Annotated in this window: 46 protein-coding genes and 1 pseudogene (1 of these 47 running past the window's edge); 14 read left to right on the forward strand and 33 right to left on the reverse strand. The window is 35.4% G+C overall.

Annotation, left to right across the window (positions count from 1 at the left end):
- Positions 1-239: 239 nt before the first annotated feature.
- The 12 genes from CJF42_RS08000 to glyA all read right to left on the reverse strand — a co-directional run bounded on the left by CJF42_RS08000 (position 240) and on the right by glyA (position 11,635).
- Positions 240-3,422 carry a ligand-binding sensor domain-containing diguanylate cyclase gene (locus CJF42_RS08000; RefSeq protein WP_502694780.1) on the reverse strand — a complete coding sequence of 1,061 codons (3,183 nt, stop codon included), beginning with the start codon at positions 3,420-3,422 and terminating at the stop codon, positions 240-242.
- 88 nt (positions 3,423-3,510) lie between these two features.
- Complete coding sequence (locus CJF42_RS08005) at positions 3,511-3,993, reverse strand: phosphatidylglycerophosphatase A family protein (RefSeq protein ID WP_095366178.1); 483 nt, start codon at positions 3,991-3,993, stop codon at positions 3,511-3,513.
- 9 nt (positions 3,994-4,002) lie between these two features.
- Entirely contained in the window at positions 4,003-4,965 is a 963-nt protein-coding gene (thiL, locus tag CJF42_RS08010) for a thiamine-phosphate kinase (protein WP_095366179.1), read from the reverse strand.
- 56 nt (positions 4,966-5,021) lie between these two features.
- Complete coding sequence (gene nusB / locus CJF42_RS08015; protein WP_095366180.1) at positions 5,022-5,432, reverse strand: transcription antitermination factor NusB; 411 nt, start codon at positions 5,430-5,432, stop codon at positions 5,022-5,024.
- Between the two features lie 9 nt (positions 5,433-5,441).
- Entirely contained in the window at positions 5,442-5,906 is a 465-nt protein-coding gene (gene ribH, locus CJF42_RS08020; RefSeq protein WP_095366181.1) for a 6,7-dimethyl-8-ribityllumazine synthase, read from the reverse strand.
- 121 nt (positions 5,907-6,027) lie between these two features.
- A complete protein-coding gene (gene ribBA, locus CJF42_RS08025; protein WP_095366182.1) occupies positions 6,028-7,146 on the reverse strand; it encodes a bifunctional 3,4-dihydroxy-2-butanone-4-phosphate synthase/GTP cyclohydrolase II in 1,119 nt (372 codons plus the stop codon).
- A gap of 17 nt (positions 7,147-7,163) precedes the next feature.
- Positions 7,164-7,847 carry a riboflavin synthase gene (locus tag CJF42_RS08030; RefSeq protein ID WP_095366183.1) on the reverse strand — a complete coding sequence of 228 codons (684 nt, stop codon included), beginning with the start codon at positions 7,845-7,847 and terminating at the stop codon, positions 7,164-7,166.
- Between the two features lie 14 nt (positions 7,848-7,861).
- Positions 7,862-8,998 (reverse strand): bifunctional diaminohydroxyphosphoribosylaminopyrimidine deaminase/5-amino-6-(5-phosphoribosylamino)uracil reductase RibD, encoded by a 1,137-nt coding sequence (ribD, locus tag CJF42_RS08035; RefSeq protein WP_095366184.1) that lies wholly within the window; start codon positions 8,996-8,998, stop codon positions 7,862-7,864.
- 62 nt (positions 8,999-9,060) lie between these two features.
- Positions 9,061-9,510: a transcriptional regulator NrdR gene (gene nrdR, locus CJF42_RS08040; protein WP_095366185.1), complete on the reverse strand. Its 450-nt coding sequence runs from the start codon at positions 9,508-9,510 to the stop codon at positions 9,061-9,063.
- Positions 9,511-9,598: 88 nt separating this feature from the next.
- The gene (locus CJF42_RS28530; RefSeq protein WP_252097559.1) at positions 9,599-9,856 is read right to left on the reverse strand and encodes a helix-hairpin-helix domain-containing protein; all 258 of its coding nucleotides are present in this window, start codon (positions 9,854-9,856) and stop codon (positions 9,599-9,601) included.
- On the reverse strand, positions 9,828-10,253 hold the full coding sequence (locus tag CJF42_RS08045) for an ERCC4 domain-containing protein (RefSeq protein ID WP_252097560.1): 426 nt from the start codon (positions 10,251-10,253) through the stop codon (positions 9,828-9,830). The genes CJF42_RS28530 and CJF42_RS08045 overlap by 29 nt, the downstream gene beginning before the upstream one ends.
- Before the next feature lie 125 nt (positions 10,254-10,378).
- Positions 10,379-11,635, reverse strand: a complete 1,257-nt coding sequence (gene glyA / locus CJF42_RS08050; protein ID WP_095366186.1) for a serine hydroxymethyltransferase — start codon at positions 11,633-11,635, stop codon at positions 10,379-10,381.
- Between the two features lie 382 nt (positions 11,636-12,017).
- Here glyA and CJF42_RS08055 point away from each other — a divergent pair, with 382 nt between their 5' ends.
- Complete coding sequence (locus CJF42_RS08055; protein ID WP_095366187.1) at positions 12,018-14,996, forward strand: leucine-rich repeat domain-containing protein; 2,979 nt, start codon at positions 12,018-12,020, stop codon at positions 14,994-14,996.
- A gap of 207 nt (positions 14,997-15,203) precedes the next feature.
- Complete coding sequence (gene ettA / locus CJF42_RS08060; protein WP_095366188.1) at positions 15,204-16,877, forward strand: energy-dependent translational throttle protein EttA; 1,674 nt, start codon at positions 15,204-15,206, stop codon at positions 16,875-16,877.
- Between the two features lie 286 nt (positions 16,878-17,163).
- On the opposite strand, the gene CJF42_RS08065 is transcribed toward ettA, so the two are convergent.
- On the reverse strand, positions 17,164-18,561 hold the full coding sequence (locus tag CJF42_RS08065) for a PhoH family protein (protein WP_095366189.1): 1,398 nt from the start codon (positions 18,559-18,561) through the stop codon (positions 17,164-17,166).
- Positions 18,562-18,727: 166 nt separating this feature from the next.
- On the opposite strand from CJF42_RS08065, the gene rapA reads away from it, so the two are divergent.
- From rapA to CJF42_RS08080, 3 genes are all read left to right on the forward strand, one after another.
- The gene (rapA, locus tag CJF42_RS08070; protein WP_095366190.1) at positions 18,728-21,637 is read left to right on the forward strand and encodes an RNA polymerase-associated protein RapA; all 2,910 of its coding nucleotides are present in this window, start codon (positions 18,728-18,730) and stop codon (positions 21,635-21,637) included.
- Positions 21,638-21,754: 117 nt separating this feature from the next.
- Positions 21,755-22,423, forward strand: a complete 669-nt coding sequence (locus CJF42_RS08075; protein WP_095366191.1) for a pseudouridine synthase — start codon at positions 21,755-21,757, stop codon at positions 22,421-22,423.
- A gap of 111 nt (positions 22,424-22,534) precedes the next feature.
- Complete coding sequence (locus CJF42_RS08080) at positions 22,535-23,395, forward strand: DUF3530 family protein (RefSeq protein ID WP_170940531.1); 861 nt, start codon at positions 22,535-22,537, stop codon at positions 23,393-23,395.
- Between the two features lie 165 nt (positions 23,396-23,560).
- Here CJF42_RS08080 and djlA read toward each other — a convergent pair whose 3' ends face one another.
- Positions 23,561-24,364, reverse strand: coding sequence for a co-chaperone DjlA (djlA, locus tag CJF42_RS08085; protein ID WP_095366193.1), 804 nt, complete (start codon positions 24,362-24,364; stop codon positions 23,561-23,563).
- Between the two features lie 148 nt (positions 24,365-24,512).
- Between djlA and lptD the strand changes: the two genes are divergently transcribed.
- The 7 genes from lptD (at position 24,513) to CJF42_RS08120 (ending at position 33,641) form a co-directional block, all read left to right on the forward strand.
- The gene (gene lptD, locus CJF42_RS08090; RefSeq protein WP_095366194.1) at positions 24,513-26,774 is read left to right on the forward strand and encodes an LPS assembly protein LptD; all 2,262 of its coding nucleotides are present in this window, start codon (positions 24,513-24,515) and stop codon (positions 26,772-26,774) included.
- Positions 26,775-26,788: 14 nt separating this feature from the next.
- Positions 26,789-28,096: a peptidylprolyl isomerase SurA gene (surA, locus tag CJF42_RS08095; protein WP_095366195.1), complete on the forward strand. Its 1,308-nt coding sequence runs from the start codon at positions 26,789-26,791 to the stop codon at positions 28,094-28,096.
- Complete coding sequence (gene pdxA / locus CJF42_RS08100) at positions 28,096-29,094, forward strand: 4-hydroxythreonine-4-phosphate dehydrogenase PdxA (protein WP_095366196.1); 999 nt, start codon at positions 28,096-28,098, stop codon at positions 29,092-29,094. Before surA ends, pdxA begins: the two co-directional genes overlap by 1 nt.
- The gene (gene rsmA, locus CJF42_RS08105; protein WP_095366197.1) at positions 29,087-29,929 is read left to right on the forward strand and encodes a 16S rRNA (adenine(1518)-N(6)/adenine(1519)-N(6))-dimethyltransferase RsmA; all 843 of its coding nucleotides are present in this window, start codon (positions 29,087-29,089) and stop codon (positions 29,927-29,929) included. Before pdxA ends, rsmA begins: the two co-directional genes overlap by 8 nt.
- Positions 29,919-30,308, forward strand: coding sequence for a Co2+/Mg2+ efflux facilitator ApaG/CorD (gene apaG, locus CJF42_RS08110; protein WP_095366198.1), 390 nt, complete (start codon positions 29,919-29,921; stop codon positions 30,306-30,308). Before rsmA ends, apaG begins: the two co-directional genes overlap by 11 nt.
- 358 nt (positions 30,309-30,666) lie before the next feature.
- Positions 30,667-31,482: a symmetrical bis(5'-nucleosyl)-tetraphosphatase gene (locus CJF42_RS08115; protein WP_095366199.1), complete on the forward strand. Its 816-nt coding sequence runs from the start codon at positions 30,667-30,669 to the stop codon at positions 31,480-31,482.
- Between the two features lie 143 nt (positions 31,483-31,625).
- The gene (locus CJF42_RS08120; protein ID WP_095366200.1) at positions 31,626-33,641 is read left to right on the forward strand and encodes a HAMP domain-containing methyl-accepting chemotaxis protein; all 2,016 of its coding nucleotides are present in this window, start codon (positions 31,626-31,628) and stop codon (positions 33,639-33,641) included.
- Positions 33,642-33,763: 122 nt separating this feature from the next.
- Here CJF42_RS08120 and CJF42_RS08125 read toward each other — a convergent pair.
- The 7 genes and pseudogenes from CJF42_RS08125 to rplU form a co-directional block, all read right to left on the reverse strand.
- Positions 33,764-35,381, reverse strand: a pseudogene (locus tag CJF42_RS08125) (IS1634 family transposase).
- Between the two features lie 424 nt (positions 35,382-35,805).
- Complete coding sequence (locus tag CJF42_RS08130; protein ID WP_353651676.1) at positions 35,806-36,174, reverse strand: DUF3718 domain-containing protein; 369 nt, start codon at positions 36,172-36,174, stop codon at positions 35,806-35,808.
- A 35-nt stretch (positions 36,175-36,209) separates the two neighbouring features.
- Positions 36,210-36,584 carry a DUF3718 domain-containing protein gene (locus CJF42_RS08135; protein ID WP_095366202.1) on the reverse strand — a complete coding sequence of 125 codons (375 nt, stop codon included), beginning with the start codon at positions 36,582-36,584 and terminating at the stop codon, positions 36,210-36,212.
- Between the two features lie 84 nt (positions 36,585-36,668).
- Positions 36,669-37,154, reverse strand: a complete 486-nt coding sequence (folA, locus tag CJF42_RS08140) for a type 3 dihydrofolate reductase (RefSeq protein ID WP_095366203.1) — start codon at positions 37,152-37,154, stop codon at positions 36,669-36,671.
- Between the two features lie 141 nt (positions 37,155-37,295).
- Positions 37,296-38,450 (reverse strand): Obg family GTPase CgtA, encoded by a 1,155-nt coding sequence (gene cgtA, locus CJF42_RS08145; RefSeq protein WP_095366204.1) that lies wholly within the window; start codon positions 38,448-38,450, stop codon positions 37,296-37,298.
- A gap of 215 nt (positions 38,451-38,665) precedes the next feature.
- On the reverse strand, positions 38,666-38,923 hold the full coding sequence (rpmA, locus tag CJF42_RS08150) for a 50S ribosomal protein L27 (protein WP_042147362.1): 258 nt from the start codon (positions 38,921-38,923) through the stop codon (positions 38,666-38,668).
- A gap of 16 nt (positions 38,924-38,939) precedes the next feature.
- A complete protein-coding gene (gene rplU, locus CJF42_RS08155) occupies positions 38,940-39,251 on the reverse strand; it encodes a 50S ribosomal protein L21 (RefSeq protein ID WP_095366205.1) in 312 nt (103 codons plus the stop codon).
- A gap of 221 nt (positions 39,252-39,472) precedes the next feature.
- Here rplU and ispB point away from each other — a divergent pair, with 221 nt between their 5' ends.
- Positions 39,473-40,444 carry an octaprenyl diphosphate synthase gene (gene ispB / locus CJF42_RS08160; protein ID WP_095366206.1) on the forward strand — a complete coding sequence of 324 codons (972 nt, stop codon included), beginning with the start codon at positions 39,473-39,475 and terminating at the stop codon, positions 40,442-40,444.
- A 394-nt stretch (positions 40,445-40,838) separates the two neighbouring features.
- On the opposite strand, the gene mdh is transcribed toward ispB, so the two are convergent.
- Positions 40,839-41,771, reverse strand: coding sequence for a malate dehydrogenase (gene mdh / locus CJF42_RS08165; protein ID WP_095366207.1), 933 nt, complete (start codon positions 41,769-41,771; stop codon positions 40,839-40,841).
- 233 nt (positions 41,772-42,004) lie between these two features.
- Between mdh and argR the strand changes: the two genes are divergently transcribed.
- Positions 42,005-42,472, forward strand: coding sequence for a transcriptional regulator ArgR (argR, locus tag CJF42_RS08170; RefSeq protein ID WP_095366208.1), 468 nt, complete (start codon positions 42,005-42,007; stop codon positions 42,470-42,472).
- Between the two features lie 136 nt (positions 42,473-42,608).
- Here argR and CJF42_RS08175 read toward each other — a convergent pair whose 3' ends face one another.
- The 11 genes from CJF42_RS08175 to ampD form a co-directional block, all read right to left on the reverse strand.
- Entirely contained in the window at positions 42,609-43,505 is an 897-nt protein-coding gene (locus tag CJF42_RS08175) for a Dyp-type peroxidase (RefSeq protein ID WP_095366209.1), read from the reverse strand.
- A gap of 30 nt (positions 43,506-43,535) precedes the next feature.
- Complete coding sequence (locus CJF42_RS08180) at positions 43,536-44,582, reverse strand: ABC transporter ATP-binding protein (protein ID WP_095366210.1); 1,047 nt, start codon at positions 44,580-44,582, stop codon at positions 43,536-43,538.
- Entirely contained in the window at positions 44,575-46,224 is a 1,650-nt protein-coding gene (locus tag CJF42_RS08185) for an ABC transporter permease (RefSeq protein ID WP_095366211.1), read from the reverse strand. Before CJF42_RS08185 ends, CJF42_RS08180 begins: the two co-directional genes overlap by 8 nt.
- 64 nt (positions 46,225-46,288) lie before the next feature.
- Positions 46,289-47,302 carry an extracellular solute-binding protein gene (locus CJF42_RS08190; protein WP_095366212.1) on the reverse strand — a complete coding sequence of 338 codons (1,014 nt, stop codon included), beginning with the start codon at positions 47,300-47,302 and terminating at the stop codon, positions 46,289-46,291.
- A gap of 718 nt (positions 47,303-48,020) precedes the next feature.
- Complete coding sequence (locus tag CJF42_RS08195) at positions 48,021-48,677, reverse strand: tRNA-uridine aminocarboxypropyltransferase (RefSeq protein WP_252097561.1); 657 nt, start codon at positions 48,675-48,677, stop codon at positions 48,021-48,023.
- A gap of 186 nt (positions 48,678-48,863) precedes the next feature.
- Entirely contained in the window at positions 48,864-50,291 is a 1,428-nt protein-coding gene (gene lpdA, locus CJF42_RS08200; protein ID WP_095366214.1) for a dihydrolipoyl dehydrogenase, read from the reverse strand.
- A gap of 237 nt (positions 50,292-50,528) precedes the next feature.
- A complete protein-coding gene (aceF, locus tag CJF42_RS08205; RefSeq protein ID WP_095366215.1) occupies positions 50,529-52,412 on the reverse strand; it encodes a pyruvate dehydrogenase complex dihydrolipoyllysine-residue acetyltransferase in 1,884 nt (627 codons plus the stop codon).
- Between the two features lie 11 nt (positions 52,413-52,423).
- Positions 52,424-55,090 carry a pyruvate dehydrogenase (acetyl-transferring), homodimeric type gene (gene aceE, locus CJF42_RS08210; RefSeq protein ID WP_095366216.1) on the reverse strand — a complete coding sequence of 889 codons (2,667 nt, stop codon included), beginning with the start codon at positions 55,088-55,090 and terminating at the stop codon, positions 52,424-52,426.
- A 70-nt stretch (positions 55,091-55,160) separates the two neighbouring features.
- Positions 55,161-55,907, reverse strand: coding sequence for a pyruvate dehydrogenase complex transcriptional repressor PdhR (pdhR, locus tag CJF42_RS08215; protein ID WP_095366217.1), 747 nt, complete (start codon positions 55,905-55,907; stop codon positions 55,161-55,163).
- A 318-nt stretch (positions 55,908-56,225) separates the two neighbouring features.
- A complete protein-coding gene (gene ampE / locus CJF42_RS08225; RefSeq protein WP_095366219.1) occupies positions 56,226-57,140 on the reverse strand; it encodes a beta-lactamase regulator AmpE in 915 nt (304 codons plus the stop codon).
- Positions 57,141-57,179: 39 nt separating this feature from the next.
- A protein-coding gene (gene ampD, locus CJF42_RS08230; RefSeq protein WP_095366220.1) for a 1,6-anhydro-N-acetylmuramyl-L-alanine amidase AmpD crosses the window boundary here: on the reverse strand, positions 57,180-57,671 show its 3' portion. 63 nt of this gene lie beyond the right edge of the window; only the last 492 of its 555 coding nucleotides appear in the window; the start codon falls outside the window, past its right edge; it ends in the stop codon at positions 57,180-57,182.

The raw sequence follows: 57,671 nt of genomic DNA on the forward strand, positions 1-57,671 counted from the left end.
CTCAATCAACGAGAGTTAAAAGCGCTTTAGTCAAGGCATTGGTTACAGACAATGGTTACTCCCTTATCAGAACCAATAACGCAGCATAAAGCGCTTTGAAACCCGCCTAAAAAGAGCTTTTGATAATTGACACTTCGTTATTATCTCAGTTCTAAAGGGAATACCATTAATTCACTGACATACCTAGAATTGTAAAAACTCATAAGCTCTGAGCGGTCACTTAATTAGCCAAATTGGTATTAAAACTGCCATATCTTTAATTCTGACAACCCAGTTTCTAATAAGTTATTTAGTTGTATTTCAATATTTTCACTATTTTCAAATTCAAAAGCATCTAGCTGTTCATCAAAAGAAAAAGTTGCATAACCGTTTCGCCCACTGTCTTTTACTCGATGTAATGCTAAATCAGCAATATTAATTGAAGTTTCCCAACCAATTATTTGCCCGCCTAATAGAGGTAATGGATAAAAAGCCCAACCCATAGAGCTGGTCAATTGAATTGTTTTTCCGTTTGGCAGTGTGAAACTTTGTTCTGCAATAGATTGCCCTAAGTCTTTAACATAATGTGTTATTGCGTCACGCTTCATATCTCTTAGCAATAATAAAAACTCATCACCACTCCAGCGCACAATATAATCTGAACATTGTGTTTTACTATTGAGTAAAGCTGCGACTTGTTGTAGGCAGCTGTCGCCTGTTATAGGGCCATATGTATCATTTACTCGACTGAAGTCATCTAAGTTGATAATAAGCAATGCCATAGCCTTACCTTGCTCTTCTATGCTTGCTCTATTACGTTGGAAATGTTCAATATCTTTTGGTAACTGATCAAACAAGAAACGACGACTTCTTAGACCTGTGAGTTCATCGTTATGGCTGACTTCTTTTAGTTGAGAGTTAGCATTATTTAATTTATCATTGGCTGCTTTGAGTTCTTGAGTTCTTGTTTTAACCTGTTTTTCCAATTCTATTTGCTTTCGACGCTCTTGCGCACGATACATCCGAAATATTAAATAAAATACAAAAATAAATATAGAAGTGATCATTAAACGAAAATAAACGGTTTCATCAAACGTTTTTGGTACTACGAATACAAATTGTGTATCAATAGCATCATTCCATGACTCACTTACACGTTTGACTGATAGTTCAAATACAAAAGTACCTGGTGATAAATTGGTATAAATTGCCTCTCTGCGTATTTTGGTATAACGCCAATCGCTATCTAAGCCTATTAATTTATATCTAAATTCAATACTTTGAGGTGCATAATAATCTATTGCAGTGTATTGAATCGTGACATTTCGCTCATCGGTATCTAATATCTTTTTAGCTGAATCGATTTGTCCAATAGATCTTTTATCCGTTATTATATGTTCAATATGTGGTGTTAACGCACCTGAACCAAAAAGTTCTATATTTTTGGGTATTTCAACTAGACCTTTTAAGCTTGAGTACCATAAAGAGCCATTTTTATCTGCGACTGCATTATGGCCAGATCCAATACAACATTGACTTGGTTTGCCATCTAACTGGCGTTCGAGTGACGTGATCACTTGCTCTGCCTTTAAGCTATCAAGTACTTTGGGGAATTGGATCACAGGTAAACGATATACTCCTTTATGTGTACTAACCCAAAGTTGCTGCAAGTTTTCATCAAAATGTAAACTAAAAATAGCCCCATAAGGCAAGCCGTTAGAAATATCAAACTGGCGCCACTGCTTTTTTAGGTCTCTATAAAATAGACCATCATTTAAAGTACCAATAAACGTACCGACATCTGATACCTCTACTATGCTAGTTACATGAGCACTTTCAAGTGCTGTAGAACCTCCTGTGCGCTCAATTCCTTTATCAGTAAAATAATAAGCTCCTTTTTTTGTGCCTAACCAGCCATAAGTACCTTTGTCCATAATATAAGTAATAGATTTGCTACCCCATAACTGATTGTTATATATAAAAGGTTTTAAACCACTATAAGCTTGACGAAACAAGCCTCGTACTGTGCCTATCCAGATCCCGCCTTTAGATGAAGGGGCTAAGGCTAGTACTGAGTTGTTGCGCAATGCTCTACCAGGTAACGTTTTAACTTTACCATCTTGATAATAAATAACACCACGTTCTGTGCCTAAATATAACCTTGAACCTTGAAATAACATATCATAAATAAACGAACGTCCTATCTTAGATTTTGGGATTTCATTTACATATTCATTATTTACATCAAAATAACCCACTCCACTTTGTGTTGCTGTCCAAAGAAGTCCATCAGGAGATAAAGTCACGGCGTTTATATCTTCAGTTTGCCCTGCGGTTGTTTTATGACGTTTAATATTACCGGAATGAACTTTCCATAACCCTTCACTAAAACTGGTTAACCAAATGTTTTTTTCACGATCTTGAAAAATATCTGAAAACCAAATTGTTTGACCTAACTGTGTAGGTTTAACCCATTGCCATTCACCTGAATCATCGCGATAAAATAAACGGCTATCAGAGGACACCCACAATGCCCCATCTGCATCACTCATAAACTTATAAACAGCTTTATTATTGATATGAGGTAGTGAAAATGGCCTTATTTCTTCGGCAACATCTAAAAAATTAGCACCTAGAAAATCAAGAAAATAAGCACCTAGTTCTGAGGCTAAATAAAGATTGCCGTCAATCCATGACAAATCATAAACAATGGTTTGCCCTAAGCGCTCAGGTAAAGATACTTTTGCAGTAATTTCAAGGCGTAAAGCAGCACCAGAATCATCTGACAAATTGGTTAAACGCAATAAAAAACGATTATTTATTAACCAAACCCCCTCTGGTGATAATGCCATTTTATTTACTGAGCCAATTAACTGACTAATTGCATTTTGCTTTTCTCTATCTGAACGGTCATGTCCTTGAGGGTCTACCCAATCACGATTAGGAGCAATGCCACTAATAATTTGATTTAAAGACTTAAACTTATTTTGATAAAATAGATATAAACCGTTTGCAGCAATCCAAATCCTTTTATCATTATCTTCTAAAATATCCCGAACTGGACCTTTGACATTATATTGGGTGAAACTGAATGATTGAGGATCAAGTCTTACTAATCCTTTTTTAGTGCCCACCCATAATAACCCCTCACTATCTAATAGTAGTTTATTGATTGAGTTATTCGGTAGAAATTTTGAATTAGAAGTCGTGTAATTTGTAAATTGCTGGCCATCAAAGCGACTCAGACCAAATTGTGTACCGATCCAAATATAACCTTGTTTATCTTGAACAACACTTTTTAAAGATTGGGATGCTAAGCCATCTAACGTACTCCATTGCTTTACAACATAATCATTAATTGAAGCAAAGGCATCTATGCTTGTGGTATTTAAAAATATAAAAATGAATACAACAAGTCTAGATCTCACATATTGTTTGATCACTTAACATCTTCTTTTATTGTTATCCTAAAAAATCATAATCACTCATTAGAATATGTTTTTTATGATTATTAATTTCAACTATGGTTATTTATACTAAATAACCACTTTGAATTAAAGCTTGCAGGCAAATTAATGAAAAAATTCCAGCCAGTACATCATCTATCATAATACCAAAACCACCAGAAACTTTTTTATCTAGCCACCTAATAGGTCCAGGTTTTACAATATCAAAAAATCGAAATAATACAAAACCAACAAGCAAAGTTTGCCAATTTATCACAGCGCCTATCATCGTAATATAATAGCCAGCAACTTCATCCCAAACAATTGCACCATGATCATGAACACCTACATCATCAGCCGTTTTACCACATAACCAAATACCAACTATACTGATCACTAAAGCTGTAATTAACTGAATTACTATACCATATTGTACCGTTAAAAATATAAATGGTAATGCTGCAAATGTACCAAATGTGCCTGGCGCTTTTGGTGCTAAGCCCAAACCAAATCCCAACGCTAAAAATTGATGCGGTTTTTTTAAATTAAACTGACATTTTGTACTCAAAACTCACCCTTATGAAAAATGTTGATAGCCTTTTACTTTCATCTCAAAGCGCTCTTCATTTTGGAGCAACTCTATTTCACCTTCATTGCCTTTAATTTGCCCGATGCAAACAGCATCAACACCATATTGGCGTAAGTTAATTTCTAGCATACCTTTATTGTCTTCAGGGACAGTAAACAATAACTCATAGTCATCTCCATAAGCTAACGCATATGGTAAATATTCATCTTGAGTTAAAGCTTCTTTCAATACCTCAGATACAGGTACTTTCTCTACATTAATGCTTGCGCCTACACCTGATAAATCAAGTATATGCTGTAAGTCAGCAATTAAGCCATCAGAAATATCAATAGCTGACGATGCTAAACCACGCAATACTTGTCCTGCTGCCACTCTAGGACTTGGATATTCAAAACGTTTTTTAACGCTTTCTAATTGCCTTGGAGAAAGGTTATGTTTGCCCTTTTGTGCCTCAATAGCAACACCTGAATCACCTAACTGCCCAGAAACATAAATCCAATCACCATTTTTAGCTCCTGAGCGTGTTAACGCTTTTCCTGTTGGTACAGTGCCTTTAGCACAAACACTGATTGTTAAAGGCCCTTTCGTGGTATCACCTCCAATAATCTGAACATTAAAATATTCAGCTATTTCATGCATACCAGCAGTGAATTCTTCTAACCATTGAATATCAGCTTCAGGTAATGTAAGTGCTAAAGAGATCCAAGCAGGTTCAGCCCCCATCGCGGCTAAATCACTTAAATTTACCGCAAGTGCTCTATGACCTAAAGCGCGAGGATCTATATCAGGAAAAAAATGTACACCCGATACAAGCGTGTCTGTTGTAACAACTAATTGACAGTTTTCAGGAACAGTTACAACTGCACCATCATCACCTATACCTAAATCCACATCTTTACGCGTAATACCGTTATTCTTGAAAAAACGGCTGATTAATTCAAATTCGTCCATACACAAAAAAGCCGGCGGTGGCCGGCTCCCTTAATTTAATAAATGACTATTAGGAACTAAGCTCGTAAATCTTTAACAGCTTTATCTAAAACACCGTTAACAAATTTATGACTGTCTTCTGCACCAAATAATTTAGCTAATTCAATTGATTCATTAATAGCTACTTTATATGGGACATCTTCGCGGAATTTAAGTTCATATCCAGATAAACGTAAAATCGCTTTTTCAACCATATCTAAGTCGTCAAAAGGACGCGCTAAATGCGGTGATAATATATCATCTAATTGTGCATGATGTACCGATACACCGCGTGCTAGATCTTGAAAATATTCTACATCCATTTTAGTGACATCATTTTCTAAAAGCATATATTGTTCGATCGTAGCAATTGCGTTACCGCTTAATTGCCAAGAATAAATTGCTTGCAACGCTAATATGCGTGCTTTACGTCTTGCAGCTGGTTTCACAAGGGCTCCTTAAATTTTATCTAATACATTAACCATTTCTAGTGCACTTAAAGCAGCTTCACCACCTTTATTGCCCATTTTAGTACCCGCGCGCTCAATAGCCTGTTCAATACTTTCAGTTGTTAGTACACCAAATGCAACAGGAATATCATAGTTAATAGATACTTGCGCCAAGCCTTTGTTTGACTCACCAGCTACTAAATCGAAATGTGGTGTACCACCTCTAATCACAACACCTAATGCAATTATTGCATCATATTCTTTTTTAGCTGCAATACGTTGTGCAGCTAATGGAAGCTCTACAGCACCTGGAACATAAACGACAGTGATATCGTCATCACTTACATTACCAGTGCGTTTTAATACATCTACAGCACCTTGCAATAAACTACTTCCGATAAAATCATTAAAACGAGAAATAACAATGGCAAATTTTTTGCCTGGGCACTGCATATTGCCTTCAATAATTTTCATTTATAACCTCTGAATTGGGTTTATAGCTTGCGCGATAGCGCTATAAATAATCTGGCGCGCATTATAACACAAAAAAACAGCCGAATTTAAATTAGCTATTTAATTTATTGTTTGATCTTTGTTAGTCTTTTGGTGGTTCAACATATTCAACTACCTCTAGGCCAAAGCCTGAAATAGCATGATATTTTTTAGGTAAACTCATCAATCGCATTTTATGAATATCTAAATCAGCTAAAATTTGTGAACCCACACCAACAGTACGGGATGTACCTTGGAATTTTTTTAATTGACCTGACTCACCTTTATCTTGCGCTTCAAACGCTTGAACGATACCCGTTAGTTCATCCATCGATTCTTGGCGGCCTAATATTACTAAAGCGCCACCTTCCTGCGCGATATACTTCATTGCAGAATTAAGTGTCCAGCTGCGATCGGCAACACGATCTGATTGTAAAATATCATTAAATGTACTTTGTAAATGAACACGCACTAAAGTTGATTCGTCTTCTTTTATTTCACCATTAAGCAATACATAATGTAATTGGTTATCGATAGTATCTTGGTAAGTAACCAAATCAAAATCACCGTATTCCGTTGGTAATTTACACTTAGCAACACGTTCAATTGTCGCTTCGTTTAAGTTACGGTATTCAATTAAATCAGCAATAGTACCAATTTTAATACTATGTTCTTTAGCAAAAATTTCTAAATCAGGGCGACGTGCCATCGTGCCATCAACATTTAATATCTCTACAATCACAGATGATGGTTCACAGCCTGCTAAACGTGCAATATCACAACCTGCTTCAGTATGTCCAGCTCGAGTTAAAACACCACCAGCTTGCGCCATAATAGGGAAAATGTGACCTGGTTGAACAATATCTTCTGGCACTGCGCCTTTTGCGATAGCTGCTTGCACTGTACGTGCACGATCTGCTGCAGAAATACCTGTTGTCACACCTTTGGATGCTTCAATAGACATCGTAAAGTTAGTAGAAAAAGCAGCACCATTTTGACTTACCATAAGTGGCAACTTAAGTTGCTCACAACGCTCTTGAGTTAATGTTAAACAAATTAAACCTCGACCATGCGTTGCCATAAAGTTAATAGCATCAGCACTAATATGCTCTGATGCCATTATTAAATCACCTTCATTTTCTCGGTCTTCGTCATCCATTAGGATAACCATTTTACCTAGACGAATATCTTCTATTATTTCTGCTGCACTGTTTAGATTCATTGGTAACTCGCTACTTCTTATTTGATAAAGCCAGCTTGAGCTAATAGATCAAGCGATACGTTGTCTGACGCATTTTGTTGCGTACTTTGTTCTGTTTTTGGTGCTAAAATCAACCTTTCTAAATATCTTGCAAGTTGATCGACTTCTAAATTAACCCTTGTACCCACTTTCAAATCAACAATCGTTGTTTGCTCAGCTGTATGCGGCACTATCGTTAATTTAAAACGGTTATGTGTTTCTTCATCAGGGGCTGCATTAACAGTTAAACTAATGCCATCAATACACACCGAACCTTTATAAGGAATATATTTTAAAAGCTGACTTGGCGCAGATAGCCAATAATCAACTGCTCTTGCATTTTGTTCTACGGCAACAATTTTAGCAATACCATCAACATGACCAGAGACTAAATGACCACCTAATCTAGAATTTGGTGTCAGTGCTTTTTCTAAATTAACTTTTTGCCCCATTTTATAATGTACAAAACCTGTTAATTCTAATGTTTCTTTTGAAACATCAGCGCTAAATGTATTTTGTTGCAATGACACAACGGTCAAACATACGCCATTAGTCGCGATGCTATCACCTAGCTTTACATCACTAAAATCAAGTGTCTCTGTATAAATAGTAACGGCTAAGTCACCGCCTTTATTTTGTAAAGCTGTAATACGACCTGTTGCTTCAATAATACCTGTAAACATGGTTTTACCTTTATTTAACCTGCTTCTTTATTAGAAAAGGCTGTTATTCGTAAATCTTCACCCATCATAACTACATCTGAAAACGTCAACTTAGTAACCTGCGACATATTTGTACATTCAGGTAAATTAACCAAACCTTTGTTACAATCACCCATCAACTTAGGCGCGATATAAAAAATATACTGATCAATTAAATTAAGTTCAGCGAATTTACCAGCCAGTGTATGACCGGCTTCTAAAAAAAGATTATTTATATTGTGTGAAGCAAGCATCGTTAATGCAATGCTTAAATCTACTTTGCCATTACATTCTGGTACAAGCATATGATTAACAAAATGAGGCCACTGTAATGATTTTTCAAGCTTAGTGGTTAAAATAATTATAGGGCTAGGAATAGCAAAAAAAGCTAAATCAGGTGTGAGTCTATTTTGCGAATCAATCACAATACGTATTGGCTGTCGTAATTCATTTTCAGTTATATGTAAATCTGCAAATTCCGTTTCCATTAACGATTTATAACGTACATTCATTTTAGCATTATCAACAATAACGGTATCTGCTCCCGTTAATATCGCACAGCTTTGCGCTCTTAAATTTTGTACATCTTGACGAGCTTGAGGGCCAGTGATCCATTTACTTTGGCCATTATTTAATGCTGTTCTACCATCGAGGCTCGAAGCAAGCTTGCAAGTAACAAAAGGTTTAGCTGTTTTCATTCTTGTTAAAAAACCAATGTTAAGTGCTACTGCTTGTTGCTCCATTAAACCAAATGCGGTTTCAATACCTGCATCGTTTAATATTGCCAAACCTTTACCACTCACTTTAGGATTAGGATCCACCATAGCCGATATGACTTTTATTACGCCTGCTTTTTTTAAACCTTCAGCACAAGGAGGTGTACGCCCAAAGTGACTACATGGCTCAAGGGTTACATAAGCTGTTGCACCTTTTGTTTTTTCACCGGCCATTAAAATTGCATTTACTTCAGCATGACCTTGCCCTGCTTTAACATGAAAGCCTTCACCAACGATTTCATCATTTTTAACTAAAACACAGCCCACATTTGGGTTAGGTGTTGTGGTATAACGTCCTTTTTTTGCCAGCTCGATTGCCCTGGCCATATAAGCATGATCTTCTGGAGTAAACTGCATTTTTATTATTCCTAACAAAACCGTAACCACGCTGTGGCATTAAATAAATTTGCGTAGTCAATTTATTCGCCTAAACGCGCTATTTCTTCACCAAACTCTTTAATATCTTCAAATGAGCGATAAACCGAAGCAAAACGTACATAAGCGACTTTATCTAATTTTTTTAGTGCATCCATTATGAATTCACCCACAAGGTGACTTGATATCTCTCTTTCACCCGTTGCTCTTAATTGAGATTTTATAGCATGTACTACATCATCAACTTGCTCAGTACTGACTGGTCTTTTTTCAAGTGCGCGATTTAGTCCATTTAAGAGCTTATCTTCATTAAACGGTTCTCTACTACCATCTTGCTTCACAACACGTGGCATGACCAACTCTGCAGTTTCAAATGTAGTATAACGCTCATGACAGTCATTACATTCACGACGGCGACGAACCTGATGACCGTTACCGACCAAACGAGAATCAATCACTTTAGTATCTCTTACTGAACAAAATGGGCAGTACATAATAAAAATTATCCGAATGTTGATTTAAGGTCGCTACGCGACAAAATAATTTAGGGAACAAAAAGAACATTGTAACAAAAGAGTTGCTTCAACTATATTTTTTAGTGAGTAAAGTTTTAATTTTATTTGCAGTTTGTAAACCGACACCTTCAACTTCCATCAATTGTACTTCAGTTGCATTAAATATATTTTCTAAAGAATCAAAGTACGTCAGTAGCCTTTTAGCCAATTGAGGACCGACATTTGGTAGACCTTGAATTAAATACAGTTGTTGCGTTTTAACTCGTTTTGGTTTGCGTTCTGCACGTGTGAGCAGTTTATTTTTTGTTTTTTTTTTGTTTTGCACAATAAATTAATATTTTTGCACTTTCAATTTGATTAGCTGAACGTAAAATAGGAATTTTCATGATAAGAGTGATACTTGCGATTGCCCCAAGCACAGCTTCACGTGAAATTTTAAATTTTCGAATCTCTGATGCACAACCTTCTAGTAATAATGCCACTTGATAATCGGATTGCGTTAAACGGTACATTTGTGAAAATAGCCGACCATTGCAAAGCGACTGAACAAAATCTGTTATAGATTTTCTTTCAATTAAAATTTCACCATCAAGTAAATAATCCCCCAAAGTCAATGTGGTTCGAGTAAGGTGAATTTTTTCATTTTTAGCTAACTGATTCAGTAAATCAATGCATTTTTCTCTATGATCAAATGCAATCTGATAATTCCGATTATCAAACATTTAAATATCACTATGAGAGTCCTTTTAAATAACCATAGCCTAAAACAATAAAAGACCACTAAATGTGGTCTTTTATTTATCAAATTTTATCTACTCGCCACTCAGTGGCTTTTAATAAAACAGATTTATGCGTAAACAGGAAGTTTGGCGCAGATAGCTTTAACTTTTTCTTTTACGTCAGCTTGAACAGTAACATCTTCGATATTATCTAGTACGTCACAGATCCAGCCCGCAAGTTCTTTAGACTCTGCTTCTTTGAAACCACGACGTGTGATTGCAGGAGAGCCAATACGTAGACCTGAAGTAACAAAAGGAGAACGTGGATCATTAGGTACTGAATTTTTATTAACTGTAATGTTTGCATTACCCAAAGCAGCATCAGCGTCTTTACCCGTGATATCTTTGTCGATAAGATCGAGTAAAAATAAGTGGTTTTCAGTTTTTCCTGAAACGATTTTGTAGCCACGTTCTTGTAAAACTGCAACCATAGCTTGTGCATTTTTAACAACTTGAGTTTGGTAAACTTTAAACTCTGGTTGTAAAGCTTCTTTAAATGCAACCGCTTTAGCAGCGATGATGTGACATAAAGGTCCACCTTGACCACCAGGAAAAACAGCACTGTTTAATTTTTTGTAGATAGCTTCATCGCCACATGCAGAAATAATTAAACCACCACGAGGACCTGCTAATGTTTTATGAGTTGTCGTTGTTACAACGTGAGCGTGCTCAACAGGATTAGGGTAAACACCAGCAGCAATAAGACCTGCAACGTGAGCCATATCAACAAACAGATAAGCACCTACTTTGTCAGCGATTTCACGGAATTTAGCCCAATCTACAATACCAGAGTATGCAGAAAAACCACCGATGATCATTTTTGGTTTGTGTTCGAATGCTAATGCTTCAATTTGTGCGTAATCAATTTCGCCAGTTGTTTCATTTAATCCGTACTGAACTGCATTATATAGTTTACCAGAGAAACTAACGTGAGAACCGTGAGTTAAATGACCGCCATGGGCAAGACTCATGCCTAATACAGTATCACCTGCGTCTAATAAAGCTAAAAAAACAGCAGCATTTGCTTGAGAACCCGCATGTGGTTGGACGTTTGCGTATTCAGAACCAAATAACTCATTAGCACGATCAATTGCTAATTGTTCAACTACATCAACGTGCTCACAACCACCATAATAACGCTTACCAGGGTAACCTTCAGCATATTTATTAGTTAACTGAGAACCTTGTGCTTCAAGAACACGCGGGCTACAGTAGTTTTCAGATGCAATTAGTTCTATATGTTCTTCTTGACGAACTGTTTCTTGTTGAATGGCATCGAATAACTCAGAATCGAAGTCAGCTATGTTCATGTTACGTTCTAACATGGTATCTCCTAATAAAAGATAAAGGTGCAAATATGTACGAAGTTTGAGGCGATATTGTACGCATTTAATCAGCGTTTGCCCATAGCAAGTACATATAGATTAAGTGAGTATATTTAAACAGGGATTGAAATAATTTCACAGTGCTTTTGATATGATGTTTTTTTATCATTTACATTTAAAATACAAATAAATAACAGGTTAACATTAACTTTTATTATCAATGATTTTTATCACTAAATAAATTTCTTTAAAAGAACAACAAAAACAAGGCAATAGATTATAAATAAAATTGTTATTAAACAAAAACTCTATATAATGCGCCTTTCGTAGGAATGCATCAAACATAAGAAAAATAAACACTTATGTATCATGGAGTTAAACAATGAGAATCAAATTAAACCACACCTTTATTAAAACCATTTTCTTAAGCTTTTTTTTAAGTGCTTGTGGCGGTGATAGTAATAAAGAAACAAAAAAATCAGTAAAACCTGTCAATCAAGCACCTTCAATAACGAGTATCAACAAACACACTATAGAAGAGCAAAGTACATTTACTTTTACTGCACAAGCAAGTGACAGCGATGGCTCTATTTCAAGCTATTTATGGCAACAAACTGCTGGCACAGAAGTTGTTGATTTAATATCGAATGCAGTAACTTTATCATTTACAGCACCTGATATTGCAACAGATGAAACACTTTCTTTTTCTTTAACAGTTACTGATAATGACAGTGCATTTTCAACTGAAACACTTAACATTGACGTCGTTGCAAATTCAGCCCCTATCATTGCCAGTATGGCAAACATAACAATCAAAGAAAGAGATGAATTTTCATTTACAGCAGATGTATCAGATGAAGATGGCACAATAAGCAGTTATCTGTGGCAACAACTAGAAGGGGCTGTAGTTACTACGTTTAGTGCAAATACTGAAAAATTAACATTTATAGCTCCAAATGTGACCAGTGATGAAAAGCTCGTATTTGAATTAACTGCAATAGATGATTTCAATAATGCAACAACATCTGAACTCACAGTTAATATCACTGCATATTCTGAAATTGATTATAATAATATTGTAGATAGCGGTTTAAAGACTTGTTTACAACTAAATAATCTTGATTTAGGTATTGATTCAATTACCTGTGATAGCATTAAGTTTGAATCTTTATTAGAACTCAATAACTTTCCTTTGTTAAAAACAGTTAATATTACTAATTCAGGACTTACTGATGTTAATGAACTAAAAGATCTCACTCAACTTACATCACTTGATTTATCAAATAACCAAATTGAAGATATCACCACACTTAGTTCGCTGACTAAATTAGAGCATCTAAACATAGCAAACAATCAGGTTACTCAAGAGTCTTTAGTTACATTACTTTCTCAGTTACCTACATTAAGAACACTTAATTTAGAGTCTTATTATTCTAATGATAATTATTACAACACTCTAGATCTAGATGAGTTAGCTGGATTAACACAACTTGAGCAGCTTAATTTAAATCATGTTAGATTAAATAACATTTCAAAACTGACAAACTTTGAAGATTTAACACATTTACAACTTGAAAACGTAGGTTCAGGATTTAATACATTAAGCTTTTTAGCTAATTTACCCAAGTTAACGGTTTTAAATATCGGTAACAATAGTGAAATAAAGGACTTATCAGCTTTAAACCAATTAACCCAACTAGTTGAATTAAACTTATCACAAAATAGTTCGGAAGATTTATCACCTTTAAGCAATTTAGTGAATTTACAAAAACTCAATTTAAGTACAGATTATTACTATTATAACGACAATACTTTAGAACTGAATACTCTAGCCAAATTAACTCAATTAAAAGAACTCAATATTAGTGGCCGTAAAGTAGCAAACTTAATAACCATTGAAAACTTTATTCAATTAGAAACATTATTTATATCTAACATCAATACAGCGAGTATCGCTAGCATTGCAAGTTTAACGAAACTTAAAACTTTAGATGCAAGTAATAATAGCCGATTAGGTGATATCAGTCCTTTAAAAAGCTTAACGAATTTAGTTGACGTAAACTTAGCGAATAATCAAAATTTAGATGATCTTTCCCCTCTATCTACTTTAGTTAATCTGGTTAGACTTAATATTAGTGATTTAAATAATAGTGAAATATTCCTTTTACCATTGTCAAATTTAATTCATTTAAAAACATTAGATGCCAGTAAGAATCAATTATCAGATATTGAGACATTGGCTAATTTAGAACACTTAAAAAGCTTAAAACTTAACAATGCTAACCTAGAATATTTATTTGACTTCTCTAAGCTGACAAACCTAACTGAATTAGATCTATCTCGCAATCAACTCACTTCCCTGAGTAAACTATCCTCGGCAAGTGATTTAACAAAACTGACACTTTCTGAAAATACAGTATTAACTTCTTTAGCTGGATTAGAATCATTAACAAAATTAAATTATCTAAAAGCTGATTACTTAAGCCTCTTACCTGATATCAGCGCTCTTGCGACATTAAATAATTTAGAATATTTAAATTTATATAACACTGACAATCTTTCAAATATTACAGCTTTAGGTGATTTAACTAAACTAACAGAGTTGAATCTGAGAAGCATGTCATTACTGGAAGACATTAGTGTGCTAAATAGCTTAACTAATTTGATCAACCTTGACTTACGAGATAACCGTAGAATTTTATGTAGTCAACTAGATGAATTAAAAAATAATTTAGATAATACTGTAATAAAACACTACTCAAACTGTGTACAGACTCCAATTGATAAGTCACTATTTAAAGATGATAAATTATTATCTTGTGTGATAAATAAATCTTTTGATATTGATCAAATAAATTATTTATCCTGTTCTCATGATGATATTGCAGATTTAAATGGTTTAGAACAATTAAATAAATTAACCAGTTTAAACCTTTACTACAATCAAATTTCTGATTTAACACCTTTAGCTAACTTAATGAACCTAAGTAACCTTAACCTCAATTACAATGATGTTTCTGATTTAAACGTGATATCAAGCTTAACTAACTTGACTAATTTAGAGCTAGAAAAAAACCAGATAACCGAGATTTCTGCATTATCAAATTTAATTAATTTAACGAGTTTAGAGCTAGATAATAATCAGGTAAGTGACATCTCTGCATTATCAAATTTAATGAAATTAAGCCGGCTAGAATTAAACTCTAATCAAATAACCGACATATCTCCTTTAACGAATTTAACTGAATTACGTACTTTATATTTACGATATAACTCTGATATAGATTGTGAACAACTAAACAGTTTAGAAGAGGTACTGACTAACCTATATAACTTTGATAAACCTTCACACTGTAACTAATTTAACAGTACAGCATAAGAACCAGTAATAAATTGTTATTACTGGTTTTTATTTAAAGAACATCAAATTATCTACTCTTATAATAAACACACCTATGAATATCAGTTTTTAAATTAATTTCTTCAGAGCGAATTGATATTTGCTAAGAATGACCATATTAATCTAAAATATCGACAATATTTATCCTTCTTTAAAAAAGGTCATCTTATGGCATTGCCAGATAAGTTTATTTTTAGTTGCTCTAGAGTTTCTAAAGTTGTACCACCTAAGCGCACTATATTAAAAGACATTTCAATTTCATTCTTTCCTGGTGCCAAAATTGGTGTTTTAGGTTTAAATGGTTCAGGTAAATCAAGCCTATTACGTATTATGGCAGGTGTTGATACTGAATTTGAAGGTGAAGCGAATGCATTATCAGGTACTAAAATTGGTTATTTACCGCAAGAACCCGTACTTGATGAAAGTAAAACAGTACGTGAAGTTGTTGAAGAAGCAGTAAGTGATGTTAAAAATGCACTCACTCGTCTTGATGAAGTATATAACGAATACGCTGCTGAAGGCGCTGACTTTGATGCGTTAGCAAAAGAGCAAGGTGAATTAGAGGCAATAATCCAAGCGGGTGATGGTCATAATTTAGATAACGCATTAGAGCGTGCAGCTGATGCATTACGTTTACCTGAGTGGGATGCAAAAGTTTCAGTACTATCTGGTGGTGAACGTCGTCGTGTTGCGATTTGTCGTTTATTATTAGAAAAACCTGACATGCTACTTCTTGATGAACCAACTAACCACCTGGATGCAGAATCTGTTGCATGGTTAGAGAAGTTCTTACATGACTACGAAGGCACAGTAGTGGCTATCACCCATGATAGATATTTCCTTGATAATGTTGCAGGTTGGATCTTAGAGCTTGACCGTGGTGAAGGAATTCCATGGGAAGGGAATTATTCTTCATGGCTTGAACAAAAAGATGCACGTTTACAACAAGAAGCTAAATCTGAAAAAGCACGCCAAAAGTCAATTGCAAAAGAACTTGAATGGGTACGTTCAAATGCAAAAGGTCGACAAGCGAAATCAAAAGCGCGTATGGCCAACTTTACCGAAATGCAGCAGTCTGATTATCAAAAGCGTAATGAGACCAATGAGCTTTTCATTCCAGCAGGTCCTCGCTTAGGTGATAAGGTCGTTGATGTTGAAAACTTACGAAAAAGTTATGGTGAACGTTTATTAATTGATGATTTAAGTTTCAGCATACCTAAAGGTGCTATTGTTGGTATTATCGGTGCAAACGGTGCCGGTAAATCTACCTTATTTAGAATGATCAATAATGATGAACAGGCAGATTCAGGCAATATTGTATTAGGCGAATCAGTTAAATTAGCAACCGTTGATCAATTTCGCGATGATCTAGATGGTAATAAAACCGTATTCCAAGAGTTATCTGATGGTCAAGATATTCTAAAAATTGGAAACTATGAAATCTCTAGTCGTGCTTATGTAAGTCGTTTTAACTTTAAAGGTAATGATCAACAAAAATTTGTAAAAGATCTATCTGGTGGTGAACGTAACCGTTTACACTTAGCTAAGCTCTTAAAAGTAGGCGGCAATTTAATATTACTGGATGAGCCTACCAATGACTTAGATATTGAAACTTTACGTGCATTAGAAGATGCTATTTTAGAATTCCCAGGTTGTGTTATGTGTATCTCGCATGATCGCTGGTTCTTAGATCGCATCGCAACACATATTCTTGATTACCGCGATGAAGGAAAGATCAACTTCTATGAAGGTAACTACACTGAATATGAAGCATGGTTCAAAAAAACATATGGCGCAGAAGCAGCCCAACCTAAAAGAATAAAGTATAAAAAAATAGGTTAACCACTATCTTATTCAAAAATTAACTAATACCAATACGAGTTAGTGAGTGATCAAATTTTAATAAGGATAAACTTTCAAGAACAAGGTGCTTGATTGAGTAATAGCAGGCTATTAGGATTGAAAGCAACGATGTTATTAGAATATTTAGTTCATTTAAATTGAGTATTATTTATTCGTATTGGTATAACACCTCATTTATCAGGTTTTATACATTTAATGACCTACATCATAGTAAAACTTAGCGAAATAAAACACGCTTACATAGTAAGCGTGCTCTAGAGAAAGGTTATAAATTTTCTTCCGCAAATGATGCGAGTCGGCTTCTCACTACACCATTTAGATACACAGTTGCACTGCCTTCAAAATTTTTAAAACGCTCAACTAAATAGGTTAAACCAGATGTTACTGCAGTTAAATAATTACTATCAATTTGCGCTAAATTTCCTGAACAAATAAGCTTTGTCCCCTCTCCACAACGGGTAATAATGGTTTTTAATTGTGATGCCGTTAAGTTTTGGCTTTCATCTAAAATCACAATCGCATTTTGAATACTGCGACCCCGCATAAAATTAACTGACTTAAACTGAATGTTGGCTTTTTCCATAATGTAATTTCGACTTGAAACCGGATTTTCATCGCCCTTGTGTAAGACCTCTAATGAATCTGTAATAGCAGCTAACCAAGGCGCCATTTTTTCTTCTTCCGTTCCTGGTAAATACCCTATAGATTCAGCTATTTCAGGGGTATTTCTCGTGACGATAACTTTGTCGTACATACCTTGTTCTATAACCAATTCTAATGCGCAAGCCAAGGCTAATAATGTTTTACCACACCCTGCCGGTCCAGTTAAAATAACAAGTTCAATATTTGGATCAAGTAAAGCTTGCAGAGCCATTGATTGATAAACATTTTTAGCACGTATTCCCCAAGCTGTTCGTGACATTAAACGCTCAACCCCCAAATCTAATAATTTTATATGTTCATCATCAAAACTTTCAACTCTTGCAGCAAAGTGCCCAGTGTCATCTAATAGGTATTCATTAACAAAAACATCATCAACTAAAGATCGTGGAATAGTATGGTGTGTTTCTCTACCAATTTGCTCACTTTCACATTCTTTTACCTGTTGCCAAAAGTCTCCATCTAATCGTTTATAGCCACAACTGAGCAAGCTAATATCATCAATAAGCTGATCTGTTCGGTAATCTTCAACATACTCCAGTCCTGCACCTTTGGCTTTTAATCGCATATTAATATCTTTAGTAACTAATACGACTTTTTCATTTAGAAATTTTGCTTGCAAATAAACAGCACAATTAATGATGCGATGATCATTTTCATTGCCAGGTAGCCCTGACACTGTCTCATCGTATAAGTGATCATTAACAATCGTTAACTTACCGGCCAGCTGATTATCGTCATTGCTCACTTTAGGTAAATCAACACCCGCTAGCATTTGTTCAGGACTTGCATCTCTTAAAACATCATCTAAAGCTCGAATAGCAACTCGTGCATCTCTGCTAACGTCTTTTTTTCTATCTTTTATATGATCTAATTCTTCTAATACTGTCATAGGTATAATGACGTCATGTTCTTGGAAGGATAAAAAAGCGAGTGGCTCGTGTAGTAATACATTGGTATCAAGTACATAAATTTTATGATCAAGTGATGAATTTTTTCCCATAAATGGTTTCCTTTTTAAACGCTATAATTTTTATGCTTTCCTTTAAAGTTTAGTCTATTTTTAATGAGTTACTTTTTTATGACAGTAAATTGTTTTTTTTTAGTGAAAATCAGTACGATTGCAGTTAACATAGCCGCCCTTTTTTGTGTAGGATTAGAGTAGATAAATGAATTTTTCCTTAGGTCAGCGTTGGATAAGTGATACAGAATCAGACTTGGGACTTGGGACGATAGTCGCCGTTGAAGGGCGTCATCTTTCTATATTGTTTCCAGCAACAGGCGATAGCCGTGTTTATTCAATGCAAGAAGCGCCCATCACACGTGTTGCTTTTAATCTTGGGGATAAAATCCGTTCTACTGAAGAGTGGGAGCTAACTGTTGAGTCTGTCTCTGAAAATAATGGTCTATTAACTTATCACGGTAGACGCAGTGATAATGATGAAGAAACACAACTAAAAGAAACTTTTTTAAGCCATTTTATTAAGTTTAATAAACCACAAGACAGATTATTTTCCGGTCAAATTGACCGATTTGATAGATACACTCTAAGATTTAATACTTGGCAGTATCAATATCAAAGTCAACAATCTGAACTAAAAGGTTTAATTGGCCCTCGCGCAAGTTTGATCCCTCATCAGCTATATATAGCTGAAGAAGTAGGTAAACGTTTTGCACCACGTGTTTTACTCTCAGATGAAGTGGGTTTAGGTAAAACAATTGAAGCAGGCATGATCTTACATCAGCAGATTATTAGTGGTTTGGCATCCCGAGTGTTAATTGTTGTTCCTGAAAACCTACAGCATCAATGGTTAGTTGAAATGCTACGTCGTTTTAATCTTAATTTTTCTATTTTTGATGATGAACGTTGTACCGAAGCTTATGCTGATTCACCAAATCCATTTGAAACCGAACAACTCATTCTTACTAGCTTAGAATTTTTAACCAAGAAAAAGCGCTGGTTTGAACAAGCCGCTTTAGCTGATTGGGATTTATTGATTGTTGATGAAGCACATCACCTTATTTGGGATAAAGATAAACCAAGTACCGAGTACAAACGTATTGAAGAGTTAAGTCAAGATGTTAAAGGTTTAATTTTATTAACTGCAACACCGGATCAATTAGGCCATGAAAGTCACTTTGCAAGATTAAAGTTACTTGATCCTAGTCGTTTTTATGACTATGAAAAATTTGTAGAAGAAGAACATCACTATATCGAAATTGCAGATGCCGCCAATCAATTATTAACCGATTCAGCATTATCTGATGATTCAAAGTCGACATTAATATCATTATTAAAAGAAACAAATATAAATGCTTTATTAACTGAAGCTGAAAATATTAATGATGAAGATAAAAAATCTGCACGAAGTGAAATTTTAAACATGTTATTAGATCGCCATGGAACAGGTCGTATCTTATTTAGGAATAGCCGCAGTGGTATTGATGGCTTTCCTGGACGTACTTTACATACTTACCCTGTAGCCTTACCAAAACAGTACTCAACAGCAATGTCAGTTATGGGTAATATGGGCGGCGTGCAAAAACCAGAAAAAAGCGCATTACGCGCACTTTTCCCTGAAAAAATATTCCAAGAATTTGAAGGTAGTGACGCCAGTTGGACCAAATTTGATCCTCGTGTAAATTGGTTAATTGATAAGTTACTAGAACTTAAACGTGAAAAAGTATTAGTTATTTGTGCCCAAGCGCAAACAGCGCTTGCTTTAGAGCAAGAGCTAAGAGAGCGTGAAGCAATTAAAGCTGCCGTTTTCCATGAAGGCATGAGTATTTTAGAACGCGATCGAGCAGCTGTTTACTTTTCAGAAGACGCACGTGAAGCAGCACAAGTACTATTGTGTTCTGAGATTGGTTCAGAAGGCCGTAACTTCCAATTCTCACATAACATCGTATTGTTTGACTTACCTTTAAATCCTGATTTATTAGAACAACGAATTGGCCGCCTAGACCGTATAGGTCAAACTCAAGATGTTAAAATTCATGTGCCTTACTTTGAGAATACCGCGCAAGAAGTGCTATATCGTTGGTATCATGAAGGATTAAATGCATTTGAACAAACCTCAACAACAGGTCAATTACTGTATAAAGAGTTTAGTGAAGAACTGCTTGAATTTATTGCTGCACATAATTGTGATGAAGATGAATTGGATCCATTACTTGAGCAAGCTGCAAATAAAAACTTACAACTTAAAAAGAAAATGGAACAAGGTCGTGATCGCTTACTAGAACTGCATTCTAGTGGTCAAGGTCGTGCTAAAGAATTAGTTAAAATCATCGAAGCGAAAGATGATGAAACTGAACTAGCCATTTTTATGATTAAAGTTTTTGATATATTCGGTGTAAATCAAGAAGATAAAGGTGAAAATTCTATCATCTTAAAACCAACTGAACATATGTTAACGCCATCATTTCCTACATTAAAAGAAGATGGTATGACAGTGACGTTTGATAGAGATACCGCATTAGCACAAGAGGATTTAAATCTGATCAGCTGGGACCACCCTATGGTACAAGGCTGTATGGATATGATCTGTAACGATGATTTTGGCTCAAGTTCAGTTGCTTTATTAAAAAATAAAAAACTTCCTGCAGGTAATTATTTTGTAGAGCTAATTTATATTGCTGAAGCTAGCGCACCTAATTCTTTGCAAATGGGGCGCTTTTTACCTCCTACTCCTATTCGTATATTATTAGATAAATCAGGTAATAACTTAGCTGGTAATGTAAATTTCGAACAGTTTAACCAACAGTTATCAGCAGTAGGTCGACAAACTGCAAGTAAACTTGCTAGCGCTTTACAAAGTGCCGTGCACCCATTGATCACTAATGCAACAGATAAGGCTGAACAACAGTTATTTGAATTAAAACAGCAAGCGACTGAAAAAATGAAAATATCAATGGCAGCAGAAATTGAACGATTAACGGCATTGAAAAAAATAAATCCTAATATTCGTGATGAAGAAATTAATTTTTTCACTAACCAAGCAAGTGATTTAGAAAAGTATATTGATAAATCTCAGCTTAAATTAGATGCTATTCGTTTAATCGTGGTAACCCACTAATCATTTTGTGGCAGAAATTTATCCGCTAACATATAAATTAATTAGTATATTGAACAAGTAGTAAGTTAATATTGAACTAACTTACTACTTTGTCATTCTTTTACATACGAGCTTTGCATGTTATTTAATTACAATCCCCCAACAGATCCGTATCTTGAAATTATCTACCAAGATGATGACCTAGTTATATTAAACAAACCGAGTGAATTATTGACTGTACCAGGTAAAGATCCCCTGCATGCCGACTCATTAGAAAAACGCGTACAACGTGTTTTCCCAACCTCAACCATTGTACATCGTTTAGATATGGCTACTTCAGGTATATTGTGTATGACTTTAAATAAACCCGCTCATAGACATATTAGCCGTCAATTTCAGCAACGAGAAACTAAAAAACGTTATATTGCAATAGTTTGGGGTGAGTTAGCACCAGAGTCAGGCTTAGTAGATTTGCCTTTAATTTGTGATTGGCCTAACCGACCAAAACAAATGGTTGATTTTGAACGAGGTAAGCCTTCACAAACTCTATGGCAAGTTTTATCAACTCAAACTCTAGAGTGTGGCAATAAAGCGACACGTGTAGCTTTAACGCCAATAACGGGGCGTTCTCATCAATTACGAGTGCATATGTTATCTCAGAACCATGTCATTTTAGGTGATAGGCTTTACGCCCATGAAAACGCTTTAAAAGCAGCCCCTAGATTACAGTTACACGCAGAGTTTCTATCAGTGCGCCATCCAATTACTGAAGAAGTATTAGAATTTAACGCCCCAAGCCCTTTTTAATCAAGGATTAAAATGAAATTATTGCACAATTAGCAGCCGTATATTTTTAACATTAAGATTTTAAAACGCAAGCCGATAATAATATATTAGGTTTTGAAATTCAGGAATACTTTGAAAAGAATTCATTGTTACATTTATAGCTTTGTTTTATTTTTTATCAGCAGTACCTGTTTAGCTACTGAGACAAAAAATATTGAAATAAAAGCGCCTCCTTCTCTTGAAAGTATTTATCAGCAAGACTTATATCATTATTTACAAGGTGACGAAGTAAAGCAAATATTAGCTGGTGATATTGAATTTACAGCTTTATTTAGAGATCATACTGCCGCACAAGCAAAAGGCATAGCCATACTATTTCCAGATTGGAGCTTACCTGCAAACAATCAACTTGGCTTAGATTATCTTCGTAAAGCGCTTAATGATTATGGCTGGGTTTCTTACGCATTGAATGTACCCGATCAAATTCCTTTAAATACAGCCACGGCACTATCAAATGAAACTTTATTTCATGCACCTACGCTGCCCATATTATCTGATACCGAACTTAAAACTTACAAATTACTACTCATTAGTCGTTTAAAAGCCATTTATCAAAAAGCCTTAGAGCATCCTGGTTTTATTATTATCATCGCACAAGGCTCGACATCTGCCATGATAGTTGAATTTTTTGCTGATAAGCCGGAAGAGGAAATTGATGCTATGATTTTATTAAGTGGTTATTTACCGGATCCGGCTTTAAATAAAAATTTAACTAATACAATAGCTAACGTCACAGCACCTGTATTAGATATTTATCATACCCATGATAATAACTGGGTTTTATCTGAAGTTTCCAATAGAAAAAAAGCCAATAGAAAAGCACATAAGCTTGATTATCGACAGCGTGAATTATTTGGTAATAATGCATCGTCGACACAACATGCTCGTTTACTTAAAGAGATCTATGGTTTTTTAACAAAGATAGGCATATAAAACAAGAACTGTAGGCGAGGCTTTAGTCGCGCATGTTTTAATAAATAACCTAGGCCCTTTAAACCGGCACCTTAAGAACTGGTTTATCTGCGCTTTGGGTTTGAGACAAATCCGCACCTACAAAACTACGCCACGCAATAATCTTAATATAAATGTGCAGTAGTTCTATTTCAAATACTCATAAGCAGCTTGAATATCTTGGCTTTTTCTCTTAGCAATTTCCATTAAATGCTCAGGTAAGCCTTGAGATACTAATTTATCAGGGTGATGCTGAGACATAAGTTTTCGATATGCTTTTTTTATCTCTTTTTCATTGGCACCATCAGATAAACCTAATACTTCTAAAGCCTGCTTCCGGCCCATTTTATTTGTTGTCGTTTGCTGACCTGATTTTTTTTGTCCTGCTCTAAAATTAAATTCAGCTTGGTATCGCTTTAAAATAAAAATGAAATGTGTTTTTGAAATCCCTAATTGCTTGCTTACTTTTTGCAAAAGTGATTTTTCTTCTTCAGATAAGTAACCATCACTAAACGCCATCTGAATTTGAATTTCTAAAAATAATTGTAATAAATCAAATCTTCCGGCGAAACGTGCCTTAAAATCAGATAACGTATCATTTAATGGAAAATCAGCTTCTTTACCTGAAATAAAAGCATCTTTAGCTTCTTGTCTACTTTCTCCAGTTAAATCCATTTCATCCATAAAAAGAGAAGCAGCTTTAATATGTACTTCACTTACTCTACCATTTGATTTTGCGATATGCCCCATCACTGAAAAGCTAGTATAAAAAAATAAAGCCTGACGTTCATTAACATCTTCACCTAAAAATAAGCTCTGAAAGCCACCCGCTTTGTCAAAGTTTTGCTTTAAACTTTTATCAAACATATGGCCAAGGTAAAACCCTAATGCAGCACCTAAAAACTTACCAAATAAAAAACCAAAAGCAGTTCCTAGTATTTTACCCCACATTGTCTTACCCCTATTTTAACTTTTTTATATTTATACCCTGTAAAATACAATTTTTTATTAATTTTGCAATCTCATTTATTAGAGAAATTGGCTAAATTGTTTTATTATACCCAGTTCTCTCTAACCACTTGAGCATTAAGGTTGATAAATGAACAATATTAGGAGCCTTTTGTTACTCATTGGCTTATACTTTCCGCTGATAATTCATGCTAAAGATGCTCCGTTATTGTGTCATTCACAAAATAAGTTAAGTATTTGGTCACCTCTAAAAAGCATCCAATTTGGTAGTATGGATATAAAAGCAGACAATGTTGAGTTGTTTGGCACTCAAAGTGCTGAGTTTTCAGGTGATGTAGATATCAATACAGCAAAATTAAATATAAAAGCATCCTCAGCCTTACTTGATAAACAACTTGGATTATTTAACGCTACAGGACCCATTAGTTATCAAGATGTGATTTCAAAAATCAAAAGCACAGGATTAAATGCTGATTTAAGTAATTCACAAATCAACTTATTAGGTGCCGAGTATCAATTAACACAACAACAAGCTCGTGGTGCTGCAGAACAGCTTTCAATCAATAAAAGTGAATTCACATTAAATAACGGTAGTTTTACAACTTGCCCTATCGACAATGAGTTCTGGTCTATTCATGCAGATAAAATAATTTTATCTCAAGAAGAAGGTTGGGGCGAAACTCACGGAATGACGTTAAAAGTATTGGATACTCCTATTCTTTATTTGCCTTATTTCACTTACCCAATTTCCGATAAAAGACAATCAGGCTTTTTAATTCCCAGCTTTGGCCCCTCTTCAAAATATGGCTTTGAAATTGAAACGCCTTTTTATTGGAACATAGCTGAAAACATTGATGCCACGATAACACCTCGCTATATGGCAAACCAAGGTGTGCAATTAAAAACAGAACTTCGCTATTTAACTAAACAACATCAAGGTTCTATCGGTATTGAATATCTCAATGAAGATAAATCAGAACCTGAATTAAATGAAAGATACTTATTTAATTGGCAGCAAGTTACCAACTTCAATAAAGATTGGCGCGCAAGTATAGATGTAACAAATGTAAGTGACGATAATTATTTAACTGATTTAAAATCTAATTTCGCCAATAAAACTGATACTCAGCTTTACAGAACAGGTTTACTGACACATTTTGGTGATATGTGGCAGACCGATATTAAGATACAAAGTTTCGAAGTGTTAGGTGCTCATTCAGCATCATACTCCGCACTACCACAAATTACATTTGATCAAATCCACCCCTTTAATTGGCATGATATCCTATTTACATTAAAAGGTGAGCTGAGCCATTTTAAAAATACAAAATTGAAAATACCTGAAGCTTCCAGAGTTCATATAGAACCTAAAGCACAATATAGTTATCAAGATTTTGGTTGGTCATTTTCATCTGAGTTAAGTCTTTTACAAACCAACTACCAACAAACTGGTAACTTTGAAGGCACTAATATAGAAAAAAAGGTCAGTCGAACTTTACCTAAATTAAGGTTACATTCACAAATTAACCTTGAACGAAAAACGCCTTGGTTGGTGAAAAATGGCTACCAAGTTTTAGAACCTCAAATTCAGTACCTATATGTACCAAAAAAAGATCAAACGAATATAGGTTTATATGATACCACAAAATTACAAGATGATTTTTTTGGTTTATTTCGTGATAAACGATTTTCTGGTGTAGATAGAATTGCTGCAGCAAATCAATTTACGGTAGGTGCAACCACCCGAATTTTTGGTGAAAAAAATAATGAATTATTTAACTTAAGCGCTGGACAAACTTTTTACTTATCCGACTCAGCAAAGCCAACAGAACAAGAATTGGGTGAACAAAAAACGTATAATTCCTTGTTTGCTGGTGAAGCCATGTTACATTGGCACAAAAGATGGTACTTAGGCACAGGAATTCAATACGACGTCGAAGGAAAAGAATTAGTGCAATCTCATATAACTTTAGATTACAAAGGTAGTAATAATCAGCTAATACAATTGAACCATCGCTTTGCAAATGATGTCTCAGTCTCAGAGAATAGAATTGAGCAAATGGGTGCATTTACCAGTATTCCAATTTCTGATAATTGGCAGTTTATTGCTAGTTATCAAAGAGACTTAGAACATAATCGCAGTGTTGAAATTTTATCAGGACTGCAATATGAATCATGTTGTTGGGCAATTCAATTCACGGGTCATAGACAAATAGAAACTGATTTAAATCAATCGGATTCTGAATTTGGCCAACAAGACGCAGTATTTAATTCAGGATTTAGACTGGATTTTGTACTTAAAGGGCTGGGTGGAAAAAGTAACTACGATGCTAAAAAGTTATTACAACAAGGCATTTTTGGTTACCGTCGCCCTTATTTTATAAATAATTAAATCAAGAAATTAAAATGAAGTTAAAAACATTATTAGTCAGTACAGTTTTTGGAATAGGCCTAAATTTAGGCCTAAACAGCAATCTAATAGCAAAAGAAGTTGAACTTGATAAAGTCATTGCTATCGTAAATTCAGGTGTTATTTTAGAAAGTGAAGTAAATACCATCATTAACCGTGTAAAGAACAGAGCTAAAACTGAATCTCAAACTTTACCTTCAGATAAAGCGCTGTATAACCAAGCAATCGACCGTTTAATCAATCAATCTTTATTGATGCAAATGGCTGACCGTATGGGTTTGAAAATATCTGATGGCCAATTAGACCAAACGCTAATGAGAATGGCAAAAGAACAAAATGGTACAATTTCGGATTTAAGAAAAACCATCGAAGATTCTGGTGATAACTACCAAGCATACCGCGAAGAAATCCGTACAGAAATGACAACACAACAAGTTTTACGCGGTAATGTGGACCGTAGAATTTATGTTGGTTTACAAGAAATTGATAATCTACTTAAGATTATGGATAAACAACAAGGCAGTAGTGAAGAATATAACTTAGGCCATATCCTAATTGATATTCCTACTGACGCTACAGCTCAAGATATAGAGAACTCAAAAAAACGAGCCGAAAAAGTAATCTCGATGCTTAATAAAGGAGATGAATTTAAACGTATTGCTATCGCATCATCTGGTGGCTCTCGCGCATTAGAAGGTGGGCAAATGGGTTGGATGAATATCAACGAAATGCCAACTCTTTTTGCTGAAGCAGTTAAAGGCAAAAAGACAAACCAAATAATAGGTCCATTAAGATCAGGTGCTGGATTTCATATCGTAAAAATTCAAGAAATCAGAGGCCTTCAAGTTGTTGAAGCACTTGAAGTTCGCTCACGCCATATTTTAATCAAACCTTCAATAATTGTAAGTGAAGAAAAAGCGAGATCTATGCTTGCTGGTTTTGTTAAAGACTTAAAAGCAGGTACAGCTGACTTTGCCGAGCTTGCCAAAGAACACTCCGAAGATGGGGGTTCAGCACTTAAAGGTGGCGAATATGATTGGACAGATCCAACAACTTACGTTCCTGCATTTAGAGATAATTTGTTAGCACTTAAAAAAGATGAATTAAGTGACCCATTTAGATCGCAATTTGGTTGGCATATAGTGCAATTACTTGAAAAACGTGTTGCAGATAAAACTGAATTAGCAAAAAGAAACCGTGCTCACAAGATGCTTTACAATAAAAAATACAAAGAAGAAAGCTTTGCTTGGCAACGTGAAATCAGAGAACAAGCATATGTTGAATTAATTGTGGAAGCAAATTAATGACTATTAGAATTGCAATTACGCCTGGTGAGCCTGCTGGAATTGGCCCTGACTTGCTAATCAAGCTAATTCAGCATGATTGGCCTGCTCAGCTAGTTGCGATTGCAGATAAAGACTTACTAAAACAAAGAGCAGAGCAATTAGGCCTGCCATTAAAACTTGTTGAGTTTAATACGACTGAACCTGCTAAGCCAAACAAAGCATCAGAGCTTTATTTTACACATATAGATATGGCTGAGCCTGTAATTCCGGGTGAATTAAATGAAGCCAATGGCGAGTATGTTTTACATACTTTACGCCATGCTTCAGAGCAAAATACAAATGGTACGTTTGCAGCTGTTGTCACAGGCCCGGTTCATAAAGGCATTATCAATAAAGCTGGTATATCATTTAGTGGTCATACAGAATACTTTGCGCAACAAACCAATACTTCAGATGTTGTTATGATGTTAGCAACTGAAGGATTAAGAGTTGCTTTAGTGACCACTCACATTCCATTGGCTTACGTATCAAAAGCCGTAACTGAAGAACGATTGATCAAAGTTACAGAGATATTACATCACGATTTACAAGATAAATTTGGCATAAAACATCCTAGAATTTTAGTGTGTGGTTTAAATCCACACGCGGGAGAAGATGGTCACTTAGGCACAGAAGAGATTGAAACGATTATTCCTACAATCCAAAAGTTAAATGATCTCGGTATGAATTTAACGGGTCCATTACCAGCCGACACCCTATTTCAAGATAAATACTTAAATCAAACTGATGCTGTGCTTGCTATGTATCACGATCAAGGTTTACCTGTGCTAAAATACAAGGGATTTGGTAACTCGGTAAATATTACCTTAGGTTTACCTTTTATCCGCACCTCAGTTGATCATGGTACAGCATTAGATTTAGCTGGTACTGGGCAAGCTGATGTCGGAAGTTTTGAATTAGCTATTCGTGAAGCCATTCACTTAGCAACAAAAGATAAAGTAATTATTAATGACTGATAAAGTACATTTAGGCCACAGAGCAAAAAAACGATTTGGACAAAATTTTTTATATGATGAAGGTATCATAGATAAAATAGTAACTGCGATTGATCCAAAACCAGAAGATACTTTAGTAGAAATAGGTCCTGGTTTAGGCGCTATTACCGAACCTGTTACTGCGCTTGCTGGTCACTTAACTGTTGTTGAACTTGATAAAGATCTTGTTAAGCGTTTAACATATCATCCAACTCTTGGTGATAAACTAACAATACATCAAGGTGATGCACTTACTTTTGATTTTTCTCACCTAGTGAAAAAAGATAAAAAATTCAAAGTTTTTGGTAATTTACCTTACAATATTTCAACGCCTTTATTGTTTCATTTATTTGATTATGCACAAAATATTGAACATATGCACTTCATGTTACAAAAGGAAGTGGTTAAACGTATGTCTGCACAACCCAACTGTAAAGCATATGGCCGTTTAAGCGTTATGACCCAATATTACTGTCATGCAATGCCTGTGATCGAAGTCGGACCAGAATGCTTTAAACCTGCACCAAAAGTTGACTCAGCTGTTGTAAGATTAATCCCTAAAAATCCTGAACAGTTAACAGCTAAAAGTACTAAAATGTTGAATACAGTGTGTTTAGAAGCATTCAATCAACGCCGTAAAACAATACGTAATAGTCTTTCTAATTTGTTAACACCAGATCAAATTGAAGCGCTAGGTTTAAATTTAAAGATGCGAGCAGAAAACATCTCTTTAAATCAATTTATTGATATTGCCAACTGGCTTTTTGATAACAAAGCTAACTCAGATAATGGTGACTCAACATCAAATGACAATTAAAAGTAGCTTAGGCTCTCCTATAAAAGTTTCTGTAGAAACCTTTTACATTGAAGCGCAATCTGAACCAGAAAAAGAAAAGTTCCTATTTGCTTATACTATTACAGTTAAAAATCATAGCCTATGTAGTGCTAAACTATTGAGCCGATTTTGGTTAATAACAGATGCCAATGGCAAAGAAGTTGAAGTTGAAGGTAAAGGTGTGGTTGGTGAGCAACCAAACATTTCTCCAGGTGAAAGCTATACTTATACTAGCGGTGCACAATTAGATACTCCTGTAGGCACAATGCAAGGTTATTATAAAATGCGTAATGAATTTGGTACCGAATTTGAAGCTCCTATTGATGTATTTAGATTATCAACTCCTAATATTCTGCATTAAAAATAAGCAGTCTCAATAAATAATCTAAGATAACTTAGGTTATTTAAATATCTATACCCGTGCTACTTGGAAATGCAGGTTTCAGAGCTTGGGTAGGATACGAGTACAAGGCATGATTTGTAATTCAGGGTTATTCCCTGATTATGAATCATAACGACGTAATCGTTTTCTACCCAAACTCCCGTAAGGCAAGAGGATAAGCGGCCAACTGCGTTGTTATAAGATATTTGTTGAGAATGACTTAACGACACATCTTATGCCTAATTGTGCCTAACATTTGGCACGCTTCTCGACTTGCTGAAATCGCGCATTCCCAAGTAGCATGGGTATATTAAGAATTAAATTAAAGGTTAACTATATGGCTGATTATGCAATTGGGGATCTTCAAGGTTGTTTCATTGAATTTAAATTATTACTAGAGAAGGTAAACTTTAACCCCAGTAAAGATACTTTATATTTAGTTGGCGATATTGTTGCAAGAGGCCCTGACTCCCTTTCTTGTTTAAGATTTTTAAAAAATCTTGGCGAAAGTGTTAAAATAACATTGGGAAATCATGATTTACATTTATTAGCGACACAATTCCTTAATAAATCCCCCCAAAAAAAAGATAGATTAGACTCTTTATTTTCAGCTGCTGATTTTCCTGATCTTATTTCATTCCTTCGAGAACAACCTTTAGCAATCTGGTTAGAATCCTATCAAACTTTAATTTGCCATGCAGGTCTTTCACCTCATTGGGATATTCAAACAGCACTAACACAAGCGGACTTAGCAACGCAAAAATATCAAAGTGATAATGCCTTATATTACTTTAAAAATATGTATGGCGAAGGCCCGTTTAATTGGTCAGATAAATTAACTGAGCTTGAATCATTTAAATATACAGTCAATGCTTTTACCCGAATGCGATTTTTAACAGCGGATAATAAAATAGAATTTAACCATAAAGGCACTCCTCAAGACTCTCCTGAATTGCTACCTTGGTTTCAACATGATTCAATCAAAGCAATGAAAAATACCAAAATCATATTTGGCCATTGGGCTTCTCTTTTAGGGAAAACAAATAATCCAAGCATAATTGCACTTGATACTGGATGTGTTTGGGGTAAAGAACTAACCTTAATAGATCTTAAAACAGGTACATTTACAACGCAAAAGGCAATTTCAGCCTAATTTCATCAAAAAAAGTAATGTTTAGTGTAATTTACTGTTTATTTTTTAAAGATCTGTTAAATTTATGACTAGTAACGCTCAACTTATTGGCTTTGTAACCGATACCTTGAGTAGAGTCTTTTACCCTATCAATAGGAATTTATATGAACCTAACTGTTAGTCAGCGGATCTGGGGCGGATTCGTCTTTATTACTTTTTTACTTCTCTTAATTGGAGGTAACTCGTTAGGAAAGATTTCAAATATAAATAAATCAACACAACTTGTTAATCAACTGTCTTTACCTGCGTTAAGCATTAGCTCTGAACTTCAAGTTGAATTTGTCATGATGGGGAAGATTAGCTTACAAATATATCATGCCAAAGAAGAAGCTGAGCTTGATAAGCTAAAAACTAAATTTCAAAAGATAGAAGATAAGTTTGATGCTTCTTATAAAAAATTAATCAAAAGCGTCAGTAATCACCAAGCGCTTTCGAGAGAAAGTACTTTAATTAAAAATACTTTTTCGAACTTTTCGAAAGATGTAAATAAACTGTATCTTAAAAAGAAATCAGTTATTAACCTTAAAAGAACATTGCAAAGTCAATTAGAAGAGATTGAAATTAACTCTGATGATGCCAGTACTGTTGTATTGGATATTATTGATGAGGTTAATCTAGAATCTAATGCTCCGCGTGCTTTTCAAGCTGCAAGCAATATGGAGAATAGTTTTTTATCTATCGTTAGTAATAGCACAGATCTTATCGCAGTAGATAATGCACAAACTCTTGAGACTTTAAATAATGAGCAGAAATTTAGTATCACAGACTTAGAGAGGGGGCTTGAACTTATTACTGAGGCAATATCCAACAAAGAACCTGATTTACTTGCAGATTTGACTAATTATTTTGAGGTATTAAAAACTAATATAATTGGTAATAATGCTATAGCTTCTAATAAACAAGCTCATTTAGACGCACTTACACAAGCTACAATCGCATTAACTCAAGCTGAGAATAAAACAAAAACTGCAATTGAACAGCTATACAAACTAGTTGAAATCTCAAGTACACTGGCATTTGACTTACAAGCTGAAGTAAATGATAACGTATCGTCCGCTAATTTATGGACATCAACAGGTATGGTTATTGCCGCTATTATTGCTATTTTAGTTGCATACTTAACTGTTCAACGCATAATTCGCCCATTAGCCGAAGTAAATAACATTTTAGAAACGGTTGCTACAGGAGATATGACCAAAAAACTAGACGATTCTGCTCAAGATGAATTTGGTGAATTAGCAACAAACTGTAATACACTCATTGATAATTTAAGAACTTTAATTCAAGGAATCATATCTCGTTCAACACAACTGGCTGCGGCTTCTGAAGAAACTTCAACAATAACCAGTGAATCAAGCCAAGCAATGCAAGCTCAACGTGCTCAGGTTGAACAAGCAGCTACAGCAACAACTGAAATGAGTAGTACATCACAATCAGTAACTCATAGCGCTGAAGAAGCATTAAATGAAATCAAACATGCTGATAATGAGGCTGAGCGTGTAAAAGATATTTCAGCTAAAAATAAAGAAACCATTGAAAAACTCGCCAACGAAGTAGATTCAGCATCTAAAGTAATTAATAAACTACACCAAGACAGCGCTTCAATTGGAAGTATATTAGATGTTATAAGAGGTATTGCTGAGCAAACTAATTTACTTGCATTAAATGCAGCAATAGAAGCAGCAAGAGCTGGTGAGCAAGGTAGAGGCTTTGCTGTTGTAGCAGATGAAGTAAGATCTCTTGCAAGTAAAACGCAAGAATCTACACAAGAAATACAAGCGATGATTGAGTCTTTACAATCAGGTGCACAAGAAGCTGTATCCGTAATGGCTAAAGGTAAAGAACAAGCTGTATCTTGTGTTGAACAAAGCGAACAAGCAACTCAAGCGCTCGGACTAATCACTAAAGCAGTATCTCAAGCACATGATATGAGTGAACAGATATCAACTGCAGCGCAAGAGCAGCATCATGTATCACTTGAGATTAGTGAGCGCTTAGAGTCTATTGTATCAATCACTGAACAAGCTTCATCTGGCGCAGAACAAACTTCAACGGCAAGCCAAGAAGTCGCAAAACTTGCGGAAGAACTTAGATTATCAGTAGATGAGTTTAAGGTTTAAGTACATCTAGAAAGAAAAAGAAAAAGGCTAGATGGAGTTTCATCTGGCCTTTTTTATATGTGTGGCCTAACTTAATATTCGAATCTAGTAATCTAGCTTATACCTCACATTCCGCAGCATTTTTAGGAATAAACTTTCTGATAAATACTACCCATACAGCCAATGATAATATTATTCCTCTCCTTCAGGTTTAAGACTAATTGTTGCTCGCCACTGATCGTTAATACATCAATACCTTGGAAACAGAAGAACACCCTACGAGCGGTTGGATTTTGGCATGGTTTGTATTTAAAGTTCGGGCTCAATACAGATTGAGCCTTTAATTCTCTTCTGATTTTATGATCCAGTGCTGCATAAACCATTAAACAGCACGTCATTACCATTAATTAGTGCTTCGATTCTTTCGGGCTTTTTCAAGTAAAGTGACGAGGTTAAAAGTCTGGACTTTTTAAAAACCTAAAACCTTTTTCTACGCTTTACTGTGACATGTAAAGGCTAAGCATTTTTTCCACCGTTAACGAGTCATTCAAGTCGTTTGTGGCTAACATGAACATACCTTTTTCCTGCAATCTCTGCCCCCTATTTTTTAACGACCAATATAATAGCCCTGTTATTTGGTATTCATAACTATCTGGTTGCTTATTTAACTTGGGGAGACCACTTTTTTTGAATACGCTTTGAATACGCTATGCTTGATTATTCCACTGTCAGTTATCGCAACATCATGATGGGATTTTAACCCTATTTTTAATGCATTATCAGCATCTACTACACAAGCGAACCGTTGTCGACTCAGTTTTTTGAATGATTTGAGGCTGAGTTTGATTCTTTTTCCATACGTTTATCTAGCGTATGTTGTCCCCGTCTTTCGCTTGAACACTGCACACTAATAACCAACGTTGCTTTACTTCACCATAATTAGACTCAAGCCATGCACCGCTGTAGCCATTATCAAGCGTTTTAAAATCTCAGGTGTGCTGTTGGGCTATTGCTTCATTTACTTGCTTTAACTTCTGCGGAGCACGAGAAATAAAAAACTATTTCTGTTCATCAAGAGATTGAATTGTTTCTGCGGTATAAAGAGCTGTATCGGCAATAAAGCATTGGCACTTTTGAGCCGCTTTTAAGCTGCTAATATGGTGTTTAATAATATTTTTAAAACCATCATTGTCATTAATATTACCACTGACTGCTTGCATGTACACCGCAATATCTGCTTTTTTTTTCTGTGATCAAATTTAGTACAGCTTAATTTAACTCTGGGCGATGATCACGGCTATAACCTCTAACAAGTTTGATCGCTTTACTGTCATCATCATGCTCATAATTACCATCAACATGAATGCTGGTTGAATCTAAATTAATTCCTTCACAAGGAAGATCTAAGTGCTTCACAACGCTAGCTGATAATGTTTGGTAAATATCTGAAACACCTGTTTCATAGAGTTTATCAAGACAACGACCCAGAGCGTCATCATTAATATACTCAGCCTTGATCCCTTTTCCAATAAGGCGTTCAACAGGACGCTCTTTGAAGTATTGTGGGTACATGTGTAAGGTGCGGCCAACAAAACCTAATCCATTTAAAATCATCGCTTCAACAAGTTGACCGTAAGAAATAAGCTTATCATCACTTTGCTCAGGGAGTGCTTGATCAATTAATTTGGCAATACCAAGCTCTTTGTTCATGCCAGAAATCAAATCTAAATGATCAAGGCCTTTTGTTGAATACGACGCCATTATTTTTATCTCACCCAAAGATAAGTAATAGAGCAAACATGGAGAACTACGCCAAGATTTTTTAATTAAATTTTTAGGGGCAGAAAGACAGTTATACCATTTCCGTTAATAAAGTGGTCATTCAGCGGGAGTTCAAAACGTTTTAGGCAAGACATTGGTTACAGACAATAGATAATTCCCTTATCAAAACCAATAACACAGCATGAAGCGCTTTGAAACCCGCCTAAAAGGAGCTTTTGATAATTTACACTTCGTTATTATGTCGGCTATAAAGGAAGTCCATTAATTCACTGACATGGCTAGAATTGTAAAACCCCATAAGCTCTGAGTGGTCACTTAATTATGGAAATTGATATTATTAACACATACAAAAAAAGCGCCATATGCGCTTTATTTTTATTTTTATTTTTATTTTTATAAATATTTAGAGACCTGCCCTTTCCTTTATAGCCGCAACGATAGGCGATGCTGAGTGGCCATTAGAGCCTGCCCAATCAATATCTCCATTTGATGCTAATACGCTTTTAGGGAGCTTTTTAACGATGAATTTTCCCGTTTTCTCTGAATTATTTACCATGGCATGTCGTAGCAGATTATTTCCACCACAACTTATGCCAGAAAATACATTACGAAGTTTGATGCGAGTTTCTTTCATTTTTTTACGAAGGCGGTTTTTATCATCTGCAGCAACATAATCACATAAGCTTGCTGCTAACTGATCATTTGCTTGAGCTGATACCGGAAATAAAATAGAACTGGCACAAATTACAGTCAGTGTAAAAACACTCTTCATTTTCATATCTAATCTCCAAATATTAAAATATTAACTTAAATGCCTGCTCTAGCCTTAATACCAGCAACTATCGGTGAGTCTGAGTGACCATTTTCTGCAGCCCAATCAACATCACCACCCGCAGCAAGATCTGATTTTGGTAATTTTTTAACAATAAACTTCCCAGTACCATCAGCATTATTTTTCATAGCATGTCTTAGTAAGTTATTACCAGAACACGTAACACCTGAAAAAATATTTCTTAATTTAACTCTAGACTCTTTTAATTTTTTACGTAGTCGTTTTTTATCATCAGCAGCAACATAATCACATAAACTAGCCGCAAGCTGCTCATTTGCTGAAGCTGGGATAGTCACTAAAAAAGAGCTCGAAATTAAAGTGCTTGCTATGAGTGTTGTCTTGAAATTCATTAACATACCTTATTTAATACTTTTTAACTACTTCATTATGACAAATTCTATCAGTAAGTTAAAAAATGTGCAATAAAGTAACACTTAGCTACTGTATGTTATAAAAGTATAGTTATAAGGATTCAAACTGTCACTTTTATGTTCTTCGCTCAGCTCTTTTACCCATATTCTGTTTGCCTCATAATCTGGAAACTGTGTATCACCTTCCACTTCTAAATCAATGTGAGTTAGGTATAAGCGATTACATAATGGCAAGAAAATATCATAAATATTTCCACCGCCTATAATCATAACTTCAGGAGTATTTCCAGCAATTTCAATGGCTAGCTCAGGTGTAGAAACAACCTCTATGCCTTGTGCTTCATACGATACGTCCCTGCTTATTATAATATTCTTTCTACCAGGCAAAGGGCGACCGATAGATTCGAATGTTTTACGTCCCATAATAACAGGCTTACCTAAAGTAACAGCTTTAAAATGTTTTAAATCTGCAGGTAAGTGCCAAGGCATTTGGTTATTTTTTCCTATAATACGATTATTTGCCATCGCTGCAATCATTGAAATATTCATAATCAAACCTAATACTTTAGTGTTATTTATTACAATGCAAAAAAACACAATCAATTTATATTATTCGCAACATGTGTTAAATTAAGTGTCTCAATATATTAAAAAAGGCGCAAATGCGCCTTTTTAAATAATTAATGAATATTATCTTTGGTAAATAACTTCTACATCGTAGTCGTCTTCATCCCAATCTTCATCATCAAATGAGCCACTTTCATCAATGACTGCGCCTTCATGGTAAGTATCCCACTTAAACTCAACCTCTTCTTTGGTCTCTTCAAACTTATCTACAGGCATTGAGTCTAGCAAGTCCATTATATCAAAACATAATGGATCTGTATTCAGTTTGTTAATCGCTGAGATTTGATAAGTATTATCTGTTTGACCTAAAGCTTCAGCAATATCATCACACGTTTTTTTTGCTTCATCTTCTGGCATCAAATCAATTTTATTAAAAATAAGTAAACGTGGACGCTTTGCTAATTTAGGACTGTACTTCTCAAGTTCACCAACAATCGCTTTTGCATTATCAATTGGATTTGAGCCATCTACAGGCATAATATCAATGATATGCAATAGAACACGGCAGCGTTCAAGATGCTTTAAGAATTGAATACCTAAACCTGCACCATCTGCAGCGCCTGCAATTAAACCTGGTATATCCGCAATAACAAAAGACTTATTCATTGCAGGACGAACAACACCTAGGTTTGGCACTAACGTGGTAAATGGGTAATCAGCAACCTTAGGCTTTGCAGCTGATACACTGCGTATAAAAGTTGATTTACCGGCATTTGGTAGACCTAATAAGCCAACATCAGCTAGTAACATAAGTTCTAATTTAAGCTGACGTACTTCACCTGGCGTACCTAATGTTTTTTGACGAGGTGCTCGATTTGTACTTGTTTTAAAACGTGCATTACCTAAACCATGATAACCACCTTTAGCAACAAGTAGCTGATTTCCATGCTCAGTTAAATCTCCAAGCATTTCATCTGTATCAATATCACGAGCACGTGTACCGACAGGTACCTTGAGACATAAATCTTCGCCTTTTTTACCAGTACAATTTGCACCTCGGCCATTAACACCTCTTTGAGCTCTGTGAAAACGCTCAAATTGATAATCAACCAAAGTATTTAAATTCTCATCAGCTTCGAGGTAAATATTGCCACCATCTCCGCCATCTCCGCCGTCAGGACCACCAAAAGGAACGTACTTTTCACGACGAAAAGACATAGCACCACTACCACCATCACCAGCTTCAACACGGATTTCAGTTTCATCAACAAATTTCATAACAACCCTTAGATTTGTATCTTGCTTGCGCCCACTTCTCAAGTATCACTGAATTATAGCTTAAGTTCATAACGATGAAGTGAATTTGCTGCAAGCCTATCTATTCTTGAATATATACCTAAATATTCTAGATGCTTTTAAATTATTAAGGTATATATTCATTAAAACAAAAAACCCCGCCTGAGCGAGGTTTTTCAGCATTCATTTGAATGATATTACTCAGAAACGATGCTTACGTACTTACGGTTAAGTGAACCTTTTTGCTCAAACTTAACTTTTCCGTCAGCTTTAGCAAAGATAGTGTGATCTTTACCTAAACCTACGTTTGTACCAGCGTGGAATTTAGTTCCACGTTGACGAACAATGATGCTACCAGCAAGAACTGATTCACCGCCGTAACGTTTAACACCTAAACGTTTACTTTCTGAATCGCGACCGTTACGAGTACTACCAGCTGCTTTCTTATGTGCCATTTTTCTGTACTCCTAATTAAGCGTTAATGCTTGTAATTTTAACTTCAGTGAACCACTGACGGTGACCCATTTGCTTACGAGAATGCTTACGACGGTTAAATTTAACAATCTTAATTTTCTCGCCACGACCGTGTGATACGATCTCAGCTGAAACCTTTCCACCAGAAACAAAAGGTGCGCCGATTTCAATTTTTTCGCCATTTGCAACTAAAAGAACTTTATCAAATTCAACAGATGCACCTGTTTCTACATCTAATTTTTCAAGACGGATCGTTTGACCTTCAGTCACACGATGCTGTTTACCACCACTTTGGAAAACCGCGTACATAATTAACTCCGTTGTGCGCCCTCAAATCGGCGCAACTAATATATTTTTCAATGGTCGCGTATTCTAAGGTAAACTCATATGACAATCAAGCCAAAGTTCAATAAAAACACAAATATAAATAAAGTCATATTTTTAGAAAAATTAAACTATTAAGAGTGACCATTTATTATGTATAATTGCGAGCAAAATAACCATCACATTAGAAGTGAGTTTTAAGCTCAATGGATATAAAAACTATCCAGGCGTTAACTGACAAAGACATGCATAGTGTTAATGAACTGATTTACACGCAAATGCAATCTGATATCGCCTTAGTTAACCAATTAGGTCTATATATAGTTAATAGTGGTGGTAAAAGAATTCGCCCTATGTTGAGTATTATAGCAGCAAAAGCATTTGGCTATGAAGGTGATAAACATATCACCTTAGCAACAATAATAGAATTTATTCATACAGCTACTTTACTACACGATGATGTTGTTGATGAGTCAAACTTAAGGCGTGGTAACCCAACAGCCAATGCTGAATTTGGCAATGCCGCAAGCGTTTTGGTTGGTGACTTTATCTATACACGTTCATTTCAGTTGATGATCAACTTAGAAAAAATGTCTGTAATGAAGATTTTATCTGATGCGACAAATGTTATCGCTGAGGGTGAAGTACTTCAGCTAATGAATTGTAATGATCCAGATACAACTGAAGAAAGTTACATGCAAGTTATTTATAGTAAAACAGCAAAACTGTTTGAAGCTGCAACACAGCTTTCAGCTATTATAACTGAGCAGGATAAAGAGATTGTTGAAGCAATGAGGCTTTACGGTATGCATTTAGGTACTGCATTCCAGCTTATTGATGATGTACTTGACTACAATGCAGATCAAGAAGCGTTAGGTAAAAGCATCGGTGATGATCTTGCCGAGGGAAAACCGACTTTGCCACTTATTTATGCTATGCGTAAAGGCACTCCAAAACAAGTGCTTCAAATTAGGCAAGCCATCGAAAAATCTGATGGTATGAATTATATAGAAGATATTCTAGCGACTTTAACACAAACCAAAGCGTTGGAATTCACCACATTAAAAGCTGAAGAAGAAGCGCAAAAAGCAATTGACTGCTTATATGTTATTCCTGATAGTAAATATAAACTCGCTTTAGAATGCCTTGCGCGATTAGCTGTTGCACGCGATTCATAAATAAGCCTGTTGCACATATTTATTTTATACCATTTCAGTTAATTAAGTTGTCAATCAGCGGGTGTTCAAAGCGCTTTAGGCAAGGCATTGGTTACAGACAATGGTTATTCCCTTATCAAAACCAATCACGCAGCATAAATCGCTTTGTAACCCACCTACAAGGGATTTTTGAGAATTTACTCAGCGTTGTTATGTCAGTTCTAAAGGGAATAACCATGAATTCACTGACATGCCTAAAATTGTAAAACCTCATAAGCTCTGAGTGGTCACTTAATTATCGGAATTAGTATTATTAAGGTCACTGCGTGGCATCAATAAAAAAAGGGGGATATAAAATCACCCTTTTTTATTGATGCCACATAGTGACTCAAAATAAAATTGCGAAGCAATTCTATTAAGCCATAAAGTCAACACCTTCTTGGATGTCTGACTTTAATGTCGCTAGCATGTCATTTTTTGCTTGTTCTTCAAACGCGCTTAATGCACCGTAAGAAAGAATCTCTTCAATACCATTTTTACCTAAACGTACAGGGTGTGCGAAGAATGGTGCATCACCATTCTCAACTGCAACATACGCATAATCAACAACTTTTTCACCTTGTAGGCCTTTAACTAAAGACATACAAAAACGTGCTGCAGCTGCGCCCATAGAAAGTGTCGCTGAGCCGCCACCCGCTTTAGCGTTAACAACTTCAGTACCCGCATTCTGAATACGAGGAGTAAGTGTAGCAACTTCTTTATCAGTGAAAGTAGTACCTTCAACTTGTGAAAGAAGTGGTAAAATAGTCGTACCAGAGTGACCACCAATTACAGGAACTTTAACGTCAGCTACATTTAAACCTTTAAGTTCTGCAATAAATGCTTCTGAGCGAATTACATCTAGTGTAGTGATACCAAATACACGTTTAGCATCATAAGTCCCCGCTTTTTTGAATACTTCAGCAACTATTGGTACAGTTCCATTTACTGGGTTAGTTATAATACCCACTAACGCTTTAGGACAGTTAGCAACGATACCTTCAGCTAATGTTTTGATAATACCAGCATTAACATTAAAAAGGTCAGCACGGTCCATACCTGGCTTACGAGGCATACCTGCTGGGATTAATACAATATCAGCACCAGTTAATGCATCACCTAAGTTATCTGCACCAAAGCCAGCTACTTTAACGTCAGTTGGAATATGAGATAAATCAACAGCAACACCAGGAACAACTGGAGCAACATCATAAAGAGATAATTCTGAACCCACAGGTAACTGAGTTTTTAACAATAAAGATAGAGCTTGACCGATACCACCAGCGGCACCTAAAACGGCAACTTTCATTTGTATTCTCCGAAGATTAAAGAAGGGTAATCAATTTCGCTCATAAAGATAAAGAAAATATCGCCTAAAGACAAATGAAACCCGCAATTATTAAGTAAAGTTTCGACTATCTTTGTAAATAATTTAAATTTCATGCCTTTTCGAGCATTACAGGTGAAAATATCGGCTTTCATATAGGCTTGATGCTAAAATTTGTGTAAACTCCACAAAACTCGTTCAAAAAAAGTGACGTGATGCAAATTCAAGATAAACAAGAAGCTTTGGTTAAAGCCTTTAAAGCGTTATTAAAAGAAGAAAATTTTGGTTCTCAGGGTGAAATAGTTGATGCTTTAAAAGAACAGGGCTTTACAAATATCAGCCAAAGTAAAGTATCGCGTATGCTCAGTAAATTTGGTGCTGTAAGAACACGTAACGCCAAACAAGAAATGGTATATTGTTTACCAGCAGAAATGGGTGTTCCTACAGCAAAAAGTCCATTACGCCAACTTGTAGTTGATATCATGCATAATGAAATGATGATCATCATACGTACAAGTCCAGGTGCAGCACAATTAATCGCGCGACTTCTAGACTCATTAGGTAAAGCAGATGGCGTACTAGGCACAATAGCAGGCGATGATACTATTTTTATTGCACCAGCAAAAATATCTACAATAGATGTCACTTTGGAAAAAATCAAAAACTTATTTGAAAGTGTATAGTCTGCCTCGTATTTCTATTATGGTCACTTCATAACTGAAAATAATAAGTTAATTTAGAGCTCAAAAATACAGTTTCCTGCGTTCTACGAATATGTTATACCAATCCAATTAAGTGAGTGATAAAATAGAAACGGTATTATAAAGTGTTTAAAAAATCTATCGATGGGGCAAAAAATGCTGAGCCCATATCTGCCTGAGTAAAGTCAAGCCATGCATCATAGCTTTGCGAATCTCCTAAACGTGCTTTAGTTAATACCTCAAAAGCATCGCCATCATTAGAACAGGTAACTAATAACATACCTTGCTCATACATATCACCATAAGGCATGCCTTGATGAAGTAAAATAGGTTGCCCACTTTGATTCTTTAGTTCAATCTTATTAGCATGGCTTGAAGCGCTGACTGGCATAATCAATTCATTTTCTAAACGCGTACGCCCTATAATTTGCTCTTGTTCTGTAACAGATAGTTTTTTCCATTCAACTAAGTTATGACGATAGCGTTGCACATGAATATAACTACCTTGCACAAACTGGCTATCGCTTGATACTAAAGCTGCATTCATTTTAGCTCGCCCTCTTGGCGTATCAGAGGCATATTTAAAACCATTAAAATCACGACCATCTAAAAATCGAAAACACTTAACCTGCTCTACCAACTCTATATCAGAAGAAAATAAAGTAAGAATATTTGATGCAAACAAATGAATTACATCAAGTCTATCTGATCTTATTTGAATTAATAAATCAACCGGCTGACTTGGCATAGCATATTCATCATGGGTAATATGTGGAAAGCTTTTTAGTCCACTTGGGATTGAAGATGGACATAAATGCGGCCAATATTGGGCGCCAATAGCAACTATGCTTGAAAGCATCGCTTCTGAAAATTGCTCACTATACTCATCTTGTAGCGTAGTTACTTTACCAAGCTTATTTTTAATTACATCATCATGACCATCTAATACATTCAAAAAAAGATATAAGCCATGTAGGTTTGCTTCAGCGCAAACACCTGATTGAGCTTGGGGCATTAAAGTTCCTAAATATTAGTAGATCATCGACTAGTTTATAAAAAAGTTTACTGGATGTGGCAAAATATTCAAGTCAACTTGCTCGCCATGATTAAACTGACCATCATCTGCTGATACTATTTCAATCTCTTGATCCGATATACCAATACGATAAATATATCGCGTCCCCATAAAACGCTTACTCAAAATAGTCACACTATTTTCTGCCCCAGTAGTACCTTTAGGTTTCAAACTAATATGCTGTGGCCTGATATACAAAGTACCATTTTGCTTATCATCATCAATTTCTTGTGTTGAGGTAACATTACCCAAAGATGTTTTAAACCCCGAATCACCGAGATATTGTGCATCGATATATATTCCTTGACCAAGAAATTCAGCAACCATTTTTGCTTTAGGTTGATAAAACAGCTCTTTTGCAGTGCCCTGCTGAATGATTTTGCCTTCATACATGATCGCAAGTTTATCAGAAAATGCAAAAGCCTCATCCTTAGAATGCGTTACAAAAATAGCCGATACTTGCTGATCTTTTATGATCCGTCGAATATCTTCAATTAATTGAAATCTTACTTGATGATCTATATTAGAAAAAGGTTCATCAAGTAATAGTATACTTGGTTTATATGCAAGCGCTCTGGCTATCGCCACTCTTTGTTGTTGACCACCAGATAATTGATGTGGGTAACGCTCATTCAAACCTTCAAGCTTAACTAAGTTTAGCATTTCAGTAATACGCTCAGATATAACTTGTTTCTTTTTATCAAGTAAACCATAAGCAATATTTTGAGCGACCGTTAAATGAGGAAACAAGGCATAATCTTGAAACATCATGCCTATATTTCGCTTTTCAGGTGCTACAAAAATATGTTTATTATTAAATATTTTATTTGATATGCTGATCAAACCCGATGAAGGTTCAATCAAACCCGCTACCGCTTTTAATGTTGTGGTTTTACCACAACCACTTGCACCTAATAAACAAACAATTTCATTTTTTTCAATCGTTAACGATAGATTATCAATTATTTTATTACCTTGATAATCAAAGTTTAATTTTTCAATCAGCAGATCACTCATTAGTAAGTTCTTCTTCAAATTTAGCACTTTCCATAGAGCTGGTAATAAAATACAAAGGTAGTAGACCTACCAAAACGATAAATAATGCAGATATTGAAGCTAACTCCAATTGTTCATCACTGACATATTGAAAAACATGTGTCGCTAATGTTTCAAAATCGAAAGGTCGTAACAGCAGTGCCGCAGGGAGCTCTTTCATACATTCAATAAAAATAAGCAAAGCAGCAGTTAACATACCACGGCGAAGCAATGGAAAGTGAATTTTTAACAATGTTTGCTCTGGCGTTTTACCCATAGAGCGACTTGCCATATCTAAGGAAGGTGAAATACGGGTAAAACTCGCTTCAATTGTCCCCTGAGATATTGCATAAAAACGCACAACATAGGCTAAAGTAATCGCAACTAAGGTACCACTAAATATTAAACCAGGCTCTTCCATAAACAAGCCTACAAACTGATTAACCGCACCATCTAATAAGCTTAAAGGTAATAACACAGCGATAGCTAATACTGTACCAGGTAAAGCATACCCCATGCTTGCCATTCTTCCAGGAATTAAATCAATTGATTTTGTTGAAAGGCGCTGATTAAAAACAACGAATAAACTCAGAGCAACACAAATAAAACTGACAATTGCTGCAAGTTTTAAACTTTGCCAAGCATATATAAAAAACTCACTATTCCATGCTTGATCAAAATAGCTAACGGCGTAGCTCACTAATATAGAAACAGGAATAAAAAAAGCAAAAAGAAGAACCAGACAACAAAATAACGTCGATAAAAGACCATTGTATTTAGATAACTTGTAAAGCATGGCGTCATTATTAACCCCCCCCCTTTCATGTACAACTCTATTACGTCTGCTAAAGTGCTCTATACTTAAAAACATAAAAACAAATAACAACATAATGCCTGAAATTTTAGCAGCCGCTGTTAAAGAGTAATAACCTAGCCAAGTATCGTATACTGCCGTTGTTAGAGTGCTCACAGCAAAATAATTTACAGTTGCAAAGTCGGCCATCGCCTCCATCGCAATTAAAGCCAACGCAGCAACGATAGAGCCCCTAGCTAACGGTAAAGACACTTTGAAAAAGCTTTGCCTTGCGCTATACCCCATTAATTGGCTTGCTTGTACTAATTTAAATGATTGTTCTCGCAGCGCTGTTTTAAAAATCAAATACAAATACGGATACAATACCAATGCAATCATCACGATAGCACCTGGCAATGTCCTTATATCAAAAAACCAATAATCACTAGGGTTTTGCCAGTTAAAAGTATTCCTTAACCAGATTTGTACCGGTCCTGCATAATCTAATAAATCAGTATAAACATACGCTATGATATAAGTCGGCATGGCAAGTGGTAACATTAATGCCCATTCAAATTGTTTTTTACCGGGAAAATCACAATAAGCAATTAACCAGCCCAGAGGTAAAGCAATCAAGGAGCTTAAAGCTAAAACACCAAAAATCAGAACAAATGTATTGTAGGTGTAGTCCCATAATACTGTATTCCACAAATGATCAAATACATCAGGATCGGGAATAAGAGATTCAAAAACGAGGAATATAAGTGGCAGAGTTAAAATAATTCCAGCAGACCAAGCAACAAACTGCCATCGAGTAATTGATAAATGCATTGATACCTTTAAAAATCAGAAGTTTGAGATAGTATTATACCTACAAACTTCCAAATGATATTAGTTATAAATCAAATTTCACTTCATCAATCAATTTTAGTGCTAAAGTGCGGTTTTCACTTATTTTATGAAGTGAAATTGCATCTTCAGAAAACTTGCCCCAAGAAGCGACCATATCAGATAAAGCAACACCTGATTTAACAGGATATTCCATATTTAGCGAAGCATACATTTTTTGTGCACTTTCACCACTCATAAATTCAATTAATTTCAAAGAATTGGCTTTATGTTTTGTATATTTACTTAACACAACACCAGAAACATTAATATGAGATCCACGATTCGTTTGATTCGGAAAATTAATGAATACAGATTCTGCCCATACTTTTTGTTTCGAATCTTGCATCATCTTACCAAAGTAATAACTATTACCTAAAGCAATATCACATAACCCCTCTTTAATCGCTTTTACTTGTGCACGGTCATTACCTTGAGGCTTACGTGCTAAATTCGCTTTCACACCTTCAAGCCAAGTTTTTGTCTCTTGCTCACCATGATGCGCAATCATAGATGCAACTAAACCTAAGTTATAAGGATGTTTTCCTGAGCGTGTACATAACGTGCCTTTATATTTTGGGTCTGCTAACTCTTCATATGTTAGCTCAGGTAAAGCGCCCATACGTTCTTTAGAAGAATACACGTTACGTACACGTTTAGTTAAGGCAATCCAATTTCCGTCAGGATCTTTAAATTGAGCTGGGATATTTTTATTTACAATTTCACTTTGAATTGGTTGAGTCAACTGTGCATTTTTTAACTGTAATAATGCACTAAAATTTGAAGTTAAGACTAAATCTGCTGGTGTATGTTTACCTTCACGCTTCATGCGCTCAATAAGGCCTTTTTTGGCAAATACAACTTTAGTTTCTATTCCCGTTTCTTCTGTGAACTTATTTAAAATAGGCTCAATCAAAAATGGTTGGCGAAAAGAATAAATATTGACGACATCTTTGGCACTAGCAAAACCTGACGCTAAAGTTGCTAGTATAAATGGTAATACGGTGATTGTTTTTTTCATTTTAGAACCTATTTTTAGAATACCCGATTGAAGCAGCATTTTTTTAAAATAATACTAATGACAAGCCATAAATAATAACGATTATCAGTTAACTATACAAATATTTTAATTATTTCTATGCACTATCTCATTCAAGACAAACGGCAAACCTAAAATCTAGACTATAAACGGATTAATACTGTGAGATATCTCTTACAAACACGACAGACATTTCATTAATTATGTACCTGAAAACAACAATAAAAAATGTAACCCTATAATTTTAAATATAAAAAACAAATACCACTTCATTTCAAATGTATTATAAATAGTAGTTAGCCTTAATCTTATATCTATAAATCATCAATTCTCTATAATTAACTCATCGCTTGAAGGATAGAAGGACGCTCAAGCAAACAGGATGTTGAAATGTACTTAGGTTAGTACAACACGGAAAAGGAAGAGCAAGATGCTCACAGCTTAATCGCTGCTATCATGGAATGACTTAGAAATGGAATAACAGACAAGAAGTCTGTTTTATGGATATATAGCAAAGATTGCTAACATTGGATGTATTCAGTGACGAACAGGATTATGACAAGGGATTTGTTAGTCATATTAAAATATGCCTAGGGTAAAGTTTTAAAGGAACTAGTATTTCTAGCAAGCAGGATGCTTAAAAAGATTCCAGTCAGCGTGGTATATGCTTTCATATATCACGCATTTTCTTGAACCGATTTTATCTTTTTTTACACTTTAAATATGCTTCTCTAAAATCTTCAAAATGCTGACTCAACTTTTTTGCTGCATCTAATTCATTTGCAAGTTCAAGCACCATAATTGCCACCTCAGCTGTACCTAAGTGATTTTCATGTACTGCGACTCTCAATTTATATTCAGATAATTTATCAGGCGTAATCGATAAAACAGGGAATTGATCTAAATAAGGACTTTTACGGATCATTTTTTTAGCTTCACGCCATGTACCATCTAAAAAAATCAGTAATGGCTTTTTACCTTTTATTCGAGAAATGGTTTCCACCACTCTATATTGTTCAATATTATCGGCTGGGAAGATAATTAGCGGTTGATATTGCTCATCATTAATTAATGCTAAAAAATCTTTATCCGGATCAGTACGATCCCAACGAAATGCAAAATTCTCAGATATCACATCAGCTATCAAACGCCCTGTATTTGAAGGCTTAAAACTTTCATTATGATACATCAGCATACAGACAGCTAAACCACACTGTGCTTCCTGAATACCGTCACAAATACATTCATTGATATCAATTAAACAATGATCACATCGTTTAAGTTTAGCACCACGAGCTCTGAACTCTTTTTTAGATATTGCTAGCTGCTTTGCACGCAACTTTAATACTGAATTCACTGATAACTCTCCTGTTGAGATTTGTATGGTCTAAAACTCTCTACTACTGGAGAATTATTAAGTCAATGCTGTACATTGGGAATAAAGGGAAATGACACCTTCATAAATCAAACGATTAAAAAAGGGTGAAATCATTCACCCTTGTTGCTCAGCGTAACCGAATTTAAAATAAATGTGTTTACAAATTTATTTTTTCTTTTTAACTGCTTTTTTGTTTGGTAAATCTGTGATTGAACCTTCAAAGATTTCAGCAGCGAGACCAATTGATTCATTTAGTGTTGGGTGGGCATGGATCGTAAGTGCTAAATCTTCACCGTCTGCCCCCATTTCAACTGCTAAACCAATTTCACCAAGCATTTCGCCAGCATTAATACCAACCATAGCACCACCAATCACACGACCAGTATCTTTATCAAAGATCATTTTAGTTTGACCTTCAGTACGTGCTGAAGCGATAGCACGACCAGATGCAGCCCAAGGAAATACAGCTGTTTCGATGTTTAAACCTTGCTCTTTTGCTTCTCTTTCAGTTACACCAACCCAAGCGATTTCTGGATCTGTATATGCAATTGAAGGGATACATTTAGGGTCGAAGAAATGCTTCTGACCAGCAATAACTTCTGCTGCTACGTGAGCTTCATGTACCGCTTTGTGTGCAAGCATAGGCTGACCTACGATGTCACCGACAGCAAAAATGTGATTTACGTTAGTACGTAATTGCTTATCAACATTGATAAAGCCACGCTCATCTACTGCAACACCTGCTTTTTCAGCATCAAGCAATTTACCGTTTGGAGTACGACCAACAGCAACTAATACTTTGTCATAACGAACTGGTTCTGCAGGTGCTTTTTTACCTTCAAAAGTAACGTATAAACCATCTTCTTTTGCTTCAACACCAACAACTTTAGTTGAAAGCATTACGTTGAATTTATTCTTAACGTATTTTTGGTAAATCTTAATTACGTCTTTATCAGCTGCTGGGACTAACTGGTCAGCAAATTCTACAACATCAATTTGAGAACCTAGTGCACGATACACAGTACCCATTTCAAGACCAATAATACCGCCACCTAATACAAGCAGTTTCTCTGGAACGTCTTTAAGTTCTAATGCCCCAGTAGAATCAATTACACGATCATCTTCAGGGATAAAAGGTAAATTTACAGGTTGAGAACCTGCAGCTACGATAGCATTATCAAAAGTAATCGTTGAAGTTGTATCGCCATCAACCACTTCTAATGTGTTAGATCCAGTAAATTTACCATAACCGTTAACAACTTTAACTTTACGCATCTTAGCCATACCGTCTAAACCACCAGTTAATTGGCTGACCACAGCGTTTTTCCAAGAGCGGATTTTGTCTAAATCAATTTTAGGCGCGCCAAAAGTAACACCATGAGATTCCATAGCTGCTGCATCATCAATTACTTTAGCAACATGCAATAATGCTTTAGAAGGAATACAACCAACATTAAGACACACACCACCTAAAGTATTGCGAGACTCAACTAAAGTTACGTCTAAACCTAAATCAGCAGCACGGAAAGCTGCAGAATAACCACCAGGTCCACCACCTAGTATAACGACTTGCGTTTTAATTTCGTTACTCATGCTTTTACCTTTATATTTTTGAACGGGACAAAATCAGTTCTGCCCACTTATTTTCCTGTCACCCATCACCGAAAACAGTATCAATAACAGGAATAAGGACATATTGAATAAATTTGTGGTCGGATTGTATCACCCGACATGTAAAAAATCTCATTAATTCTAAGGAGAGTTATCTAAAATAACACGCCTTAGAATAACGCCACGAAGTGGCCTTAATAGAAATGCGTAGCAAATCTATTACATTACTAACTGGCGAATATCGCTCATGTAATTTGCTAATGTCACAGTGAAACGCGCAGCTAATGCGCCGTCGATAACACGATGATCGTATGACATAGATAATGGAACCATCAGTTTTGGCTCAAACTCTTTTCCATTCCACTTAGGTTTCATTTCAGACTTAGATACACCTAAAATTGCAACTTCAGGTGCATTTACTATGGGTGTAAATGAAGTTCCACCAATGCCACCTAAAGATGAAATAGTGAAACAACCACCTTGCATATCTGAAGATGTTAATTTACCGTCACGCGCTTTTTTAGAAATATCCATTAATTCGCGAGATAACTCGATAATGCCTTTGTTATTCACATCTTTAAATACTGGCACAACTAAACCATTTGGCGTATCAACAGCAACACCTATATTTATGTATTTTTTAAGAATTAAGCTTTCACCATCTTCACTCAATGATGAGTTAAATTTTGGAAAATCTTCTAACGCTTTAGCTGCAGCTTTCATTACAAACACAAGCGGAGTGATTTTCACACCAAGTTTGCGTTTTTCAGCCATTACATTTTGTTCTTTACGGAACACTTCAAGGCTAGTGATATCTGCTTCATCAAACTGAGTAACATGCGGGATTTTCACCCAGTTACGGTGTAAGTTAGCACCTGATAGCTTTTGAATACGAGATAGTTTTTGCTCTTCGATTTCACCAAATTTAGAGAAATCGACTTTAGGCCAAGGAATTAAACCTAGCTCACCGCCAGCTGCATTACCTTTAGACGCTGAAACTTGACCTGACTCAACTTGCTTAACTAAGTTTTTAACATAGTTTTGTACATCTTCTTTAACTACACGATCTTTACGGCCAGTGCCTATTACGTTTGCTAGGTTTACACCAAACTCACGTGCTAAACGACGAATAACAGGAGATGCATGTGCATAAGCATCATTTTCAGCAAAATTTTCTTTTGTAGTTGGTGCTTTAACTACTGGTACCTCAGCTAATTTTTCCGCAGGCACTGGAGTAATTGAAGCCACTACAGGTGTACTTGATGTTGTTTCAAATGCCATTACTAAAGAACCCGTAGACACTTTATCGCCAGCAACGACTTTAATTTCTTTAACAACCCCAGCAAATGGTGCTGGTACTTCCATTGAAGCTTTATCACCTTCAACATTTAATATTGATTGGTCTTCTGCAACAACATCGCCAACAGCAACTAAAATTTCAGTTACTTCAACTTCATCTCCACCGATATCCGGTACATTGACATCTTGTACAGCAGATACTGCTGCAATGGGTGCCGCAGTCTCTGATTCTACAGCAACAGGTGCCGCTATTGCTGCGCTCCCTACTTCACTCTTTACTTCGAAAAGCATCACTAAAGAACCAGTAGAAACAGTATCACCTGTTGCTACTTTAATTTCTTTAACAATACCAGAAAATGGTGTAGGTACTTCCATTGAAGCTTTATCACCTTCAACGTTTAAAATTGATTGTTCTTCTGTAACAACATCGCCAACAGCAACTAAAATTTCAGTTACTTCAACTTCATCACCACCAATATCAGGAACATTTACTTCCTGTACTGTTGATGAAGTTGTTATTGGTGTTGTAGCATCTGATTTAGTTGCAACAGGCTCATGCTCTGCAACTTGAGCTACGCCTTCAAAAAACATTACTAAAGAACCTGTCGTCACTGAATCACCTTCAGTCACTTTAATTTCTTTAACAATACCTGCTGTCGCTGCAGGAATTTCCATTGAAGCTTTATCACCTTCAACATTTAAAATAGATTGATCAACTTCAACCTTGTCGCCTACGCTTACAAGAATTTCGGTCACTTCAACTTCATCTGAACCGATGTCTGGTACATTAATTTCAATTGTCATGTTTTTATCTCTTATGCGTATAAAGGATTAAGTTTATTAGTATCGATATCAAATTTAGCAATTGCATCAGTAACAACAACTGCTTCAATTTCACCTCGTTTTACTAATTCAGTTAACGCTGCAACCACAACATAATCTGCATTCACTTCAAAATGACGACGTAAATTATCACGGCTATCTGAACGACCGTAACCATCAGTACCTAATACTTTAAAGTTTTCTGTGGGTACAAATGCGCGTACTTGCTCAGCAAAGTTTTTCATGTAATCAGTTGCTGCAATTGTTGCTTCTGAGCTTAATATCTCAGCAATATAAGCTTGACGCTGTTCAGCTGCAGGGTTAAGCATGTTGAAACGTTCAACATCTTGGCCATCACGTGCTAATTCATTAAATGAAGTAACAGAAAAAATATCAGAACCAATACCGTATTCTTCGCTTAAAATAGTTGCCGCTTTAAGTACCTCAATCATGATAGTACCAGAGCTTAATAACTGAACTTTAGATTTTTCTCCCGCTAGCGTTTTAAGTTTGTAAATACCTTTACGAATACCTTCTTCAGCACCTTCAGGCATAGCAGGTTGATGATAGTTCTCATTCATCACTGTTAAGTAGTAGTAAATATTCTCTTGATTTTCACCATACATACGACGAATACCGTCTTGTACGATTACCGCAACTTCATATCCATAAGTTGGATCATATGAAATACAGTTAGGAACAGTGCTTGCTAAAATATGGCTATGACCATCTTCATGTTGTAAGCCTTCACCATTTAGCGTTGTACGACCGGCAGTTGCACCTAATAGGAAACCACGTGCTTGTTGATCTCCAGCCATCCAAGCCATATCACCAACACGTTGGAAACCAAACATTGAGTAATAAATATAGAATGGGATCATAGGTAAATCATTTGTGCTATAAGATGTCGCAGCTGAAACCCATGAAGACATAGCACCTAGTTCATTAATACCTTCTTGCAATACTTGACCAGAAGTACTTTCTTTATAGTAAGAAACAATCTCTCTATCTTGTGGCGTGTAATTTTGACCATGAGGATTATAAATACCGATTTGACGGAATAAACCTTCCATACCAAAAGTACGTGCTTCATCAGCAATGATAGGAACAATGTTTTGACCGATATTTTTATTTTTCAATAAAATATTTAAAGTACGTACAAATGCCATAGTTGTTGAAATATCACGTTTTTGCTCATCTAATAATACTTTAAACTCTTCAACTTTAGGGATCACTAGATCTTTTGTGAAGTTAGGTAAACGTGCAGGCGTATAACCGTGCAATGCTTCACGACGTGCGTGTAAGTATTTATGCTCAGCAGAACCTTCTTCAAGTGTTAGGTAAGGTAATTCTTTTAGCGCTTCGTCAGATACCAAATCTTGTAAACCTAAACGTGAACGTAAATGCTCAACATGGCTCATATCCATTTTTTTAACTTGGTGAGCAATGTTTTTACCTTCAGCCGCTTCACCCATACCATAGCCTTTAACTGTTTTAGCTAAAATAACAGTTGGACGGCCTTTCGTTTCTTCAGCTATTTTAAATGCAGTGTAAAGTTTAGAAGGTTCATGACCACCACGTTTGAGTGCGAAAATTTCATCGTCTGTCATATCAGCAACAAGTGCAGTAGTTTCGGGATAACGACCAAAGAAATGCTCACGTACATACGCACCATTTTTAGCTTTATATGTTTGGTAATCACCATCAATTGTTTCATTCATTAACTGTAGTAATTTACCTGTTGTATCTTTAGCAAGTAATTTATCCCAACCTGAACCCCAAACAACTTTAATTACATTCCAACCAGCACCTTTAAATAGGCCTTCAAGTTCTTGAATGATTTTACCGTTACCCATAACTGGGCCGTCTAAACGTTGTAAATTACAGTTAACTAAGTAACATAAGTTATCTAGTTTTTCACGAGCAGCAAAAGAGATAGCACCTCGTGATTCTGGCTCATCCATTTCACCATCACCTAAGAAAGCAAAAACACGTTGGTTCTTAGTATCTTTTAAACCACGACCATCTAGGTATTTTAAGAAGCGCGCTTGGTAAATAGATGCGATTGGACCTAGACCCATTGATACCGTTGGAAACTGCCAAAATTCAGGCATTAATTTAGGGTGTGGATATGAAGGCAAACCTTTGCCATCTACTTCTTGACGGAAATTATCAAGTTGCTCAGCACTAATGCGACCTTCAAGGAAAGCTCGAGCATAAATTCCTGGAGAAATATGGCCTTGATAATAAACTAAATCACCACCGTTAATTTCATTAGCTGCTTTAAAAAAATGATTAAAGCATACTTCATAAAATGCAGCTGACGATTGGTACGATGCCATATGACCGCCCAAGTCTAAATCTTTTTTAGATGCACGTAGTACGATCATAATCGCATTCCAGCGAATAATGGAACGAATACGACGTTCTAGATTTACATCCCCAGGATATGCAGCTTCTTGATCTGCAGGAATTGTATTTACATAGTTAGTTGTTATACCTGTAGGCATATCAACACCATCTAAACGTGCTTGCTCTAAAACTTGCTCAAGTAAAAACTGTGCGCGCTCTACACCTTCTTCTTTTATTACAGATTCTAGTGCTTGCAACCATTCCTGAGTTTCAAGTGCGTCAATATCATGGTTCTGGACTTCAGACATAGGATGTTTCCTTAATCTATTTAATATTAAATATTTGTATTCGTACCAATATAAGTATTCTATTGAAATACTAGTTTTGTTGTGTACGTCTTAAACTGCGTTTTATTCTGGAATTCTCTTTACCTGCTTTTAATAACGCTTCTTCAATAAAAGCTAAGTGAGCATTACTTGCCTCTCTCGCTTTTAATGGCAGCCCTTCGATTACAGCATTAAACAGGGTTTTTCTATGTTCAGCTAATTGTGCTTTTACGTTATCTTTCTCAACTAAAATAGTTAAATTTTCTAAAATACTCTGTTCAAGTAGTGATGACATACCACGTATTAAGTGCAATAACACAACATTATGTGACGCTTCAGCTACTGCAAAGTGAAATTCATTAATTGCTTTTGCTTTCGCCTTTAAATCTATCGCTTTGCCAATTTGATTAAAACTCACTTTCACTGCTTCGTAGTCGGTATCGGTACCGCGTAGTGCCGCATAATATGCTGCAATACCTTCTAAGGCATGACGAAACTCCAATAAATCAAATTGTGATTCAGGATGTTTACTAATCAACTCAAATAAAGGGTCAGTCATACCTTCTTCAAGTTGATTTTTGATATAAGTTCCACCACCTTGACGACGATAAACTAAACCTTTGACTTCTAGTTTTTGAATTGCTTCACGTAATGAAGGTCGGGAAACTTCAAATTGTTTTGCGAGTTCTCGTTCTGGTGGTAATTTTTGTCCTGGCGCAAGAGATCCTTCAAGGATCATATTCTCTAACTGTTCAAGAATAATGTCAGATAATTTTGCTGTTTTAATTTTAAAATTCATGGCTAAAAGTAGCACCCAAACCCTAACGGTAAATTGGTCATACCAAATCGATATGCATAAATTAACAAAAATAGTGAATATAGTCAAAGTTGCGTAGACCAATGGCTATAATCTATATCAATAAAAGATAAATTATGGAAAAGATAACAAAAAAAGAAAGGAAAAATAGCAGAAAACAAAGTGGTCAGACCAATAAGGCTCCCCTGAATATAATTTCATATTCAAAATTTTATAATCAGGGGGATTGTGTTTTTAAAAACTACCTAGGTTTAAAATGCCACACAGTGGCCACAATAAAAATGCGAAACTGGTTTATATTTATGGCAAATCTGCAAATAAAGTTAATAATGCAGTTAATGCTAAAAACAAAAATATATTTCGCTTAACAAGCTTAACCATACATTTTGCTTCAAAGGTACACCCAATATGTTTTTGTTCTACTTGTTCAGCTGCTAATGCAGTATGGGTAACCACTTTTCGATTACTCACTTTAAAATCTAATAAGAATTTTAACCAACATGTTGTGCCTTTATTAAAGTTACCTATGATCAAATAACCTAAACTGGCGATACGTGCAGGTAACCAATCAAGCCAAAATAACAAAGACTGTAATACTTTATGATATTGCGTAATTGAATATTCAAAACTGACTTGCTCTGACACTTCATCTTCTTGTTGGTTATTTAATTCAAAATCTTTTCGCACTAAATCAGAGTAAGTACGAACTAACGCATAAAAAACCGCACCTGCTGGGCCTAAAACAACAAACCAAAATAAAACAGCACAGTAAAACCTAAAGTTAATCCAAGCTAATGTTTGACCTAAAGTTTCACCATCAAGTTGCTCAGCTGTTTTCTTTTGACCTAATTGCAAAGCATATAATGTGGCAGCTTCATTATCTTGACGCTGCATGGCATTTAAATACCCTTTATATTTTTCTCTTAAATAAATACAACCGATACAAATTAATAAAATGACTACATTAATTGCTAGTTGAAATAATACAAAGTCAAATAACGTATAAATAAAACCAACACAAGCAGCAGGGATAACTAACCAAAGTAGAAAGCCTATTTCTTTTTTTAACAAAGGTTTAATAACTGAATTTACAATTGTAGATTCAGAAGTGGAGAAGTTTAAATATTTACTGGCATAAATATGCATTTGCCAATATCGGCCTTTTGCATCTAAACGTTCAATAATTAAAGCTATTAATATAGAAATCAGCGTCATAGTTCACCTAGGTAGCATTAAATCATAATTACTTTGAGATTATGAATCGATTAATTGATAAAAATATGACCAATCAAAACTTTCACCCGGATCTGTTTTTCTACCAGGAGCAATATCTTGATGACCAACGATACGCGCTTTTGTGAGCTTAGGATAATGCTTTATTAATGTTTTTGCTATAGTGCTAAGTGATTGATACTGCATTGAAGTATACGCTATTGTATCTGTGCCCTCTAATTCAATGCCTATGCTAAAATCATTACAACCAGTTACGCCTTCATAATTTGATACGCCAGCATGCCAAGCTCGCTTATTAAAAGGCACATATTGTATTACTTCACCACATCGTTTTATTAAACAGTGAGCTGAGACTTCCAGTCCTTTTAAATCAGAAAAGCTATGATGCGCGTTACAATTAAGCGTACCTAAAAATAAATCATTAATATATGAATTACCAAAATTCCCTGCAGGCAAAGAAATATTATGAACAACTAACAAAGATATATCACTTTGATCAGGTCGCTCATTAAA

Origin of the sequence: Pseudoalteromonas sp. NBT06-2, assembly GCF_002276045.1 — a bacterium.
GTDB lineage: Bacteria > Pseudomonadota > Gammaproteobacteria > Enterobacterales > Alteromonadaceae > Pseudoalteromonas.

What these genes read in the sequence shown, in the direction of transcription:
- ribD (WP_095366184.1), bottom strand. Translation starts at nt 8,998, where the DNA reads ATGCAGTTTACTCCAGAAGATCATGCTTATATGGCCAGGGCAATCGAG.
- CJF42_RS08065 (WP_095366189.1), bottom strand. Translation starts at nt 18,561, where the DNA reads ATGGGAAAAAATTCATCACTTGATCATAAAATTTATGTACTTGATACC.
- ribH (WP_095366181.1), bottom strand. Translation starts at nt 5,906, where the DNA reads ATGAAAATTATTGAAGGCAATATGCAGTGCCCAGGCAAAAAATTTGCC.
- CJF42_RS08120 (WP_095366200.1), top strand. Translation starts at nt 31,626, where the DNA reads ATGAACCTAACTGTTAGTCAGCGGATCTGGGGCGGATTCGTCTTTATT.
- CJF42_RS08030 (WP_095366183.1), bottom strand. Translation starts at nt 7,847, where the DNA reads ATGTTTACAGGTATTATTGAAGCAACAGGTCGTATTACAGCTTTACAA.
- lptD (WP_095366194.1), top strand. Translation starts at nt 24,513, where the DNA reads ATGAACAATATTAGGAGCCTTTTGTTACTCATTGGCTTATACTTTCCG.
- ribBA (WP_095366182.1), bottom strand. Translation starts at nt 7,146, where the DNA reads ATGAATCTAAACAGTGCAGCAGAAATAATAGAAGATATTCGTCTAGGT.
- rpmA (WP_042147362.1), bottom strand. Translation starts at nt 38,923, where the DNA reads ATGGCACATAAGAAAGCAGCTGGTAGTACTCGTAACGGTCGCGATTCA.
- CJF42_RS08055 (WP_095366187.1), top strand. Translation starts at nt 12,018, where the DNA reads ATGAGAATCAAATTAAACCACACCTTTATTAAAACCATTTTCTTAAGC.
- lpdA (WP_095366214.1), bottom strand. Translation starts at nt 50,291, where the DNA reads ATGAGTAACGAAATTAAAACGCAAGTCGTTATACTAGGTGGTGGACCT.
- mdh (WP_095366207.1), bottom strand. Translation starts at nt 41,771, where the DNA reads ATGAAAGTTGCCGTTTTAGGTGCCGCTGGTGGTATCGGTCAAGCTCTA.
- CJF42_RS08190 (WP_095366212.1), bottom strand. Translation starts at nt 47,302, where the DNA reads ATGAAAAAAACAATCACCGTATTACCATTTATACTAGCAACTTTAGCG.
- thiL (WP_095366179.1), bottom strand. Translation starts at nt 4,965, where the DNA reads ATGGACGAATTTGAATTAATCAGCCGTTTTTTCAAGAATAACGGTATT.
- pdxA (WP_095366196.1), top strand. Translation starts at nt 28,096, where the DNA reads ATGACTATTAGAATTGCAATTACGCCTGGTGAGCCTGCTGGAATTGGC.
- CJF42_RS08180 (WP_095366210.1), bottom strand. Translation starts at nt 44,582, where the DNA reads ATGAGTGATCTGCTGATTGAAAAATTAAACTTTGATTATCAAGGTAAT.
- aceE (WP_095366216.1), bottom strand. Translation starts at nt 55,090, where the DNA reads ATGTCTGAAGTCCAGAACCATGATATTGACGCACTTGAAACTCAGGAA.
- surA (WP_095366195.1), top strand. Translation starts at nt 26,789, where the DNA reads ATGAAGTTAAAAACATTATTAGTCAGTACAGTTTTTGGAATAGGCCTA.
- CJF42_RS08175 (WP_095366209.1), bottom strand. Translation starts at nt 43,505, where the DNA reads ATGCCCCAAGCTCAATCAGGTGTTTGCGCTGAAGCAAACCTACATGGC.
- pdhR (WP_095366217.1), bottom strand. Translation starts at nt 55,907, where the DNA reads ATGAATTTTAAAATTAAAACAGCAAAATTATCTGACATTATTCTTGAA.
- folA (WP_095366203.1), bottom strand. Translation starts at nt 37,154, where the DNA reads ATGAATATTTCAATGATTGCAGCGATGGCAAATAATCGTATTATAGGA.
- CJF42_RS08075 (WP_095366191.1), top strand. Translation starts at nt 21,755, where the DNA reads ATGTTATTTAATTACAATCCCCCAACAGATCCGTATCTTGAAATTATC.
- ettA (WP_095366188.1), top strand. Translation starts at nt 15,204, where the DNA reads ATGGCATTGCCAGATAAGTTTATTTTTAGTTGCTCTAGAGTTTCTAAA.
- nrdR (WP_095366185.1), bottom strand. Translation starts at nt 9,510, where the DNA reads ATGTACTGCCCATTTTGTTCAGTAAGAGATACTAAAGTGATTGATTCT.
- rapA (WP_095366190.1), top strand. Translation starts at nt 18,728, where the DNA reads ATGAATTTTTCCTTAGGTCAGCGTTGGATAAGTGATACAGAATCAGAC.
- glyA (WP_095366186.1), bottom strand. Translation starts at nt 11,635, where the DNA reads ATGTTAGAACGTAACATGAACATAGCTGACTTCGATTCTGAGTTATTC.
- argR (WP_095366208.1), top strand. Translation starts at nt 42,005, where the DNA reads ATGCAAATTCAAGATAAACAAGAAGCTTTGGTTAAAGCCTTTAAAGCG.
- rplU (WP_095366205.1), bottom strand. Translation starts at nt 39,251, where the DNA reads ATGTACGCGGTTTTCCAAAGTGGTGGTAAACAGCATCGTGTGACTGAA.
- CJF42_RS08115 (WP_095366199.1), top strand. Translation starts at nt 30,667, where the DNA reads ATGGCTGATTATGCAATTGGGGATCTTCAAGGTTGTTTCATTGAATTT.
- aceF (WP_095366215.1), bottom strand. Translation starts at nt 52,412, where the DNA reads ATGACAATTGAAATTAATGTACCAGACATCGGTTCAGATGAAGTTGAA.
- CJF42_RS08135 (WP_095366202.1), bottom strand. Translation starts at nt 36,584, where the DNA reads ATGAATTTCAAGACAACACTCATAGCAAGCACTTTAATTTCGAGCTCT.
- apaG (WP_095366198.1), top strand. Translation starts at nt 29,919, where the DNA reads ATGACAATTAAAAGTAGCTTAGGCTCTCCTATAAAAGTTTCTGTAGAA.
- CJF42_RS08185 (WP_095366211.1), bottom strand. Translation starts at nt 46,224, where the DNA reads ATGCATTTATCAATTACTCGATGGCAGTTTGTTGCTTGGTCTGCTGGA.
- cgtA (WP_095366204.1), bottom strand. Translation starts at nt 38,450, where the DNA reads ATGAAATTTGTTGATGAAACTGAAATCCGTGTTGAAGCTGGTGATGGT.
- djlA (WP_095366193.1), bottom strand. Translation starts at nt 24,364, where the DNA reads ATGTGGGGTAAAATACTAGGAACTGCTTTTGGTTTTTTATTTGGTAAG.
- rsmA (WP_095366197.1), top strand. Translation starts at nt 29,087, where the DNA reads ATGACTGATAAAGTACATTTAGGCCACAGAGCAAAAAAACGATTTGGA.
- CJF42_RS08045 (WP_252097560.1), bottom strand. Translation starts at nt 10,253, where the DNA reads ATGTTTGATAATCGGAATTATCAGATTGCATTTGATCATAGAGAAAAA.
- ispB (WP_095366206.1), top strand. Translation starts at nt 39,473, where the DNA reads ATGGATATAAAAACTATCCAGGCGTTAACTGACAAAGACATGCATAGT.
- CJF42_RS08130 (WP_353651676.1), bottom strand. Translation starts at nt 36,174, where the DNA reads ATGAAGAGTGTTTTTACACTGACTGTAATTTGTGCCAGTTCTATTTTA.
- ampE (WP_095366219.1), bottom strand. Translation starts at nt 57,140, where the DNA reads ATGACGCTGATTTCTATATTAATAGCTTTAATTATTGAACGTTTAGAT.